Origin of the sequence: Aquimarina sp. Aq78, assembly GCF_900299525.1 — a bacterium.
In the GTDB taxonomy this organism is placed as follows: Bacteria; Bacteroidota; Bacteroidia; order Flavobacteriales; family Flavobacteriaceae; genus Aquimarina.
Genome location: NZ_OMKA01000029.1, coordinates 756030 through 813700, shown reverse-complemented (window position 1 = coordinate 813700; position 57671 = coordinate 756030). Strand labels below are relative to the sequence as shown.

General features: G+C 32.2%; 46 protein-coding genes (1 of these 46 only partly in view). 22 read left to right on the top strand and 24 right to left on the bottom strand.

Features of this window, described 5'->3' with window-relative positions; all coding sequences use genetic code 11:
- Positions 1–1675, bottom strand: the 5' portion of a protein-coding gene (locus DG435_RS22855) for a hypothetical protein (RefSeq protein WP_106794263.1). The gene continues 752 nt to the left of window position 1, outside the view; only the first 1675 of its 2427 coding nucleotides appear in the window; it begins with the start codon at positions 1673–1675; the stop codon falls past the left edge of the window.
- Between the two features lie 789 nt (positions 1676–2464).
- Here DG435_RS22855 and DG435_RS22850 point away from each other — a divergent pair.
- From DG435_RS22850 to DG435_RS22840, 3 genes are all read left to right on the top strand, one after another.
- Positions 2465–3193 (top strand): LytTR family DNA-binding domain-containing protein, encoded by a 729-nt coding sequence (locus DG435_RS22850; RefSeq protein ID WP_106794262.1) that lies wholly within the window; start codon positions 2465–2467, stop codon positions 3191–3193.
- 2 nt (positions 3194–3195) lie between these two features.
- Entirely contained in the window at positions 3196–5133 is a 1938-nt protein-coding gene (locus DG435_RS22845) for a tetratricopeptide repeat protein (protein WP_106794261.1), read from the top strand.
- 131 nt (positions 5134–5264) lie between these two features.
- On the top strand, positions 5265–6422 hold the full coding sequence (locus DG435_RS22840; protein WP_108840674.1) for a hypothetical protein: 1158 nt from the start codon (positions 5265–5267) through the stop codon (positions 6420–6422).
- 97 nt (positions 6423–6519) lie between these two features.
- On the opposite strand, the gene DG435_RS22835 is transcribed toward DG435_RS22840, so the two are convergent.
- From DG435_RS22835 to DG435_RS22820, 4 genes are read right to left on the bottom strand one after another with little or no spacing between them, the layout of a single operon-like run.
- On the bottom strand, positions 6520–10014 hold the full coding sequence (locus DG435_RS22835; protein WP_106794259.1) for an efflux RND transporter permease subunit: 3495 nt from the start codon (positions 10012–10014) through the stop codon (positions 6520–6522).
- Positions 10015–10020: 6 nt separating this feature from the next.
- Complete coding sequence (locus DG435_RS22830) at positions 10021–11187, bottom strand: efflux RND transporter periplasmic adaptor subunit (protein ID WP_106794258.1); 1167 nt, start codon at positions 11185–11187, stop codon at positions 10021–10023.
- A gap of 7 nt (positions 11188–11194) precedes the next feature.
- Complete coding sequence (locus DG435_RS22825) at positions 11195–12556, bottom strand: TolC family protein (protein WP_106794257.1); 1362 nt, start codon at positions 12554–12556, stop codon at positions 11195–11197.
- A 5-nt stretch (positions 12557–12561) separates the two neighbouring features.
- Positions 12562–13248, bottom strand: a complete 687-nt coding sequence (locus tag DG435_RS22820; RefSeq protein WP_369872386.1) for a TetR/AcrR family transcriptional regulator — start codon at positions 13246–13248, stop codon at positions 12562–12564.
- Positions 13249–13345: 97 nt separating this feature from the next.
- Here DG435_RS22820 and DG435_RS22815 point away from each other — a divergent pair, with 97 nt between their 5' ends.
- The 3 genes from DG435_RS22815 to DG435_RS22805 all read left to right on the top strand — a co-directional run bounded on the left by DG435_RS22815 (position 13346) and on the right by DG435_RS22805 (position 15360).
- Positions 13346–14320 carry a polyprenyl synthetase family protein gene (locus DG435_RS22815; protein ID WP_106794256.1) on the top strand — a complete coding sequence of 325 codons (975 nt, stop codon included), beginning with the start codon at positions 13346–13348 and terminating at the stop codon, positions 14318–14320.
- Positions 14313–14666, top strand: a complete 354-nt coding sequence (locus DG435_RS22810; RefSeq protein ID WP_234387158.1) for a hypothetical protein — start codon at positions 14313–14315, stop codon at positions 14664–14666. Before DG435_RS22815 ends, DG435_RS22810 begins: the two co-directional genes overlap by 8 nt.
- Positions 14667–14733: 67 nt before the next feature.
- Positions 14734–15360, top strand: a complete 627-nt coding sequence (locus DG435_RS22805) for a hypothetical protein (RefSeq protein ID WP_106794255.1) — start codon at positions 14734–14736, stop codon at positions 15358–15360.
- Positions 15361–15368: 8 nt separating this feature from the next.
- Here DG435_RS22805 and DG435_RS22800 read toward each other — a convergent pair whose 3' ends face one another.
- Complete coding sequence (locus tag DG435_RS22800) at positions 15369–15893, bottom strand: alpha-ketoglutarate decarboxylase (protein ID WP_106794254.1); 525 nt, start codon at positions 15891–15893, stop codon at positions 15369–15371.
- A gap of 114 nt (positions 15894–16007) precedes the next feature.
- Here DG435_RS22800 and DG435_RS22795 point away from each other — a divergent pair, with 114 nt between their 5' ends.
- Entirely contained in the window at positions 16008–18782 is a 2775-nt protein-coding gene (locus DG435_RS22795) for a 2-oxoglutarate dehydrogenase E1 component (RefSeq protein WP_106794253.1), read from the top strand.
- Between the two features lie 69 nt (positions 18783–18851).
- Positions 18852–20072, top strand: coding sequence for a 2-oxoglutarate dehydrogenase complex dihydrolipoyllysine-residue succinyltransferase (odhB, locus tag DG435_RS22790; RefSeq protein WP_106794252.1), 1221 nt, complete (start codon positions 18852–18854; stop codon positions 20070–20072).
- 89 nt (positions 20073–20161) lie between these two features.
- On the opposite strand, the gene DG435_RS22785 is transcribed toward odhB, so the two are convergent.
- The 6 genes from DG435_RS22785 to DG435_RS22760 all read right to left on the bottom strand — a co-directional run bounded on the left by DG435_RS22785 (position 20162) and on the right by DG435_RS22760 (position 26208).
- Positions 20162–21364 carry an MFS transporter gene (locus tag DG435_RS22785; protein WP_106794251.1) on the bottom strand — a complete coding sequence of 401 codons (1203 nt, stop codon included), beginning with the start codon at positions 21362–21364 and terminating at the stop codon, positions 20162–20164.
- A gap of 31 nt (positions 21365–21395) precedes the next feature.
- Positions 21396–22511, bottom strand: a complete 1116-nt coding sequence (locus DG435_RS22780) for an MBL fold metallo-hydrolase (protein WP_106794250.1) — start codon at positions 22509–22511, stop codon at positions 21396–21398.
- Between the two features lie 11 nt (positions 22512–22522).
- A complete protein-coding gene (locus tag DG435_RS22775) occupies positions 22523–23182 on the bottom strand; it encodes an ArsR family transcriptional regulator (RefSeq protein WP_106794249.1) in 660 nt (219 codons plus the stop codon).
- 299 nt (positions 23183–23481) lie between these two features.
- Complete coding sequence (locus DG435_RS22770) at positions 23482–23913, bottom strand: hypothetical protein (protein ID WP_106794248.1); 432 nt, start codon at positions 23911–23913, stop codon at positions 23482–23484.
- Between the two features lie 54 nt (positions 23914–23967).
- A complete protein-coding gene (locus DG435_RS22765) occupies positions 23968–24891 on the bottom strand; it encodes a GYDIA family GHMP kinase (protein ID WP_106794247.1) in 924 nt (307 codons plus the stop codon).
- Positions 24892–26208 carry a hydroxymethylglutaryl-CoA reductase, degradative gene (locus DG435_RS22760; protein WP_106794246.1) on the bottom strand — a complete coding sequence of 439 codons (1317 nt, stop codon included), beginning with the start codon at positions 26206–26208 and terminating at the stop codon, positions 24892–24894.
- Positions 26209–26591: 383 nt separating this feature from the next.
- Between DG435_RS22760 and DG435_RS22755 the strand changes: the two genes are divergently transcribed.
- The 5 genes from DG435_RS22755 (at position 26592) to DG435_RS22735 (ending at position 34136) form a co-directional block, all read left to right on the top strand.
- Positions 26592–28763, top strand: coding sequence for a S9 family peptidase (locus DG435_RS22755; RefSeq protein WP_106794245.1), 2172 nt, complete (start codon positions 26592–26594; stop codon positions 28761–28763).
- 17 nt (positions 28764–28780) lie between these two features.
- Positions 28781–30172: a peptide MFS transporter gene (locus DG435_RS22750; RefSeq protein WP_106794244.1), complete on the top strand. Its 1392-nt coding sequence runs from the start codon at positions 28781–28783 to the stop codon at positions 30170–30172.
- 9 nt (positions 30173–30181) lie between these two features.
- The gene (locus DG435_RS22745; RefSeq protein ID WP_106794243.1) at positions 30182–31732 is read left to right on the top strand and encodes a peptide MFS transporter; all 1551 of its coding nucleotides are present in this window, start codon (positions 30182–30184) and stop codon (positions 31730–31732) included.
- A gap of 101 nt (positions 31733–31833) precedes the next feature.
- The gene (locus DG435_RS22740; RefSeq protein WP_108840673.1) at positions 31834–32373 is read left to right on the top strand and encodes a thioredoxin fold domain-containing protein; all 540 of its coding nucleotides are present in this window, start codon (positions 31834–31836) and stop codon (positions 32371–32373) included.
- Between the two features lie 491 nt (positions 32374–32864).
- Positions 32865–34136, top strand: a complete 1272-nt coding sequence (locus DG435_RS22735; protein WP_106791891.1) for a serine hydrolase — start codon at positions 32865–32867, stop codon at positions 34134–34136.
- Positions 34137–34149: 13 nt separating this feature from the next.
- Here the strand turns inward: DG435_RS22735 and DG435_RS22730 are convergent, their stop codons facing one another.
- Together DG435_RS22730 and DG435_RS22725 are read right to left on the bottom strand one after the other, a co-directional pair.
- Positions 34150–36195 carry a ComEC/Rec2 family competence protein gene (locus tag DG435_RS22730; RefSeq protein WP_106791892.1) on the bottom strand — a complete coding sequence of 682 codons (2046 nt, stop codon included), beginning with the start codon at positions 36193–36195 and terminating at the stop codon, positions 34150–34152.
- 190 nt (positions 36196–36385) lie between these two features.
- Positions 36386–36907 carry a C40 family peptidase gene (locus DG435_RS22725; protein ID WP_106791893.1) on the bottom strand — a complete coding sequence of 174 codons (522 nt, stop codon included), beginning with the start codon at positions 36905–36907 and terminating at the stop codon, positions 36386–36388.
- A 233-nt stretch (positions 36908–37140) separates the two neighbouring features.
- Here DG435_RS22725 and DG435_RS22720 point away from each other — a divergent pair, with 233 nt between their 5' ends.
- Positions 37141–39351 (top strand): response regulator, encoded by a 2211-nt coding sequence (locus DG435_RS22720; protein WP_106791894.1) that lies wholly within the window; start codon positions 37141–37143, stop codon positions 39349–39351.
- Positions 39352–39355: 4 nt separating this feature from the next.
- Here the strand turns inward: DG435_RS22720 and lpxB are convergent, their stop codons facing one another.
- From lpxB to surE, 3 genes are all read right to left on the bottom strand, one after another.
- Positions 39356–40471 carry a lipid-A-disaccharide synthase gene (lpxB, locus tag DG435_RS22715; RefSeq protein WP_106791895.1) on the bottom strand — a complete coding sequence of 372 codons (1116 nt, stop codon included), beginning with the start codon at positions 40469–40471 and terminating at the stop codon, positions 39356–39358.
- 217 nt (positions 40472–40688) lie between these two features.
- Positions 40689–40985, bottom strand: a complete 297-nt coding sequence (locus DG435_RS22710) for a hypothetical protein (protein WP_106791896.1) — start codon at positions 40983–40985, stop codon at positions 40689–40691.
- Entirely contained in the window at positions 40978–41760 is a 783-nt protein-coding gene (surE, locus tag DG435_RS22705) for a 5'/3'-nucleotidase SurE (RefSeq protein WP_108840672.1), read from the bottom strand. The genes DG435_RS22710 and surE overlap by 8 nt, the downstream gene beginning before the upstream one ends.
- Positions 41761–42018: 258 nt before the next feature.
- Between surE and DG435_RS22700 the strand changes: the two genes are divergently transcribed.
- Together DG435_RS22700 and DG435_RS22695 are read left to right on the top strand one after the other, a co-directional pair.
- Positions 42019–44154 carry a carboxy terminal-processing peptidase gene (locus DG435_RS22700; RefSeq protein ID WP_106791897.1) on the top strand — a complete coding sequence of 712 codons (2136 nt, stop codon included), beginning with the start codon at positions 42019–42021 and terminating at the stop codon, positions 44152–44154.
- Between the two features lie 9 nt (positions 44155–44163).
- Entirely contained in the window at positions 44164–45276 is a 1113-nt protein-coding gene (locus DG435_RS22695; RefSeq protein WP_106791898.1) for an ABC transporter permease, read from the top strand.
- 72 nt (positions 45277–45348) lie between these two features.
- Here the strand turns inward: DG435_RS22695 and DG435_RS25740 are convergent, their stop codons facing one another.
- The 6 genes from DG435_RS25740 to DG435_RS25730 form a co-directional block, all read right to left on the bottom strand.
- Positions 45349–45519, bottom strand: a complete 171-nt coding sequence (locus DG435_RS25740; protein ID WP_159025509.1) for a hypothetical protein — start codon at positions 45517–45519, stop codon at positions 45349–45351.
- A gap of 32 nt (positions 45520–45551) precedes the next feature.
- Complete coding sequence (locus tag DG435_RS22690) at positions 45552–47144, bottom strand: vitamin K epoxide reductase family protein (RefSeq protein WP_106791899.1); 1593 nt, start codon at positions 47142–47144, stop codon at positions 45552–45554.
- Between the two features lie 478 nt (positions 47145–47622).
- Positions 47623–47802, bottom strand: coding sequence for a hypothetical protein (locus tag DG435_RS22685; RefSeq protein ID WP_106791900.1), 180 nt, complete (start codon positions 47800–47802; stop codon positions 47623–47625).
- Between the two features lie 242 nt (positions 47803–48044).
- Positions 48045–48224, bottom strand: coding sequence for a hypothetical protein (locus DG435_RS22680; RefSeq protein ID WP_106791901.1), 180 nt, complete (start codon positions 48222–48224; stop codon positions 48045–48047).
- A 415-nt stretch (positions 48225–48639) separates the two neighbouring features.
- Positions 48640–48819, bottom strand: a complete 180-nt coding sequence (locus DG435_RS25735; RefSeq protein ID WP_159025510.1) for a hypothetical protein — start codon at positions 48817–48819, stop codon at positions 48640–48642.
- A 308-nt stretch (positions 48820–49127) separates the two neighbouring features.
- A complete protein-coding gene (locus DG435_RS25730) occupies positions 49128–49310 on the bottom strand; it encodes a hypothetical protein (protein ID WP_159025511.1) in 183 nt (60 codons plus the stop codon).
- 272 nt (positions 49311–49582) lie between these two features.
- Between DG435_RS25730 and DG435_RS22675 the strand changes: the two genes are divergently transcribed.
- On the top strand, positions 49583–50380 hold the full coding sequence (locus DG435_RS22675) for a DNA/RNA non-specific endonuclease (RefSeq protein ID WP_106791902.1): 798 nt from the start codon (positions 49583–49585) through the stop codon (positions 50378–50380).
- A gap of 27 nt (positions 50381–50407) precedes the next feature.
- Here DG435_RS22675 and DG435_RS22670 read toward each other — a convergent pair whose 3' ends face one another.
- Positions 50408–52498: a response regulator gene (locus DG435_RS22670; protein ID WP_106791903.1), complete on the bottom strand. Its 2091-nt coding sequence runs from the start codon at positions 52496–52498 to the stop codon at positions 50408–50410.
- Between the two features lie 253 nt (positions 52499–52751).
- Here DG435_RS22670 and DG435_RS22665 point away from each other — a divergent pair, with 253 nt between their 5' ends.
- The 5 genes from DG435_RS22665 to DG435_RS22645 all read left to right on the top strand — a co-directional run bounded on the left by DG435_RS22665 (position 52752) and on the right by DG435_RS22645 (position 57433).
- A complete protein-coding gene (locus DG435_RS22665) occupies positions 52752–53777 on the top strand; it encodes a kelch repeat-containing protein (protein ID WP_106791904.1) in 1026 nt (341 codons plus the stop codon).
- 49 nt (positions 53778–53826) lie between these two features.
- Positions 53827–54525 carry a hypothetical protein gene (locus DG435_RS22660; protein WP_106791905.1) on the top strand — a complete coding sequence of 233 codons (699 nt, stop codon included), beginning with the start codon at positions 53827–53829 and terminating at the stop codon, positions 54523–54525.
- A 30-nt stretch (positions 54526–54555) separates the two neighbouring features.
- Positions 54556–56346 carry a T9SS type A sorting domain-containing protein gene (locus tag DG435_RS22655; RefSeq protein ID WP_106791906.1) on the top strand — a complete coding sequence of 597 codons (1791 nt, stop codon included), beginning with the start codon at positions 54556–54558 and terminating at the stop codon, positions 56344–56346.
- A gap of 32 nt (positions 56347–56378) precedes the next feature.
- Complete coding sequence (locus DG435_RS22650; RefSeq protein WP_159025512.1) at positions 56379–56951, top strand: hypothetical protein; 573 nt, start codon at positions 56379–56381, stop codon at positions 56949–56951.
- 116 nt (positions 56952–57067) lie between these two features.
- Positions 57068–57433: a hypothetical protein gene (locus DG435_RS22645; RefSeq protein ID WP_106791908.1), complete on the top strand. Its 366-nt coding sequence runs from the start codon at positions 57068–57070 to the stop codon at positions 57431–57433.
- The last annotated feature ends 238 nt before the right edge of the window (positions 57434–57671 follow it).

Here is a 57671-nt window from a genome sequence, read left to right as displayed (position 1 = left end):
ATGTATACCCTAAAGTTGCTGTAAAATCTGTGTTATTACCAGTATTTGTATTTCTAAATAGTGAAAGTAGGTTTAGATTTAAGTTATGGCTTTCATAAAAAGAATAATTACCTCCTAATCTAATATTATAAATATCATTTTGTTTTTCGCCATTATTGAATGCGGCATTGTATGAACTAGAGAAATTAGTTCTTAGTTTTTTGTCAAAAAAAGATTTGGTAGCGCTAAGTGTAGGCCCTAAAGTTAGATTATCGGTTACTCCAACAGTATTATATGAAACATTGGCAGCTAACGAAAAATTAAGTGAGTTTTTGGGATAACCCAAAGTGTATGCCGAAGCAACATTATAAAATTTTGATAACCCGTTCTCTATAGTTGTTCCATCTTGTTTATTGTCAGAGTTTTGATAGGTGAGGTTTAGATTAACGGCTTGTTGTTTACTCTCTGTTTTTTTTAACGTGTAATTGATCCCTAGATTTGCATTTTGAGATATTTGACGATAATTAAGTGTATCTATGTTATCAAATTGATTAACTTCATTAATAAAATCAAATTGATTCTGAATATTAGTATAAGATTGAAAATTAGAATACCCGGCATTAATAGAAAGTTTTTCTGAACTTGTATATGTAACATTAACTGCACTTACGATGCGTTGTAATTCTGAGCTTTTAGTATCGTCTAGGTTATCTCGTTGAAGACCAGCATTAACATTAAGACTAACTTTATTGTTAAAGATGCTTTGAGAAGCATTTAAAGTTATGTTTTCGAGGTCATTGTTGAAGTAATAAGCACCAAAAGTTCTATAACCAGGATCAATACGTTCATACCCAACACCAACAGAACCATTACCAGCAGGATAGTCAAGCTGAGCATTTAACGCATTGTAATAATTTGTGGTTAAATTTTCGTTTAATAAAAAAGAAAGAGTTCCTGTTGATGTTCGTGATTCTAATGCCTGAGTATCTTCAGTAATTCCCGAAATTGCGTATTCTAAATATATTTTGGCTTTTTCAAATATTGTGAAATTGGTTTCTGCACTAACCACAGCGTTTTCCTTTGGGGTTAACTCTAATTCTATTGGAAACGAATTTTGAATCGAAGTTTCATCATCTTTTGCAGTAAAAAATATAAGTCCAATTGAAGCTTTTTCGAATGCGTAAGAGGTTTTAAATCCAAATCCCATTCGTTTATAAGCAGGTATTGCTTCTGGAGTTTCTGGATTATATTCAGATTCTTTAAGGAATCTACCATAAAGTGCACTTATTTTAAAAGGCCCATTAGGGGTAAGATCGACTCCTCCTCCTGTAAATTGATGACCACTTAGCGTATATGGAGAAAAAGTCATAGAAACATCACCTATATGAGTTGCTACCCATTTATAAGAAGGATGGATACTTAGACGGTTTATTTTAAAAGGTGTGCTATATCCAAAATCCTGATTGGTATATGAAAAGGATAAAGGGATGTTATAGACACCACTAATATTGAAATTAAGATTACCATTCACGAAATAAGTAAAAGGATCTCGATTTGCAGTACCGTCATAAAAAACACCATTACCAGAAATTCCACCATTAAATCGAAGTAGGGGAACCTTACCTATTTGCTCCAGATTTTGACTTGAAGCAATTAAAGTAAAGCCCAGAAAAAAGATGAGTAGTTTTAGTTTCAATGTGTAATAGCTATGTTGGGATAACGAAATTAATATAATTTTAACAATTCACCAATAGAATTTTCTAATATTCAATATCTTAGCTTATGACACACTATGACTACATTATAAGTGTATTGTAATATGAATGAATGCTAAGAACATATATGAATTAAAGATTATGGCCATAATACAATTATGGTAAAACGTTCAAGGTTTTCTATAGATAAACAGTACAATAATACTATGTATGAGTCTCATTTTTTGAGACTGGAATATTTTTTTTAAAAGAAAAGAGATTTTAATTTCCTAAAATGAGTAAAAAGTAAAAGTCTGAATTGTTAATGATAATTAATTTTGGGTAAAATAAGGCTGAGGTTGCTAAGTACTTATTAAAATAGAATTGATGTTAAAAAGTGACATAATTAATGTTAAAAAGTGACATCAATTGTAGGATAGGAATCCCTAATTTCGTCGCATAAATACAAACTCACTTATATTAAGGATAGTCAGCAGTGAGAAACAAAATTATTTTTCCCCAGACGGCTTTTATACACAAGTATAGAAGCCGTTTTTATCTTTTTTTTAAATTATAGGTGCTGTTTCGCAGTAACAGAAATTTACCTACCTCTTTTTTAGATTCATTCACCACGAAAACTATGCCACTAACCATATTGATTTTGCTACTATTTATGTGTCAAATAAGTTTGTAATCTGTCCTGTCAATCTTGTAAAATATTAATACTTTTTTAATATTAACAGGTTAGTATTTAAATAGCTTTGTAGCCTAAAGCAAAGAGAGTTATTTTTATGGTAAAGAACAAAAAAGTACTAATAGTCGAAGATGAGTTTTCAATTGCATTAGATATTAAAATTAGCTTAGAGAAATTAGATTATGTTATAGTGGGGATTGCAAGTACTTATAAAGAAGCAATAAAATATAGTGAGGAAACTATGCCGGATGTTGTTGTCATGGATATTAATATTTCTGGAGATAAAAATGGTATAGCAGCAGCAGAAGATATTTACGCGAAATATAAAATTCCAATTGTTTTTCTTACTGCTAATGGAGATGATGCTACATTTAAAGAAGCCTTACAATCCAAACCTTTTGGGTTTCTATTAAAACCCTTTAATATAAAAGAGTTGTCTTTTACGCTTCAAATAGCTTTGCAAAGACAATTCGAGAACAAAAACTCGAGAACTCTACTACCAAATAGTAAAGTGTCAGACACTCTTTTTGTTAAAGATAAATCTCAGCTTATACGCGTTAAAATAGATGAAATTTTATGGGTAGAAGCCATGGATAATTATACCCAGATTATCACCAGAAATAAAAGAGTTGTGGTAAATATGTTTTTGAAAGAATTCTATGAAAAAGTACCACAGGATAAATTCTTGAGAATTCATAGGTCATATATGGTAGCATTGGATAAAATTGATAAAATAGAAAATAGATTTGTTTTTATTGGGGATAAAAATATTCCAGTAAGCAAGGCGTATAAAAATCAATTATTAGAACGATTAGATATTCTATAAATATGAAGAAAGTAGTACTTTTTTTTAAGAGATATGGTTATCTCTTTTTTTTATTTTTTTATGCCTCACTAACTGCGCAGACTGATAGTTTAGAACAAAGATTAGTGACAGCATCTAAACAGGAAAAAATAGAAATCTATAAACAATTAGTCAATACATATAGCAAGATAGATATAGAAAAAGCCCTTGATTATGGAAAGCAAGGGTTGGAATTAGTAAAGGATGAATATACTAAGGACACAGGGTTTTTTTATTTAAGAATGGGGAACTTTTATAATGCTAAATCAGAACATGAAAAAGCATTGTTTTATAATAAAAAAATGCTGGAGGTTGCAAAAAAATTACAATATGAATTGGGAGTTGCAAAAAGTTATCAAAATATTGGAGTAACCTATGTGAAAATGGGTGATTATCATCAAGCTTTGGATAATTATTTAAAAGCACTTAAGATATATGAAACACTCGAAGAAGAGAGTTTTGTTGTGGGAATAACAGGTAACATAGGTTCATTATATTCTTGTAGGTTGAAAGATGATGAGAACGGATTAATATACTACAATAAGGCACTAACATTATCTAAAAAAATTGGGAACGAAGAATTTAGAGCTCATATTTTAGGCGCTGTCGGTGAAATGTATATGCGTCAGAAAGAATTTGAAAAGGCAAAATATGTATTAGAAGAATCTATTAGTATTGCTGAAAAAACAAATTATACTGAAGTTATTACATCGGGATATAATAATCTATCTCAAATAAATGTAGAAGAAAAAAGGTTTAATAAAGCTATAGAATATACTAAAAAAGCATTACAGATTCGATTAGAAAAAGGGTCTTCTGAAAATATCACATTATCATATTTAACATTGGGAGATATCTATGATAAACTCGGAAATACTAAAATAGCAGTATCCTATTACGATAAAGCATTGTTGGTAGCTACAGAAACAAATGCTTTACCGCAATTATCAAAAGTGTACCATGCACTTCATAAGTATTCTAACGGGAAAAAGGAATATAAAAAAGGTTATGAATATCTATTACAATATAATGCAGTTAAAGATTCGCTATTTTCAAAAGAAAAACATAAGCAGCTCCGCGAAATACAAGCAAAGTTTGATTTAGAAAACAAAGAAAAAGAAGTCGAAATACTAACCAAAGAAAATAAGATAAAGGTTTTAGAAAATGAAAGCCAGAGAACTACTCAGATTCTATTGATAACAGGATTAGTAGCACTAATAATAGTACTGGTAACATTATTGTATGCATACAAAAACAAGCAAAAAACCAATAGAATCCTCGCAGAAAAAAACAGTAAAATATCTCAAACCCTGAAAGACCGGGAAATACTATTAAAAGAGGTGCATCATCGAGTGAAAAATAACTTGCAGATTGTATCTAGTTTGCTAAGTCTTCAGGATAAATTTAGTGAGAATAAAAGTGCTACAGAGATTTTACAGGAGATTCAGAACAAAATACAAGCGATGGCAATTATTCATGAAAAACTGTACAAGTCTAGTGATTTATCCTTGATTAATTTACAGACTTATTTAGATGGTTTGTTAACTCATTTCAAGACTAGCTATCAACTTTCTGAACGAAACATAACTATAAATAGATCGATAGAAGAGATTAATTTAGATATGGACCACCTGGTTCCTTGTGGTTTAATTGTTAATGAAATTATTGCTAATAGTATTAAACACGCTTTTCAGGATGATCAAGGAGGGCAAATTAGTATAGAAGCTTCTAGAAATAAAGACCAATGTATCCTTACCGTAAAAGATACAGGAGTTGGTTTTCCAGAAGATTTTGAGATTGAAAATAGCCGATCTCTTGGGATGCAACTCATACAAGGATTAACTCAACAAATTAATGGGTCAATACATATTATTTCTAACCCAGGAGCATACTATACTATTGCATTTAATATTACTACATAATATTAGAAAAACAAATCAGCTTTACCCTGTATTTTAATACATTCACCAAGTAAAGAGTATGATGTACCATATTAATTTAGAAACCATATAAAGGGAATATAGATTTGCTTGATAAATTTAAAAAACAAGCAATGAGACATATTATAAAATTATCAAATATTGGAAGTGTTATTTTCTCCGTATTTTTCATGATTAGTTGTAATTCTAGCGATGATGATTCTACTATTCTAACACCAGAGATTACCATAAAAGAAGGAAGGCTTAAAGATTTTCCATTATTTGGGATACAATACAAAGAAATAAATATTGTTGATCCAGAGATTGTAGAAAATAAAGAAGTAAAATACGGAGATATTAAAATTACCGTATCTAGTACAACCTCTTTAGATAATGTAAGTGCATCCATAACATCAGCAGAACTCAACCTGAGTAAGTTTAGTATTTCTCCCGGTAATGAGGTTGGACTGTCTTATGAAAATCAAAAAATAAATGTATATACCATTAGAGCTGCCATTGGCGACAAAGAAGAACTACTTCATTATAATATTAGTATTGTAAAAGAAGATCCTATTATACCCGAAACTTTAAAGATAACGGGCTTTATGTTCGAAAAAAATAAAAACCCAAGTTTGCCAAATGACATCACGATTTCAAGAACTATTGAAGATACGGGAAGAGATAAGATATACCTTTTTGTACCTCTGGGAACAGATTTTACAAAGCTAATACCTACTATTACCTATGATGGGACAAAACTTTTTTATACTCAGGATTCTTCTGTAGCACCTGTAGATATGGATGCAGAATATCCTGAAGGAAATGCAAGTATTGATTTTAAATATCCTAAGGATTTTATATTAGCAGTTAAGGATAAGAATAATGATAAATTTAGAACTACTACAGTAATTGTTGATGTAATAAACCCTGTTAAAATAGAAACAGTATCTATTACAACCCCAGATGCAACAGAAGGAAATTCAGAAACATTTACAGTTACAAAATGGATTAATCAAGGGAATCATGTGCTCGAATATGAAAAAGCCACCACTTATGAAAATCAAGAACCTATAACCCCTACCAAAGTGATTACAACTCGTAGAACTTTACCTTCAGGAGGATTAATACCCGGTGAAAGTAGAGATGTATCAGTAACAGTAAACTCTAGAGATTACCCAGAGGGGACGTATAAAACAACTGCGGTATTTTATCCCAGTATAAAATATAATAAAGGAATTGATGATTTATTGGAATCCGCAAAACTAAACATTACTTCAAAAATCGTTAAATAATAGAATTTATATAACGCAATATTTAGAAGTATAAGAACTAAACAAAAAACGTCACGGTATACCGTGACGTTTTTTTTGTAATCAATTTTATAAAATGTTATACCGTTGCAGTAACTACGGGTACCACTCCAATTTTCTTTTTACCAAATCTAACCTTTATACGATGTACAATAAAGAATAAACAGGGTACAATAATTAAAGTTAAGAATGTAGCTATAATCAATCCATATATAACTGTCCAGGCTAAGGGCCCCCAGAAAATTACATTATCACCACCTAGATATATTTTGGGATCTCCGGTACTGAATAAGGAGAAGAAATCTAAATTGAATCCGATAGCTAGTGGTATTAATCCTAATACAGTAGTAATTGCTGTTAATAATACTGGTCGTAAACGCGCTTTACCACCTCTAATAATAATTTTCATTACCTCGTCATTAGGTAGTAGCTCTTTCTCCATTACATTATGTTCTACTTTTTTACGATCTATCAGTAACTGCGTATAATCGAGCAGAACTACCCCATTGTTTACAACAATCCCTGCCAATGAGATAATACCCATCATTGTCATCATAATCACAAAAGAAGCTCCCGTAACTAATATACCTCCAAACACTCCAATAAAACTCAAGAAAATAGCAATCATAATAATGGTAGGTTTAGAAATAGAACTAAATTGAAATATAAGAATCAACATAATAAGTCCTAATCCAGAGAAAAATGCTCCCATTAAGAAAGCCATCTGTTTACCTTGTTCTTCTATCTGACCTGTATAATCAATCTTCACTCCTCTGGGTAACGTTATAAAACTAGCCATCTCGGTTTGAATCTGAGATACAATTGCTCCTGCATCAGTGAACCCTGGTTGTAAACCAGAATATACCGTTACTACTCTCTTAGTGTCTTTATGTTTTACAGCACTAAATGAAGAAGTGTTTTTTTGTGAAGCTACGGTAGAAACAGGTATTTCTTTTAGTTTCCCTGAAGGATCTCTAAAAGTGATATTTTGATTAAAGAGTGCACTGGTATTGTATCGGTTATCTTCATTAAATCGAACATAGATGTCATAATCTTCACCTTCTTTTTTGTATACACCTGCTTTTTCGCCAAAAATAGAACGACGTAGTTGATTCCCTACCTGACCGGCAGAAACTCCTAATCCTCCTGCTTTTTCACGATCAACAACAACTTGCATTGCAGGCTTACCTTTATTAACGTCAATTTTTAATTCCTCGATACCGGGGATGTTTTTTTCATTAATAAAATTACGCATCTGTTCTGCAATAGTAATCAACTCATCATAATCGGGACCTTCGATTTCAATATTGATAGGATATCCGGCAGGAGGACCTACAGGGTCTTTCTCGACAGAGATAGCTACACCAGGATAAATTCCTTTTAAAGATTCTTGTACTTTTTGACGTAACACTTCAGAATCTTTTCCTTTTCTATATTTAAATTCTCTCATTGTAGCCGTAATCTTTGCTTTATGAGGCATTTCGGCATTACTTCCCCCATCGGTCTGAGGGTTTCCTGCACCTTCTCCCACTTGAGAGACCGCAGATTCTACAAGAAAATTATGATTCTCACCTTCTAAATATTCTGATTCATTGATGACAGCATAAACACGTTGCTCAATTTCTTTAGTGATAGCATTAGTTTTATCTATATCCGTTCCTTGAGAATATTCTACATAAACCACAATTTGATTTGGCTTGTTATCCGGGAAAAACTCTACTTTGGTACGCTGACTTCCTATAGAACCACCAAACATGGCAAACACCACAAATAGTAAAATAAATGTCCCAAAGGTAAATCCATACGCTCTCCAACCTTTTAAAGCATAGCTTAAAAAGCGTTGGTATTTATTTTCAAGCCAAGCAAGGATTCTTTTTTGGAAAAAATTGGCAGCACCTTTTAGTACATATTTATATACCCAAAACATAACAGCAGTAAATATCATAAGACTACCTAATCCACTTACGGCTCCTCCAAATATTAGTATAAAAATCCCGATACCTCCTAAAATGATGCTTAATCGAATCAATTGTTTTACGGTCAATACTTTTTCGCCAACTTCCATAAATTGTGAAACCAGCATAGAGTTAATGAATATTGCGACGAACAGAGAGGATCCTAATACCACCGATAATGTAATCGGGAAATAGATCATAAACTGCCCCATCACACCAGGCCACATTCCTAAAGGAACGAATGCTGCTACTGTAGTCAAAGTTGAAATGATTATCGGAAATGCGATCTCTCCTATACCTTTTTTGGCAGCTTCTATTCGAGACATCCCTTCTTCTTCCATCAAACGATACACATTCTCTACTACTACAATACCATTATCTACCAACATTCCTAATCCCATGATTAATGCAAAAAGAATCATTGTGTTCATCGTATATCCCAGAGCAGAGAGAATCATAAAAGACATAAACATAGACATTGGTATTGCAAACCCAACGAATAATGCATTTCTAAAGCCTAAAAAGAACATCAGAACTCCAACGACCAGAATGATACCAAAAATGATATTATTAACCAGGTCACTTACTTGGTTTTCAGTTTTTTCAGATTGATCATTTGCTACTGTAATCTCTAAATCCTTTGGGAACACATTTTCTTTAGCTTCGTCAAGAATTCCATTTATTTTTTCTACAGCTTCGATCATGTTTTCTCCAGAACGTTTCTTTACATCTAGCATCACTACATTATGACCAAATTCTCTTGCGTAGGTAGTTTTATCTTCTTCTTTAAAACTTACTTTAGCAATATCTCTAAGGTACACAGCTCCGTTCTGAGATTTTACCACAAAGTCGTCTAATTGAGAAGGACGATCAATTTCTCCCAGTATTCGTATTGTACGCCTTTGCCCACTAGCAATCATGTTTCCTGCAGACATAGTCATGTTTCCATTACGAATAGTATTAATTACATCGTCAAAACTCACTTTGGCAGCCATCATTTTGTAGATGTCTACAGCAACTTCTACTTCTTTTTCTTGAGCACCTCGAATATCTGCTTTTTTGATTTCTTTAAGATCTCCTATTTCGTCTTCAAGATATTCTGCAAATTCTTTTAGTTTACCTACCGGATAGTCTCCCGAAATATTAATATTCATGATTGGAGTTTCCTCAGAAATACTCAAATCAAAAACATTAGGTTCTACTTTAGCGCCATTAAAAGTAGGCCAGTCTTCATTTGCTGTCTCAGAATCTACTTCGTCTTTTACTTTTTGCTTAGCAGCAGGCACAGAGAGTTTTTCGTCAAATTCTACAGTTATAATAGCATAATCTTCTTGCGAAGTCGATAGAATCTCTATTACGTTACTTACACTTTTTAACTTATCTTCTAATGGATCTACAATTAAACGTTCAATGTCTTCTGCAGTATTTCCTGGATAAGGAACACTAATGTAAATTTTGGTTTCATTGATTTCAGGAAAATTTTCTCTGGGCATAGAGAAATATGCAGAAAGTCCCAAAACCAAGAATATGCCAATCATTACATAAATAGTAGTTGGATTATTTATCGCCCAAGACGATAACTTAAATTCCTTATCTACCTTTTTCTTGTTAACTTCCATAGATTGTTAGTTTAAAATTTTAACTTTCTGACCATCTTTTACACTTCTTGCACCTTCACTAATAATAGCATCTCCATTATTAATACCTTCTGTGATCTCTATAAGGTCTCCTTGTGTCTTCCCTGTTTTTACAATTACTCTTCTGGCTTCAGCTATATTCTGACCATCTTTTCCAGAGGTAACATAGGTATATTGATCTCCTTCTGCATTTTCAGAAATAATACTTTGTGGTATAAGGATCGCTTTTTTATTAGTATAATCATTGATTTTCACCTTGGCCGTAAGGTTAGGTTTTACAGTTCCTCCATTTGAAGGAATACCAACTTCTACCATAAAAGAGCGATTGTTTGGATTGATATAATTTCCTACTTGACGAATTTTTGTGTTAATTGTTTTTCCGAGAACCGGGAAATATACTTCTACATTCTTACCCATAGTAACACTTGGGATGTAACGTTCTGGCACTTCGGTTTCAATATACATATCATCCAAGTTAACTATACGTATCAGTGCTGTTTGCCCTGGAGAAACTACACTTCCTTGTTCTGTAATCACATCATCAATAATTCCAGAAAACGGTGCATTTACAGTTGTTTTGGCTAATTGGCGTTTGATCTGATTTACTACATTTTGCTGTGCTTCAAAATTTGTTTTAGCTTCGAGATATTGAATTTCTGAACCAATTTTTTGTTCCCAAAGTCTTTTTTGACGATCAAAAGTGGTTTTAGCTAATTGTGCTTGTACTTCTACTTGCGACAATTGCTGACCTAATCCACCATCATCAATTCTGGCAAGTAATTGACCTTTGGATACTTTTTGCCCTTCTTTAACATAAACTCTGGTCAGGATCCCACTCATCTCAGGATATAGAACTAAATTTTTCTTAGTTTCTACATTTCCTTGTAACTCCAGGTAATGATTAAATAGCGTATCTTTTGCCGTAATTGTGGTTACCAAAGGAAGTTTTTTTACAGAATCCAAAGAGGCTATTGCTTCATCTAATTGTTTTAATTGATCAGCAACGGCTTGTTGTTTGGCTGCTATTTCGGTTCTTTTGGCACGTATTGCTTGTAGGTTACCGTCTTCTATAATTTTATCGATAGACTTTGTATCATTTTGTCCACATGAAATGATAAGAAGTGATATAGATAATATGGTAAGTATCTTTTTCATAATATGGTTAATTATTATTTGGTGTATTTAAAATCGTTTCTAGTTCTGCCTTTTTGTTGATGATGTTAAGCATAGTATTCAATACTTCATTCTGAGAAGAGTATAATTGTAATTGCGCTTGTCTTAATTCAAAACTAGAGGCAAGACCTTCTGTATATTTAATCTGATTTTTTTTCTCAATTCGCTCTGCAAGTGTGAGGTTTTGCTTCGAGGTATTATAACTTTCTATCGAAAATTTGTAATCACTTATGGCAGTGTCATACTTAAGTTGTATCTCTCGTTGAATTCTTAAGAAATCGGTTCTTGATTGTTCATCAGCTATTTTGGCTTGTTGTGTTCGGGCACTTCTTTTTAAAGAACTGAAAATTGGAATATTAAGACTTGCTCCTAAAATAGATGATTGAAACCAACGTTGATCACTGTCTAAAAAGGTAAAAGAATTGCTATTAGCTTGTGTACCGTAATTAACAAAAGCAGACAGAGAGGGGAGTGCCCTACTTTTTTCTAGTTTTAACTCCAACCGCGTTTGTTCGGTAAGAAGATGTGCTAATCTGTAATCTATATTATTTTCTATGTTAAATGGTTTGGCGATAACAGACTGATCCATATTTTTCAAAGCAAGACCATCCAGGTCATCAGAAAGTACGATATTCGAATCGACAGGTACTCCAAGAGTTAAGTTAAACATTTGCATGGCGATTTTTTCTAACCGTTCTGCGTTACTAAGCTGATTTGTAATCTGTAATAAAGTAATTTGTAGTTGTTCTACATCTTCTTCTTCTGCCAGACCATTCTCAAAAATCTTTTTTGTTTCCAGGTAATTTTTCTCTAGAGTAGAAACATTATTTTTAAGGATCTCAACACTTTCCTGAGCGACAAGTACGCTTCCATAAGCGTTGATAACACCTTTACGTACTTCGAGTTGGGTCTTTTCTTCAACATCATTGTTATATTGTAAAAAACTCTTTGCAGCTTGTAAACCAACCAAATATGATCCGTCAAAAATAAGTTGACTTAGAGTTGCTGTTGCCGATGCTTGCTGTTTTGTTCCAAAAACTACAGGGACAAAAGTTCCCGGATCTCCGCCAGTAACTTCTCCTGGTAATAGCGAAACAGGTTGTTTTAATTGATTTTGATAATCAATCGATGCATTAATTTGAGGAAGACCATCTGCTGTGGTTTCCCATTTTCTTTTAAGTGCTTTTGCTACATCGCGTCTTGCATTAATAGATTGATAACTGTTTTCTAATGCGAATTCTATCGCCTCATCTAGTGTAAAGGAATATGAAGAATTTGCTGGTGGCTGTTGGGCTAATATTGTGGTTGTAAATAACCAACCCAGACAGATTAACCAAAGGTTGTTTCTCATAGATATTACTCTTTTATTAGTAGATTGTTTAAAATTGTTAATCCTTTTTCTGTTGCAATGCCCCTAACATGATATTCCAGATAATCTGCCATAAGCTGAGTTATAGGAAATTTTTGCATCGGAAACATTTCCTGATCCTTAATTCCGATCATTCCATTAAAATATATTCTTGAAATAAATTGGATGTCTATATTTTTTCTAAAAACCTCCTTTTTTATTCCTCTATCCAAGTTTTCAATAACACACTCTTGCATAACCTCGAATTGTTTAGCTTTAAGAGTCTTGTATATCTTTGGGTAGTATTTTTGAAGTTGATATTGTGGAGCAGTTTTTTCATTTTTCAGATGATGCATCACAAAGGCTTTGATTGCATATAACTCTTCGATAGGCCCATTTTTTTGATCTACAATAGTGTCTATTCCATTAGATATAATACAAAACAAATGATCTGTGGTAGCTTTTACTAATTCGGTTTTATTTTGAAAATGAGTATAAATCGTCTTCTTAGAAATACCCATCTCTGTAGCAAGATCATCCATTGTGACACTCTTAAAACCCAAATTCAAAAACATGTCATTAGCTTTTTCTATTATTTTGTCTTTCATTAAAGGGATTCTTATTTTTTGGCCAAATGTACATCCGGAAACTTTAAAAACAATAAAAGTTTCCTGGGTTTCACAAATTTTTAACATTATGTCAAATTTTGATTAATAAAATGTTTTAGATATGTGATTGTAATTAGCATCAGTTTTTTAAAAAGTTTCAATTACTTTAGCATAAAAAAATACTGTGCACACAATTTCTGATTATCAGAGGTATTTTTTAGAATATCTATCTAAAAAAACGATAACTAAAGAACCCAAGAATCTTTACGAACCTATATCTTATATTCTTAATCTTGGTGGTAAACGATTACGACCGATTTTGGTATTAATGACTTCCGAAATTTTTGGAGGATCCTATAAAAAGGCTCTAGATGCGGCATTAGCAATAGAAGTTTTTCATAATTTTTCATTAATTCATGATGATATCATGGATGATGCTCCTCTTAGACGAGGCAAGGAAACTGTTCATGAGAAATGGGATATAAATACTGGAATTCTTTCTGGAGATGCGATGTTGATTAATGCGTATCAATTATTTGAAAATTATGAAGGAAACACTTTTAGGGAGTTGGCCAAACTATTCACGAAGACAGCGATAGAGGTATGTGAAGGACAACAATATGATATTGATTTTGAAACCAGAGATGATGTAACTATTCCCGAATATATCAAAATGATCGAATATAAGACGGCGGTTTTAGTTGGTGCGGCAATGAGAATGGGAGCTGTTGTAGCGAATGCTCCAGAAGATTGTAGGTCTTCAATATATGATTTTGGAAGATTATTGGGATTAGCATTTCAACTTCAGGATGATTATTTAGATGCTTTTGGTGATCCAAAAACCTTTGGTAAACAAGTAGGAGGAGATATCATCGAGAATAAGAAAACTATTTTATATCTAAAAGCTTTGGAGTTTGCAAGTGAAGATGAGCAAAAACAATTAAGAGAATTATTTTCTCTTAGCCCAGATGATCCATCTCAAAAAATAGATATCATAAAACATCTTTTCGAGACCACTGGAGCAAAAGATAAAACACGATTAGAGATTGAGAAATATACCAATAAAGCATTTTTAGTTTTAGAAAATCTCTCTATTGCAGAAGATAAAAAAGCGATATTGAAATCGTTTGGAGAAAAATTAATGAATCGAAGTGTCTAGTAAATATAGTCTTATTACTGCAAAGCAATTAATGGATGAGGTCTCTAATTCTGATCTGTACCCTCAATTCCTGATGCAGTTACAAAAAGACTTGAATCGTGCAGGGATTGATTATGATATCAAAAGTAAGGCTCCTGAGAATTTGTTTTCTGAAGTAGTGTACTTGCTTATTGAAAAATTGCAGAATGCTTTTAATGAGTATCTTAATTTATTGTATGCCGTAGATGTCTCTGAAGCTGAAATAAGAAACCTGGATTCTGAAGATAGTGTTGATATGGCTGAATATGCTACATATTTGATTCTAAAGCGAGAGTGGCAAAAAGTTTGGTACAGAAACAGAGGATGAGGTCATAATTATCAAAAAATTATCTAGATGTAAAATAGAATATTGGATAACAGGAAATTTTAAATATATGAAGTTATATAGTAGTGTTTTTTTGTTTTTTGTCTTAACCTTTAACTATGGCCAGGAGATTTCTCAAGATAAAATGAACGCTTCTTATGAAGAGTTTTTGAAAGAAGTTAGTAAAAAAGAAAGGGATACTTTGATTAAACAAGTATCTAAAAGGTATAATTGTTCAGAATATTTCTCTGGGAATATTTATTATTATTATAAAAATGATCAATTAAAATTGATAAAACATATCTATAAACAAAACTGGGATAATAGTTTAGAATATTACTATATAGAAAATGATACGCTACGGTTATATACAACCTTTACCGAGATTATTAGAGCTAATACTCGTTATACCGAGAGTGAAAGAGAAGCCTCTTTTTCGATGGAAAAAGTGTTAGATGTTACCGAGAATCGATCATTTTTAAGCCAAAATCGTATTGTAACGTGTCATGAAAGACAGGATATGAAAAAACAATCAGAGTGGGATCAAGATTTTTTTAATACACTTAGTTTTAAAAAAGTAGATTGCACTACAGATATTGAAGATCTACGTTATAAATATAGAATACTTCGTAAAGCAGAAAAAAAACTCGTGAAATATGGTGGAAAGCCATATGGTTGTATTTTTTATTTGTGGTAAGACAATCTTTAGAAAAATACACCTACGAATGGAACATAGGCATTTCCGTATATACTTTTATCCATATCATAAAGGAGATCATAACGAATTCCAACACTAACATTGCCTATGCGATAACCTGCACCAATAAATAATGACGGGTACCAATACTCTTCTTTGAGATCTACTGTGTTTTCAATTTCAAGAGTTCTCGAAACTCCCATTTCCTGAAACTCAAGAGAGAGACGAATTTCTCGTATTGGGCTATAAAAAGCGAGTAAACTTCCTCCATAATTGGTTGCAGTAAAATTATTGGATTCGATATATCCAAAACTAATTCCTATTCCTGCAGCAAATTGTTCATTAAAATTATACAACGCTGATGGTTCGATTACTCCACTAAAAGTATCATTACCAACACCGATTCCCAGATTGCCTCCAAAACTAACGTTGGACCAAAAATCATTGTTTTGAGAATAACTTTTTTGTAAGGAAAATAGAATTGAAAGAACTAAGACAACGATTTTAATATTTTGATGAACATTTACTTTCATTGTTAATTTTATGAAAAATTATAAGATAAATATAAATAATTCGATACCTAATATACCGTAATTATTGTATTTTTGTGGCGTTTTATTATTTAAAAGACAGTTGAATACTTACATATGGATAAATATTCATTTTTGAATGCGGCTAATACCGCATTTTTTGCAGATTTATACGATCAATATTTACAGAGCCCTGATAGTGTAGAACCCAGTTGGAGGGCATTTTTTCAAGGGTTTGATTTTGGGTTAGAAAGCGCTAATAGTTCAGGAGAGACTATGTATGTTGATCAAGCACCAGGTGAAACTGTTGCCATCCCCCAAAATGTTCAAAAAGAATTTCAGGTAGTTCGATTAATAGATGGATATAGAACTCGAGGGCATTTGTTTACCAAAACAAACCCTGTAAGAGAGCGAAGAAAATATATCCCAACATTAGCTTTAGAAAATTTTGGATTAAGTCAAGGTGATCTTAATACGGTTTTTAATGCGGGAGAAATTATTGGGATAGGACCCAGTACGCTAAGTAATATTATTGTTCTTCTAGAACAAATATACTGTGATTCTGTTGGTATCGAATATATGTATATTCGTGACCCCGAAGAACGAGAATGGATACAAGCTAGGGTTAATTTTAATACCAATAGAACTAAATTCTCTGTAGAGCAAAAGAAACATATCCTTAGGAAATTAAATCAAGCAGTTTCATTCGAAAGCTTTTTACATACTAAATATGTTGGGCAAAAACGATTCTCTCTCGAAGGAGGAGAATCTCTTATTCCTGCCCTTGATGCATTGGTAGAAAAGGCTGCCAATTTAGGAGTAAAAGAATTTGTAATGGGTATGGCACACCGTGGTCGTTTAAGTACACTTACAAATATTTTTGGAAAAAGCCCAAAAGATATCTTTAGCGAATTTGATGGGAAAGACTATGAAGAAGCAGTATTTGATGGAGATGTAAAATATCATCTGGGTTGGACTTCTAAACGAGAATCGGATTCTGGAAAAGCAATTAATATGAATATTGCTCCAAATCCATCACATTTAGAAACGGTAGGTGCCGTGGTAGAAGGAATAACCAGAGCAAAACAAGATACACATTATAAAGAAGATATTTCTCAGGTATTACCAATAGTAGTTCATGGAGATGCGGCTATAGCCGGACAAGGACTAGTTTATGAGATTGTTCAAATGGCTCAGCTAGATGGATATAAAACCGGAGGAACTATACATATAATAGTAAATAATCAAATTGGGTTTACCACCAACTATCTGGATGCACGTTCATCGACATATTGTACTGATGTTGGCAAAGTTACCTTATCTCCTGTTTTACATGTAAATGCAGATGATGCAGAAGCAGTAGTTCATGCAACTAATTTTGCATTAGATTTTAGAATGAACTTTGGTCGTGATGTATTTATAGATTTACTTGGATATCGTAAATATGGACATAATGAAGGAGATGAACCACGCTTTACCCAGCCTAAGTTGTATAAGGCTATTGCCAAACACAATAACCCGAGAGATATTTATGCAGAAAAACTGATTTCTGAAGGTATTATAGATAAAGAGCATGTTGCAAAACTTGAAAAAGAGTATAAAGCATCTCTTGAAGAAGAATTAGAGGATTCTCGTAAGCTGGAAAAAACTGCGATAACTCCATTTATGCAGGATGAATGGGCTGGTTTTGAAAGAGTACAAGAAGATAAAATGATGGAAGTAGTTGATACTTCTTATCCAAAAGATAAACTTACCGAAATAGCAGAAGTTATTACCAGGCTTCCTTCGGATAAAAAATTTCTTCGTAAAATAGAGAAAATAGTAAATGACCGACATAAAAGATTCTTTGATACAGACCAATTAGACTGGGCGATGGGAGAGCTATTAGCTTATGGTTCTTTGTTAAAAGAAGGATATGATGTTAGAATGAGCGGGCAAGATGTAGAACGAGGAACGTTCTCGCATAGACATGCTGTTATCAAAGTAGAAGATAGTGAAGAAGAAGTAGTACTACTAAATAATCTAAAAGGAGATCAGTCAGATTTTTATATCTATAATTCATTATTGTCAGAATATGGAGTAGTAGGATTTGATTATGGGTATGCGATGGCAAGTCCAAAAACATTAACTATTTGGGAAGCACAATTTGGAGATTTTAGTAATGGTGCACAGATTATGCTGGATCAGTATATTTCTTCTGCAGAAGATAAGTGGAAGTTACAAAATGGTTTGGTGATGTTGTTACCACATGGTTATGAAGGACAAGGAGCAGAACACTCTTCGGCTCGTATGGAGCGATATCTTCAACTTTGTGCAAAAGATAATATGTTTGTAGCAGATGTAACAACACCTGCTAATTTGTTTCATTTGTTACGTAGGCAAATGAAAGCAAAATACCGTAAACCTTTAATTGTATTTACACCAAAGAGTTTGTTACGTCACCCTAAAGTACATTCTTCTGTAGATGAATTTGCTGATGGAAAGTTTCATACGGTATTAGATGACCCCGATGCAAAAGCGACAGCTGTAAAAACACTGGTTTTTTGTACTGGTAAATTCTATTATGATTTATTAGAGGAAAAAGAAAAACTAGGAAGGAAAGATGTTGCTTTGGTAAGAATAGAGCAATTATTCCCTTTACCAGCCGCAGAAATGGATGCTATGATTAAAAAATATAAAGCAGATGAAGTGGTTTGGGCACAAGAAGAACCACGCAATATGGGAGCGTTAAGTCATATGTTAATGAATTATGATGAAGCAAAAACATTTAGATTTGCAAGTAGAAGATCATATGGAGCTCCTGCAGCTGGGAGTGCAACCAGATCTAAAAGAAGACATCAACAAGTAATTGATTACGTATTTGATAAAACAAAGAATAATCAAAGAAGATAAAATTTAGTAAATAAGTAAGTATAGTTAAAAATTTCCGAAGGAAATTATACAAAGGATAAATTCAGAATTATGGCTTTAGAAATGAAAGTCCCATCACCGGGAGAATCTATTACAGAAGTAGAAATAGCTCAATGGCTTGTTGAGACTGGTGATTATGTCGAAAAAGATCAGGCAATTGCCGAAGTAGACAGTGATAAAGCAACCTTAGAATTACCCGCTGAGGTAAGTGGAGTTATCACACTTATGGCAGAAGAAGGTGATGCGGTAGCAGTAGGTCAAGTAGTGTGTCTTATTGATACAGAAGCGGCCAAACCCGAAGGTAGTACTGCTAAATCAACTCCTGCTAAAGAAACTCCAAAAGTAGAGGAGAAAAAAGAAGAAACTCCTGCAGCTCCTGCTAAGACAGAAACATATGCTACAGGAACCGCTTCTCCTGCAGCTAAAAAAGTACTTACCGAGAAAGGTATAGATGCTAGTCAGGTAAAAGGAACAGGCAGAGACGGGCGTATTACTAAAGCTGATGCATTAGATGCAAAACCAGCATTGGGAACTCCTGGACTAGGAAGTAGGGGAGAGTCGCGTCATAAATTATCAATGCTTCGTCGTAAAGTAGCAGAACGTTTGGTTTCAGTTAAAAATGAAACAGCTATGCTAACCACGTTTAACGAAGTAGATATGCAACCTATTTTTAACCTTCGTAGTCAGTATAAAGAAACATTTAAAAGTAAACATGGAGTAAGTTTAGGATTCATGTCTTTCTTTACTCTTGCATGTGTACGAGCATTAAAAATGTACCCATCTGTAAACTCGATGATCGATGGTAAAGAAATGATTTCTTTTGATTTTCAGGATATTAGTATTGCGGTTTCTGGCCCTAAAGGGCTAATGGTACCTGTGATTCGTAATGCAGAAAATCTAAGTTTCAGAGGAGTAGAATCAGAAGTGAAACGATTAGCAATTCGAGCACGTGATGGTCAGATTACTGTTGATGAAATGACAGGAGGAACTTTTACTATTACTAATGGTGGAGTTTTTGGTAGTATGTTATCTACACCAATTATTAATCCTCCACAGAGTGCTATCTTAGGGATGCATAATATTGTAGAGCGTCCAATTGTAAGAGATGGACAAATTGTAGTAGCACCTATCATGTATGTGGCATTATCTTATGATCATAGAATTATAGATGGTAAAGAATCTGTAGGATTCCTTGTAGCGGTAAAAGAAGCATTAGAGAACCCAGAAGAATTACTAATGGATAATAATGTGACTAAAGCTTTAGAGTTATAATAAAGCATTTTTTAGTATAAAACAAAAGCGCCTCAGCTATATAGTTGAGGCGCTTTTGTTTTTGGAAATTTAAAATAGAAATCTGTAAGTTATGTCATCCTTATTTTGATAATGATTGATGATACTATAGTTAATACTCCTATTGCAATTATTGTAATATCTACTTCAAAAAATTGAGCCATAATAATTGTCAATAATGCACCAAAAGCGTAACCTAAATCTCTCCATAATCTAAAAACTCCTATACTTTGAGCTCTTTGACTGGGGTGTGTAAAACTTGCGATGGCAGATAAAAAGGTTGGGTATACAATGGCAGTTCCCGCTCCTAAGATCGACGAAAGTATAAGGAATTGAATAAAAGATGATGCCCAAAACATCAAAATTAATGCTATGCCTTGTAACGCCATCCCTATAAATAACATTATTTTTTTGTTGTAGTGATCAGATAATTTTCCAGTTACTAATTGTCCGATACCCCATATAGCGGGATATATAGCTACAATGATTGCGATGTTTTTTAAGCCAAAATCTCTACTGGCCAGGATAATTGGAAGTACTCCCCAGATCATGCCATCGTTTAGGTTGTTAATAAATCCTGCTTGTGAGATAGATCCTAAATTATTGTCTTTCCATGTAGTGCCCCAAAAAATGTTTTTAAGAGGTTTTATGTCATTTATTTTTGTTTCTGCTGCAACGTGTTTTGCGGTATCTTTTATAAAAAAAATGCTAATCAATAAACCCAATACAACAAAACCAATACCCTGATAAAATGGATACGGGCGTAAACCATATTCAGAAGCGATCCATCCTGTAGTAAATGCAACAAGAGCAATAGAAAAATATCCAAAAGACTCATTAAGCCCCATGGCTAATCCACGGTGTTTTTCTCCTACTAAGTCGATTTTCATTACTACGGTACTAGACCAGGTTAATCCTTGATTAACTCCTAACAATACGTTGGCAAAAATAATCCAGTTCCAATGTTGAGCATGGATTAAAATAAACGGAATAGGAATAGCTATTAACCACCCAATAATTAATAGATTTTTACGTCCTATACTATTTGCTAATACTCCTGTAAAATAATTGGTAAAGGCTTTTACAGCTCCAAAAACAATTATAAATGATAATACTGTAGAGGTGGCGATAATTGAGAATTCTTCTTCTGCTAGTTTTGGAAGTATAGTACGTTCTAATCCTACCATTCCTCCAACAAAGGCATTTACAATCAACAAAAGTGTAAATTGCCTCCAGTTTTCTTTCAGTCCTAGTTGTATGTTTTTTTCTTCCATTTGATTATAATTAACTTGTTGAAAAAGAAGATTAAGAAATGGCACAACGATTTGCACCTGCTTCCAGTTCAATTAAATCTGCTCCTTTTACACTTCCTTTTATATTTAGCTTTACGATTTCTTCATAATTTGGCGGAGTTTCAGGAATTTTTTGCAGTAGGCTATCAATAAAATCTTCTTCATTAAGTTGTAATACATTCACATTGTTATTTATGTCTTCGAGACTACTACATACCATGTTATTATCAAATGAAACAGGGTGACTAATATGACCAGGGTAAACAATAAGTGAGTTTTGAAGTGTAACTAATATTTGTAATGATTGATATAGTAAACTGGCCTTTCGCTTTGCGATTTCTTTTGTAGCTTTTAAGTCTGGTCTTCCGACACCTGTAGTAAATAATGTGTCTCCAGAGAATAGGGATTCATTATTTACCAAGTAAGAATAACTTTCATGTGTATGTCCGGGTGTATGAATTGCTTCTAGTTTGGCATTGCCAAAATTAAGAATAGTACCATCTGTAATTGGCTCGAATTTATACGTTACTATATTTTGATCGGGAAGTAGTAAAATAGCATTGGATTTCTCTGCTAAATGTTTTCCTCTCGAAAAATGGTCTGCATGGATATGAGTATCTATAACATATTTTATTTTCCAATTATTTTGTTCAGCGATATTGGTATAAACCTTAGCATCTATAGAGGCATCAATGATAATTGCTTCTCCATTATTTTCTAGGATATAGGATAGGCAACCTTTTCCTGTTCTACGAATTTGAATGATTGCTGTTTCTTTGCTGTCTTTTGTTTGTGCTGTATTCCATGCGGTTGTCCATTCACGCATTCCGCCTTCTAAAGAATATGCTTTTATTCCTCTCTCTTGAAGTTGTTCTGCGGCTATTAAACTAGTTTTTCCTGCGCTACAAACGGTTACAACTGGGATATTTTTGGAAAAATTAATATCTGAAAATAGATTTTTTTCCCCTGCTTTTAGTTGAGTATAGGCATCTACAAAATCACTCTCAGGAATTTTCCACTCTTCCCGTTCTTCTTTTGGTCTTACATCTAAAATTTGAATAGGAACCTTGTTTTCTAATAAAATTCTGAGGTCTGCTACTTTGATCGTTTTTGTGTTTTTTAAGTTCATCGTATTTTTTTTTAGTTAACAGGTAACCCTTTTTGTTTCCACTCTAAGACTTCTTCCTGAAGACGAATTGCATCATAGCCGTTTTCTTGTAGATATTGAACTGCTTCATCTGCAAAAACACATAAGGGGCCTCTGCAATAGACTATTATTTGTTGGTTTTTGGGTAACCGGGTTATATTATCTTTGAGCAATTCTATGGGTATAGATTTCGCATTTGCGATAGCTTCTTTTTTAAATTCTTTTTCAGGCCTAACATCTAAAAAGTATAAGTCATCAAAATTATTATTTGCTACTATTTCATCAATGTTGATAGAGGATACTGCTGCGAATTTCTCTTGTTTAAAGTTTTGCAGAGTTGCTTGTATTTCGAGACTGTTTTGTAGGCTAAAGCTCTGTAGAGAATTCCAAAGAGTATACACATTTTTGTTGGATAAGGAATAAATTACATAATGCCCATTCTTTGTGGTTTTAAGAAGTTTCACCTTTTTAAGTACTTGTAGATGTTGTGATGCGTTGGCGATTGATACTCCTATCTCATCTGCAATTTGCTCTACAGAGTAATCATCTTGAGATATAAGATTAAGGATCCGAAGTCTATAGGGATTAGCTAGAGCTTTTGCAACATTAGCAATCTCTTGGTAAATACTGTTTTTAAATTCTTGCTTATTCATTATTCATTCAATTATTCAACAAATATATTGAATAATTGAATATAAATAATTTTTTAACACATTTTTTTGATAATCAGCTGATTGTAACTCGATAAAAAAGAGAGATTAATTTATGTTTTTTGCTGGTGTGTAAGTCAGTTAAGAGATAATTATATTGATATTTAATGAAGGTATATTCAATTTTATTGATTTAGGAGTTTAGCAGCTTTTGATATGTTTATAGATAGCTTCTTGCATGGTGTTGTTAACATCTTAAAGTAAAGGTTGCAAATAGGCATGCGAACTGTTGTGTGGAGTTTTTAATTTGCTAATGTTTTAATGTGTTTCCCTAAAAACCAATTCTTTTTTATGTTTTTTAAATTTCCAATATTTCTTTTCTTTTCAAGATGTGATTTTCCCTTGGTTGAATATGCTAAAAAATAAATTACATTTCGAAAATCAGATTGACTATCACAATCTGGAGCTTGAAAAATTATTGTTCCGTCTTCGTGACATTCTATAAACTCAATCTCTCCAAAAATATTAGTGCTAATTTTATTATTTGATTCAGTTAATGATAAAATAGGCCTATAGTATGGTTCATTGCTATTCATATTTAAATTCAAATTATGAATTTCATTCAGAGCCTGCTCATATAAATCAGAGTTCTTTTCAAAATCAATTTTACAGGGTTCAGATGAACAGCTTGAAAGAGAAATAATTATGATTAATATGTAGAATGTTTTTTTCAATTGTTAATTTTTTAAATTACACACAACATAGAGGTGTGTGTATTTCAACTACTGTTATAAAATCATTTCATCATAGGGAAGTATAGTATCGTATACTTTTTTCTTAAAGTATTCCATTTCTGAAGAATTTCCGGTAACCAAAACAAAATCTCCACCCCAACCCCCAAGACTTTTAATACTACCAGGATAATCAGGAAATAAGGTAGACTTTACAGTGGGAGTTTTAATAATTTTAGAAATAATTTCTTCGTGTAAATTTATTAGTGTCTTAAACTCGTCTAGAGTAGAACAGTCCAATATTTTAGAAGTAATTTTATTTATTGCTACTTCGGCATTATCAAAATCTTTTAAAGGTAATGCCTGATAGTGTTTAATAGAAGCTTTACTATCCTGCTTTTGATTTAGGTAGACAAAAAAAATATTTTCTTTAAAAGGAGGGTCAAAACTAGCAGTTTTTACTGTAGGGTTACCTTCATTACGTTTGTATAAAATAGGAGAGTCATGTTGTGCACATGCAATATCATATCCACTACCTCCAAAGCTTTTTTCAAGTAAAGCAAATGCATCTACTTTTGCCCACTGTGCAATGTTGTTAATTAATGTAGAAGAAGATCCAAGTCCCCACTGTCTATGAAACTCTAATCTGCTTTCGATACGATATCCTTTTCCAGGGGAAAGAAAATTAGGATTTAATTCTTTTGCGGCAGTAAGAATATCAATAAGAATAGTAGAGATGTTATTTTCTTTAATATTATCCTGAGTAGACTTAAAGGTATTACCTTCTAAGATTAAACTAGTCTCAAACCAACAGTTTCCCTCTTCATCAAAGCTTTTCCATATAATTTGAGGAACATCACTTTCTTCAATTAATAACCATTGTCCTTTTTTTGTTGGTATAGCTAAAGCGCATGCTCCATCCAATACCAAATATTCGGCTGTAAGCAATAATTTACCATGACTATAAAAGGATTTTTTCATTTAAGCCCTTAGTTTTTCAATCTGTGTTACTACTTCATTATGGGTAACAGCATTTGTTTCAAAATATTTTATAAGCTGTTTTTTTTCGTCTTCTGTGGCTTTAAATTGATTAAGGATATTCATCAGGTGCATTTTCATGTGCCCCTGTTGGATTCCTGTTGTAATCAATGAATTTATGGCTGCAAAATTTTGAGCAAGCCCTGCTACAGCTGTTATTTCCATTAATTTTTTGGCATTAGGTTTTTCGAGAAGTTGCAATGCCAATTTTACCAAAGGGTGAAGTGAAGTTAAACCACCAACAGTACCTAGTGCAAGAGGTAATTTAATAGAGAAAGTGAAAACATCATTTTGTATTTCGGCGTGAGTAAGACTGGTATATTTTCCATTTCTTGATGCATAAGCATGTGCTCCTGCTTCGATTGCTCTAAAATCATTCCCTGTAGCTAATACTACTGCATCGATACCATTCATGATTCCTTTGTTGTGTGTTACTGCACGGTAAGGTTCAACTTCGGCAATGCGTACTGCTCTCACAAATTTTTTGGCATATTGTAGAGAAGAAAGCGATGGAGTGCTGGGTAAATCTTTTATATCGCAAGATACAGAAGCTTTTACCAAACACTGCGGAACATAATTGGAGAGAATACTCATAATAATCTCAATATCTTTTTCGGTAGTAGAAAAACTTTGATATTCTTTTGCTTCTGTAATCATTGTTTTTGCAAACTGTTCCAGGCAGGAGTTAATAAAATTAGCTCCCATAGCATCAACAGTCTCAAAAGTGCAATGCAATTGGTAATAGTTATCAATTTCTGTTGTTTTGTCACGAATTTCTATATCAATTACTCCACCACCTCGTTTTTCCATATTCTTAGTTATATGGGATGTAGATGTTAATAGCTTGGATTTAACTATAGAGAAAAATTGTTGCAGTTTTTCAGAATTTCCGACATATGTAAAATGTATCTGTCCAACTTTTATAGTTGACAACACTTCGGCCTTAAAACCACCACGTGTTTGCCAAAATTTAGCAGCTTTACTTGCTGCAGCAACCACAGAACTTTCTTCGATGGTCATAGGTAGCGTATAACGCTTATCATTAATAAGAAAATTTGGTGCTACCGAAAAAGGTAGGTAATAATTAGAAATAGTGTTTTCGGTGAATTCATCATGAAGCTGTTGAAGTCCCTCATCAGAATTCCAATAGGTTACTAAAGTGTCTACTGTATTTTGATCATCATTAAAATGGTGTTTTGCTAACCATTTGATTTTATCAGCTTTAGAGAGTTTAGAAAACCCAGAAACTACAGGTGCCATTATGTTTGTTGTTATTAGTGGCTTCAAATATACTATTCTGTTTTGTCATACACATAGCTAAATGATTTTTGATATATCAAAAGCATTACTCTAGATATGTTGATTTGGATATGAAATTGAGAAATAGAAATTTTTTAAGATTAATGTTTGAGACAATAAACAGGTGTAAATGATTGTTTTATGATCCTTGTGTTGATTAGTAATTGCGTAAATGTAATTGTTTGCAAATAATGAAATTAGCAGGCAAAACTCAAGATGTTATTGATAATATGATAAAAAAAACACGTATGATTTTATGATTTTATTGTATTTAACAGCAATTGTTGTATTTTTCACGGATTTTTGAGTATTCTTGGCGTCAACAATTTTTAAAATTACATCATATGAAAATTACAAAATTGTTTTTTACGATTACAATTTTTATAGGTCTTGTAGCATCAGCACAAGACAAAGCTTTTACTTTGCAGGAAATCTGGGGAGGAACTTTCAGAACAGAAGGGTTGCAATCATTGCATTCTATGAAGAATGGGACAGAATATTCAGTTATAGAAAAGGATGCAGTTTCTGGGGCAATTAATATTGAGGTCTATTCATATGAAACTGGTGAAAAAGTAAGAACCTTAATAAGTACTGCTTCTATTGATGACCTATCTACGTTTCAAGGGTATTCTTTTAGTAAAGATGAAAATAGAGTTTTACTTTCTAGTGAGCTAGAGCAGATATATCGTCGTTCTTCCAAAGGGATTTATCATGTTTATGATGTTCCTTCTAAAGGCATTTTTAAAGTCAGTGATAAAAAAATACAATCTCCTATGTTATCGCCAGATGGAAATAAGATAGCATACATTCTGGATAATAATATTTATATGCTAAATTTTGTGACCGGGCAGGAGGTGCAATTAACAGATGATGGTAAGAAAAATGAAATAATCAACGGAATTACAGATTGGGTGTATGAAGAAGAGTTTTCGTTTGTTAGAGCCTTTGATTGGAGTGCGGATAGTAACAAAATTGCGTTTTTACGATTTGATGAAAGAGAAGTGCCTGAGTTTTCTATGGATGTTTATGGTAAAGATTTATATCAAAAACAAGAGGTTTTTAAATACCCTAAAGCGGGAGAGAAGAACGCAAAAGTCTCCCTGTATGTAGCAGATATTAGTGCAATGGCATTAGATCAAATTAAACTAGGTGATTATAAAGATTTTTATATCCCTAGAATAAAATGGACAGCAAATCCAGATATTTTGAGCGTACAGGTAATGAACAGGCATCAAAATAATCTGGATTTAATTTTTGTAGACGCTAAGACCAAAGCTGCAAAAGTCGTACTTAATGAAAAAGATGATGCTTATATAGATATTACAGATAATCTTACATTCTTAGAAGACAATAGCTTTATATGGACTAGCGAAAAAGATGGATATAATCATATATATCATCATGCAGCAACTGGTGCATTGGTAAATCAAGTTACCAAAGGACCTTGGGAAGTAACTAGTTATTACGGTTATAATAAAAAGAATAAAACGATATACTATCAAAGTGTAGAGAACGGAAGTATCAATAGGGATATTTATAGTGTTACTTTGGATGGAAAAGATAAAAAGCGATTAAGTCAAAAAGATGGAACTAATGACGCAGACTTTAGTGCAGATTTTAGTTTATATATTAATTACTTTTCTAATGCGACTACTCCTTATGAATATTCGCTAAATGATGGCAAGACAGGAAAAGTTGTTCGTGAAATCAAGAATAACAAAGGGCTACTAGAGAAACTGGCAAAATACGATGTAAGACCAAAGGAGTTTTCTACGATAGAAGTTAATGGAGAACAATTAAATACCTGGATGATCAAGCCCAAAGATTTTGATCCAAAGAAAAAATATCCATTGTTTATGTATCAGTATTCTGGACCAGGATCTCAATCGGTAAAGAATTCCTGGCATAGAGCAAATGATTATTGGTATATGATGTTGGCGCAACAAGGATATATTATTGTTTGTGTTGATGGTAAAGGAACTGGCTTAAAAGGCTCCAAGTTTAAGAAAGCTACTCAAAATGATCTAGGAAATCTAGAGGTTCTGGATCAGATTGCTGCTGCAAAGCATTTTGGAGCTTTAGAGTATATAGATGCATCCCGAATTGGGATCTGGGGATGGAGTTACGGAGGTTTTATGTCTAGTAATTGTTTGTTTAAAGCTCCGGATACTTTTAAAATGGCAATTGCTGTGGCTCCGGTTACAAGTTGGAGATTTTATGATACCATTTATACGGAACGATATTTGATGACTCCTCAAGAGAATGCAAAAGGATATGATGATAATTCGCCTATTAATTTTGTTAATGGATTAAAAGGAAAATTCTTATTAGTACATGGTAGTGCAGATGATAATGTACATGTTCAAAATACAATGCAATTGGTTGAAGCATTGATACAAGCAAATAAAGATTTTGATTGGGCAATTTATCCCGATAAAAACCATGGAATTTACGGTGGTAATACTAGATTACATTTATTCAATAAGATGACTAACTTCATTAAAAACAACTTATAATTAATTAAACAAACATAATGGCAAATACAGTTAAAGCAGCTCATCAGAAAGAGCTTTTTGGGCATCCGGTGGGATTATACATTTTATTTTTTACAGAAATGTGGGAACGCTTTTCATACTATGGTATGAGAGCAATTTTTGTGTTATATCTAACAGCTAAAACCGTGGATGAAAATGCAGGTTTAGGCTGGTCATCTGGAGAAGCTTTAGCACTGTATGGATGGTATACGATGTTGGTTTATGTAGCATCAATTCCTGGTGGGTGGATTGCAGATAAATTTCTGGGACAAAAAAAATCAGTTTTAGTCGGAGGGATTTTATTGGTTGCCGGACACAGTATTTTGGCTGTTGAAGAAATGTGGGCATGGTATTCTGGTCTTGGCTTAATCATAGCAGGAGTAGGAATGCTAAAACCTAATATTTCGACTATGGTAGGAGGTTTGTATAAACAAGGAGATATACGAAGAGATAAAGGATTTACTATTTTTTATATCGGAATTAATGTTGGTGCATTTTTATCAAGTTTAATAGTAGGGTATGTAGGAGAAGTACATGGATGGCATTACGGTTTTGGTCTTGCAGGAATAGGAATGGCATTGGGGTTATTACAATACCTATTAGGTCAAAAGTACCTTGCGGGAGTAGGTAACTTTTTAGGAGCTTCTGAAAAAGAAGAAGATAAAGAAGCAATGAAAAAACCATTAACTAAGATCGAAAAAGATAGGATTGTTGTCTTGTTTATTTCATTTCTTTTAGTGATCGTTTTTTGGGGAGCTTTTGAGCAAGCAGGAGGATTAATGAATATCTACGCCAAAGAAAAAACAAATAGAATGCTAATGGGGTGGGAAGTTCCTGCTTCATGGTTTCAATCTCTAAATGCCATGTTTATAATTTTCTTAGGAACTACTATAGCTTGGTACTGGGCGAATAGAAAACTAAAAGGAAAAGTTTCGAGTTCTTTATTTAAGATGATTCTCGGACTTATTATTATGGGAACTGGATTCTTTTTCATGACAGCTGCGTCTATGGAGTTTAACTCTGATGGATCTTCTGCAATGTATTGGTTAGTATTAGCATATTTGTTTCATACTATTGGAGAACTATGTATATCGCCTGTGGCATTGTCGTTTATTACAAAATTGGCTCCGGTTAAATATGGAGCATTAATGATGGGGGTATATTTTGCAATGACTGGTTTCGGAAATAAACTGGCTGGTTTATTAGGAGAATCTGCAGAAAACCTTGGAGAGTTTACCATCTTTACAGGAATAGCCGTTTTTTGTGTGATCTTTGGATTACTCGTTATGCTTTTTAGAAAAAAATTAGAAGTTCTAACACATGGTGTTGAAGATAGAGAAGGAACTTTACATGAAGAAGCTGAAGGTTTTGAATTAGCAGATAACTCATAAAATAATATTATGACGGTTCAAGACGATTCAAATGACTTTAGTCTATTAGGTCATAAACCCGCATTATATGTATTGTTCTTCACAGAAATGTGGGAACGCTTTTCGTACTACGGAATGCGCGCAATTTTTGTGTTATTTTTAACCTCTACTTTTGCAGATGGAGGTTGGGAATGGTCTAATGAAAGAGCACTTGCTCTTTTAGGAACATATACTTCTTTAGTTTATGTAACCCCCGTTATAGGAGGGTGGATTGCCGATAAATTTACAGGATATCAAAAAGCAGTTGCACTAGGTGCTCTGATAATGACGCTAGGGCATGCTGCAATGGCATTAGAAACAGAGACTACACTGTATATAGGTGTAGGGCTTTTGATCATAGGTAGTGGCTTATTTAAGCCCAATATTACATCTATGGTTAGTGGCCTCTATGATAAGTTTCCCGAAAGGAAAGATGGGGCGTTTACCATTTTCTACATGGGTGTAAACTCTGGTGGATTTATTGGTGTTTTACTTTGTGGTTTCTTAGGTGAGAATTTGAGCTGGGCCTGGGGGTTTGGTTTAGCGGGTATTTTTATGATGCTCGGGATGTTACAATTCTGGTTTGGTAGAAGTATTTTTGAGAATGTAGGAGTAGAACCATCCAAAAAAATAGATTTATCAGATGCTATTGAAAATATGCCAGATGAAGTTGAAGAAAAAGTGCCTGCTCATGTACAAAGAGATCGTTACATTGTTGTAGGGGTCTTAGCATTTTTTGTAGTATTCTTCTGGGCATCTTTTGAACAAGCCAGTGGATCTATGACTATTTTTGCAAATAACTTTACGCAACGTGTATTAAGTGGAAGTTCTGCATCAATATTTAAAATAGTAGATACATTAATAACGATTGTGCCTTTAGGAGTTATCACCTGGGTTTTATTTAAACTGTTTGCACAAACGTTTAAAAAAATATCATTGTCCAATATTGTTTTAGGGGTAAGCTTCTTAAGTGTATGGGCAATTGCATTATGGAAACTTTCTGTAATTCTTCCACAGGAAACAACTGAAATTCCTGCATCCTGGTTTCTGATTTTGAACTCATTATTTATCATTACTCTAGCACCCTTATTTTCTAAAGTATGGGAAAGTAAGTATAACCCTTCTGCCACTGTGAAATTTGGACTAGGAATGATATTATTAGGTGTAGGGTTCGGAATGCTAGCATGGGGTTCTGCATCGATTCCTCAAGGAGCAAAAACTGCATCCGTTAGTTTAGTATGGTTGGTTGTGGCTTACTTACTGCATACTATGGGAGAATTATGTTTATCTCCGGTAGGATTATCCTATGTTTCAAAATTAGTACCAGCAAAAAAAATAGGAATAATGTTTGGTCTATGGTACCTGGCTATTGCTATTGGTAATAAATTAGCTGGTTTTGTAGGAAGTTATATTGATGTAATTGTTAATAACTACTCAATGTCAGCTTTCTTTTTGATCTTTACTATAGTTCCGATATCTGTTGGAGTAATATTAATTTTAATTACTTCAAAAATGAAGAAAATGATGCATGGAGTGCATTAGTGTGTAATAAAATATATAACTTTACTTGCTTCCCAAAGGCAAATGAATTTTTAAATAAGGAATGATTTTTGTTTCCGACTAGTTATAAAAATTTTGGATTTATGAAAAACCTACTTTTTATTTTTGGATTTCTATTATGCTGTTATACTCAAGCACAAGAAATCAAATGGATGTCTATGAATGACGCTTTAGAGGCTCAGAAAAAAGAACCTAAAAAGATTTTTATGGATGTATATACAGATTGGTGTGGGCCTTGTAAGCTTCTGGATAAAAGAACTTTTCATAATAAAGATGTAGTTTCTTATGTAAATAAGAACTACTATGCAGTAAAGTTTAATGCAGAAGGAACAGAAGAAATAAAATACAATGATTTTACCTATACCAATCCAAATTATAATCCGGATAGGAAAGGAAGAAATAGTCAACATTTTTTTGCAAATGCGCTTAAAATAACTGGATATCCAAGTATGGTATTTTTTGATGAAAAAGGAAATCTTATTGCTCCTGTTGTGGGGTATAAAACACCACAACAATTAGAGATATACCTTAAGATGATCAATAATAATGATTATAAAAGGCTAACTAGTGCAGATGCATGGCAGAAATATGAACAGTCCTTTGTAAGTACTTTCGAAAATTAATATAGATTACTATACTTTTTGAAGCCTCCTTTTTGATCAGGTGATCAAAAAGGAGGCTTTTTTATAAATGTAATGAACTATATAAAATACTCTTATTTGTGGATTTGTGTATTTTGTCTTGTTTTTTAGTGTTTTTATCGTAAATTGACCGCAATAACGTTCAAATAGAATGTTTTTTTGTTTTTGTGAGAGTTTTTTCTTTCAAACTCAAAGATTAAGAATGATTTTGAGATTAAGTTTGTATGTAACTATCTTTTGTACTCATAGAATTAAGTCAATTCAAAGTGCTTTAGTATTAGCCCTAAAAAGGAGGTAGTGCAATTAATTGAAGATCTATTCGTTAGTTAATAATAAACCTAAAATAATACCCAAATCTGATTCAAGAAATGAAAATAAAACTAATCTAGCTTAATTCAATTTTGATACCTACTCTACAGATTGTAATTGCTTTTTTGATTTTATTTATTCTTTTTTGAATTGTAAACCTACTTATGAAAAAAATACTAGTCATAGCTGTCCCATCTATGTTGTTTATTGCGTTACTTTTTTCTTTTGTTTCCGCCAAGCAACCAGAATTATCTCAAGAACCCCAGGCTATTCAAATATCGCAACCCACAGAAGTTTATTTTCCGAATTCACATAAAGAACGATTGGCTGATTCTATTCAGGCGTATTTTAACAAAGCTATAAATCAGAATCAAATTGTAGGAGCAGCAGTGGCTATTGTAAAATGTGATTCTATTATTTATGTAGATGGTTATGGTAAAAGGAATATAGCTTTAAAAGATAAAATTAATGAAGAAACAATCTTTAGAATCGGTTCGGTTTCTAAAGGTTTTGCAGGAATACTTACGGGAATTCATGTAGAAGAGGGTTTATTAAATTGGGAAGATAAAATTGTGGATTATGTTCCTGATTTTCAACTTTCTAGTAAAGATCGGACTAGAAAGGTGACCTTATCTCATGTGTTATCACATACTACAGGTTTACCATATCATAGCTTTACTAATCTTGTAGAAGATGGAATATCTATAACAAGAATTGCGAGCAAATTTAAAGAGGTACGTACTATCGAACAACCAGGTAATATCTATAGCTATCAAAATGCTGTTTTTGCGTTAAGTGGTAAGGTAATAGAGCAAGTTACAGGTCAGTCTTTAAGAGAAGTTATTCAAAATAAGATTTTTAAACCTCTACAAATGACTACTGCTTCGGCAAGTTATGAAGCTCTTAAAGAATCTGATAATGTAGCACAACCACATCAGCGTATTCGACATGGGTGGCGTCCTAAACGCATTAATAAAAAGTATTATAACAATGCTATAGCTGCAGGAGGAATTAATGCAAGTATAACCGATATGGGTAAGTGGATGAAATTTTTGCTCGGGAATAATCCAGAAGTTATGATGCCTAATACAATGCGCACAGTATTTAGTCCAAAAATACAAGTAGGAGGAAGAAGACAATATTATCAGAAGTGGCCTGGATATTCAAAATCTTTCTATGGTTTAGGATGGCGTGTACATTCTTTTGTAGATGCTAATACCAAAGAGTCAAGTACTATTGTGCATCATGGAGGAAGTGTTAATAACTATAGAAGTGAGATTGCAATTTATCCTAACGAAGATCTGGGAATTTGCGTGCTATTTAACAGTCAAAATAAAATGGCCAAGAATTGTATACCTACAATTTATAAAATGATACAAGAGATAATGACTACTCAGAACGATCAATTGCTAAAAGAATCTTTAGTGTTGCTATAAAGTTTTTAAAAGTTTATTTTAATATAAAGGCTCCCTTTTTGTCTGTACGATGAAAAGGGATTTCTTGTTTTATACAACTAATTTCCCACTGATCAATATAACTTTTGTAATTGCTCGCATCTGCAATGATTTGTTTTGGATGTAAACTATCAATTACTCTGTCCAGATGAATTTTTGGAGAATCTGATAATATAATAATATCAGGTTGAAAGCTTTTGATATGATAGATTGAAGTGCAGTCAATAACCATAATAGTTTGTTTTTTATATTGGTAAATGTTTTTTATTCGCATAATGGTATCCAAAGTAGCCTGATTTTTGGTGAGATAGTTGCTGAATAAGAAATGTTGTGTTTTTACAGCAATAGTATCTTTACTGTAGATTCTCAACTGCTCGTTTTCTAAGATACCCAAAGTAGTGTTACGCTGGTTATGAAATACAATTAATTCTTCCAGATTTGATGTCGTATGCTTTTCGTAGATCAAAACTGAGAGTAGTATAATTATGGACATCCCTAACCAATAAAGTTTTCTTCTTTCATATTTTTTAAATAGCATGATTGAAAGAATAATAATCAAGTATAAGATAATGGCTATACTGGCCGAGAAAGGAATATTCTTAATAACAAAACTTTCTTGATCAGCTATCCATGCAATAATAATATTCATAATATCAATACAATTACCAAATAAAGCTGCTATAGACTCAGGAAGAATATTTAGATAAGCGAGCAGAATAACCAAAATCCCAAACCCAAGAATGCCTCCCAAAAAAGGAAGAATAATAAGATTAGAGATGAAAAATAAAAGCGGAAACTGATGAAAATAAAAAAGAGAAAGAGGTAGTAATCCAAGTTGAGCAGCTATAGTAACTGTAAATGTTTCCCAGAGTTTTTTAGAAAGATAAAACCGAGGCTTGTATATTCTGGATAATAAGGGTTGTATCCATACTATAGCAAAAACTGCTAAATAACTTAATTGAAACCCAACCGAAAACAATAGTAGAGGGTTAAAGCAAATTAATATAAATAGAGAAATAAACAATGAATTATAAATACTTGTTTTGGATCTAATTTGCATTCCTATGGCAAGAAAAGAAAACATAGTGACAGCTCTAAGTACCGATGGGGATAACCCTGCAATAATAGCAAAACACCAAAGCGATAAAATAGTGAGAATTAATTTGATTATTTTCCCATTTTTATGATATCTGTTAAGAGGTTTTAAGAACAAATTTAATAGTAGCAAAATGATTCCGACATGAAGCCCCGATACTGCCAAAATATGAATAGCTCCTGCATCTCGGTAATCATCAAATGTATCTTGGCTTATATCTTGCCTTTGCCCCAAAAGTAAGGCATTGATAATGGATAACTGTGTGGAGTCAAAATCATATTTAGATAATTTTAAGTTACTGGTTTTTCTAATTTGATTCGCTAGGTACCCTAGTGAATATTCAATTTTATGGTTATCAATAAGCTGATTTGGTGATACAATGATCTTATGTGATATGTATTGAATATGTAAATGTTTTGAGTAATCAAATTGGTATGGGTTTAAGGCACGAGGAATAGGTTTTAGCGTTGTGAATGCGGTGTATGTGTTGCCAATATCCAAAATGCTTTGTGAGCTATCTCTTGCTACCTGGAGTAATATTTTACCATGTGCCACTTTACCATCTATAAATTTGGTAGATACAATGTATTTATTATAGTAGGATGAAGGTTTTAATCGTTCTTTAATATGAAATTGAACTCCTATATCATATGGTAATCCTTTTGGATCAATATGATTGCTATAATGATTTGAGTAATTCTTTGGATTGTGGATTTTAACTAAAGCTATTCCGAAAATGATAAAAACAATAATCATTATAACGACAAAAGAATATCCTTTGTTGAACATCTTTTTTGATTGTTTCCATGAAACACCAAGTATACAGATAGAGATTAAGAAAGTTAATATTACAATTTTAGGAACAATAGTCAAATGATACCCTATAAGTATACCGAGTAGAGTCGAAATAGTGATGACTATAAAAGGAATATTAATGAGTTTCACATTAGAGACTTACGTAAAGAGTTATTTTGAGTATTCATTAATTGCTCAAAAATGTTCATAGTACAATGATAGGGGATCCCAGTTTCATTTTTCGGAACTGGGATTATTAAGGAAGTAGGAGCAACCTTGTTTAAGAATTTATAAGAGGATATATTATTTGACTGGTAAAATAGAAATGTAAATACGTTGATTATAAAACTCTTCTGGCACCAGCAAAGCACTTGTTCCAATACTTCTCATCAAGACTAGATATAATAACCCCTCTTGATGTAGATGCATGTATGAACTTAATGACTCCTTTGGTTTCAACGACAAGCCCTACATGAGAAATAACATTTTTTCTTTTATTGGTCTTAAAAAAAAGTAAATCACCAACGATTACCTTTTTTAATGATATGGCTTTACCTTGGGTAGCCATAGTTCTGGAAGTTCTCGGAAGGACAATATTCTCTTTCTTAAATGAAGTATATACCAAGCCAGAACAATCCATTCCTTTTCTTGTAGTACCACCAAATTTGTACCGGGTACCACCAAAAGTTTTAGCATAACTCACAATGCTTTTAATTTTTTTAGAGTTAGGACTTCTAGTTGTTTTGACCTTAGTGCTAGTTCTATTTTTTGAAGATATAACCGCTTTGTTTTTAGAAGAGCTCCCGCAGGAAGTTAAAACTATAGCTATAGTAATTAAAAGATAAAAGATTATTCTTTTCATTAGACTTGGGTTTGTAACAAAAGTACACGTTTTTGCTTAAAATTTTAAAGAGTTTAAGATTGTTTAAGAAGCTTTCAATTTTTATTATTGCCATAAATAAATATTTTATACTAGTACAAAATATTTATTTATGCCTTGGAATTACGGGTTTTGCGGTATTTGTCTAAGGTTATAGAGTAAAAGACAATATATTTTAATATCTTATTAGTTAAATACTTATTAATATTCTTCAGATGAAATTGAAGGTGCTCCCATATAGTATGTATTTTTTAATACATTTTGGTATTGCCTCTTTAACAGCACAAGTTGTTGATAAAGAGGTGAGTTCTGATAGTATAAGAGAAGTTTTAGAAGAATCCTCAAAGTCATTTTCAACACAAACAAAGGAAGGGAAAGAAAAGGGCATCTATTTTTTAGAACTCGCAGAAAAATTGATAAAAAAAGTTAATGATCCATTACTTGAAATCCATATTAATAGAGAGAAAATGGATTTTTTTCTCGGCACACGAGATACCATTAGAGTTGAAGAATATTTAGGCAAAAATCTAAAAATCATTAAACAAATAGATAATAAAAGGCAGTTAGGGTTGTATTATGAAGATCTTGGAGTACACAAATCTATGCAAGGAAAAAAAGAAGAAGGGTATCAAGCTTACCTTATTGCAGAACAACTATTAAGGAAATATGGAAAAACTAAAGATGTGATCGATATCAATTACAACCTTAGTTCGCGATATATGAAAGTTAATAGATGGAATGAGGCTATCGAACATGCATTAAAATCGGCAAATGCGATAAGAAAGACTGGAGTTAAGCAAGACAGAAGAAAGAATTTAAACCTGTTTCTGGCAAAAAGTTACATTAATTTAAAAGAATTTGAGAAAGCAGAACGCTATTTTGATACTATTGAAAAGGAAAAATCTACGTATTCTGGAGATTTGTACTTTGAAGGAAGATTATATTCTAATAAGGGATTGTATTATGAGAAGATTGGAGATTATAAAAATGCAGCACTTTTTTATAGTCAATCCTTCAACAATCTTTTAGAGTATCATGGTCAAAGAACAAGAGAAGTAAGCACAACACTTGCACTATCAAATCAATTAAACCTGAAAGAAGAAGAAAATAAGAGGATAAAACTAGAAAACGACTTAAAAGCAGAGCAATTAGGAAATAGAGGTTATATTATCTTGTTAAGTGTAATAATTATTTTGGGATTAATTCTAATGAGTATAATTCAATACAGAATCTCTTTGTATAAAACGAAAATAAATAGATTGCTTCAAAAGAATTATGAAAAATTAGTAGAAGCTAATCAAAAAGTAGATGAAGCATTAGAGGCTAAATCAGAATTTTTGGATTCGGTAACTCACGAACTTCTCACTCCGTTAAATACAATAAAAGGAACAACATTTTTATTGCAAAAAGAAGAATTGACATCTCATCAGGTAAATCAAATTAAGTTAATCAATTTATCTAGTGATTATTTATTGAATTTGATTGCCGATGTAATTCACCTAAATGATCTTGAAAAAGGAAAACTAGAACTAAAAAATGAGAAATTTGACCTAAGAGAATTATTGAATAATTTGATAGATTCTTCTGTGTTAATGAAGGATAATAACAATAAGATTCATAGAAAAATAGATAGTGATATCCCTGGTCATCTAAAAGGGGATGTCCTCAGGGTTTCTCAAATCTTCTTGAATATATTGGATAATGCTTTAAAGTTTACAAGAAATGGTGCTATTTATATTGAAGCTTCACTGGTTTCGAAAATAGATAATAAAGCAGAAATAGAGTTTTCTGTCCGAGATACTGGTATAGGTATGTCTGAAAAACAAATTAGCAAAGCTTTTGAAGCTTTCCATCAAGGATCAGTCAAAATCAATAGAAAATATGGAGGTACCGGGCTAGGGTTGTCGATCGTAAAAAAAATACTAAAATTACAAGGAAGCGATATAGTTTTAAAATCCAAACCGGGAAAAGGGACTTTGGTTTTATTTACGATGAAATTTGATATTCCTGAACAGTTAATAGAAAAAAATACGTTCTCGGGAAATGGTTATGACGAATCCCTAGAGGGTATTAATGTCTTGTTAGTTGAAGATAACAAGGTGAATCAATTAATTACAGAAAAAATAATTTCAAATTATGGTTTTTACTGTGACTCTGCTAATGATGGAAAAGAAGCAGTAGATATGGTCAAGAAGAATAAATATTCTATGATCTTGATGGATATAATGATGCCAAAAATGGATGGCTTTGAAGCAACAAAATATATAAAGCAATTTGATAAAGGAATACCAATAGTTGCATTAACGGCAATATCCGAGAAGTTAAACAGAGAAAAATTTAACGAAGTAGGAATATACACTGTTCTTAACAAGCCAGTAGATCCAGAATTACTTTACGAAACCATTATGGTGTGTTGTGATAAATAGAAAATCAGTTTTTTATAGACTCCACAATTAATTTTGCGGTTTTATCATTGGCTCCTCTACCACCCAGTTTTTTTTCGAGATCATAATAATCCAAAAACATAACGGCTCTTTTATAATCGTCAATTATTATAGTAAGTTCTTCCTTGAGTCTTTTAGGATTAAATTCATTCTGTATTAATTCGGTTACAACTGGTTTATCCATAATTAGATTTACCAAAGAAATATAGTCAAGACTAATAACTCGTTTTGCAATTTGATAAGAAATATAGCTTCCTTTATAGCATACAACTTCTGGTACTTTAAACAAGGCGGTTTCTAGAGTTGCAGTACCCGAAGTTACTAAGGCAGCATTACTAAGACTTAATAAGTCATATGTTCGATTCATAATTAAGTGAACTCCTTGTTTTTTAATAAAAGGAGCATAAAAAGAAGTTTCCTGGCTTGGTGCACCTGCAATGACAAACTGATAATTAGGGAAATCATCTACAACAGTAAGCATAACCTCAAGCATTTTACGAATTTCTTGTTTTCTGCTTCCAGGAAGTATGGCAATAATAGGGCGATCGTCCAAATTATGTTCAGCCTTAAAATTTTCGGGCATAATTTGCTTATGATCTGCAATAGCATCAATTAATGGATGCCCTACAAATTGAACCGGAAATTCATGTTTATCCTCATAAAAAGATTTTTCAAACGGTAGAATTACATACATCATATCAACACATCGCTTGATAGATTTTATTCTCCCTTCTTTCCATGCCCATATCTGAGGAGAAATATAGTAATGTGTCCTGAATCCTTTTTCTTTTGCCCATTCTGCAATACGCAAATTAAATCCCGGATAATCTATAAAAACAATCGCATCTGGCTGAAAACTTGTAATATCTCGTTTACAAAGTTTTAGATTTCTAAGAATGGTAAACAAATTTAATAAAACTTCTATAAACCCCATAAATGCTAAATCTTTATAGTGTTTAACCATCGAGCCACCAACAGCCTGCATAAGATCTCCACCCCAGAATCTGAATTCTGCTTGAGGATCCTCTTTAAGAATTGATTTCATAAGATTTGCACCGTGCAAATCCCCAGATGCTTCTCCCGCGATGAGGTAGTATTTCATGTGTTTATATTTACTATTTTTCAAAAGTCACATGCTGTTCGCTATTAATCATTCCTTTGGAGTGATAAAGCTTTTAGCATGCTCGTTTCATGTTTTTTAATTTTCTTAAGGGCAGATAAAATATCGAACAACTACAAATTTAACGTTTCCGAAGTATCGAAAACTAACATTTATTTTACCGATTTTATCTAAAAAATATGATATTATGTTTTTAAGATCATCCAAATTTACTAATTGCAATACAAATAGCCGCAATAAGCGTAGCAAGAAGCACGCCACGAGCTCGATATATATTATTTTTTCTTAAAAAAAGAAAGAAAACAATTAGATTAGGCATCGCTCCTAAAGCAATTAAGCTTCCTAAAGAGTCATTCTCTGCAGAAGCTTTTACCATTTCAGTAAATGATAATCCCTGAGAGCTTAGTGCAGAAAAAATAAATACGCATAAGATAAATCCTATAGCATTCACAAATAAGCCGATTGTAAAACCAATAAAAATCTCTTTTTTAATCATGTAAAGACCAGTTGTTTAGTTCTTGTATAAAGTGATGAGCAGTAAGATCAAATTGAGTAGGTACTATAGAGATGTAGCCGTGATGTAGTGCCCATTCATCAGTATCTTCACCCTTATCCTCGTTAATAAATTCACCAGAAAGCCAGTAATATTCTCGCCCCATAGGGTTTATTCTCTTGTCAAACTCTTCTACCCAATGGGCATTCGCCTGGCGACATATTTTTACACCTTTTATGTCTTCTTCGATTAATTTTGGAATATTCACATTAAGAACTACTCCTTTTGGTAACCCGTTTTTGAGGACATTTTCTACAATAATTTTCACATATTTCTTCGAAGGCTCAAAATTTGCATCCATACTATAATCAAGTAATGAAAACCCAATAGCAGGAATTCCTTCAATGCCTGCTTCGACGGCGGCACTCATTGTACCCGAGTAGATTACATTAATTGCTGAGTTTGAGCCATGGTTAATCCCACTTACGCATAAATCAGGTTTCCTGTCAAGGATTTCACGAGATGCCATTTTTACGCAATCTACAGGAGTACCCGAACAACTATATTCTTTTTGTGGAGCATTTTTATTAATAACAACAGGATCACAATAGAGAGTGCTATTAATTGTTATAGCGTGACCCATTCCGCTTTGCGGACTATCTGGGGCAACTACCACAACATCACCAATTTCATTCATAACATCTATAAGTGCACGTATTCCAGGGGCAGTAACCCCATCATCATTAGTGACTAAAATTAGTGGTCTTTTTTGCGGCATAGCTTAAAATTTTACGACTGTAAAAATACACTTTTTTTATACGAAATAAGAATTCCTAAAAAGTCATTATCTACTAAAAGAGTAATGATAAATATTTCATTAAAAAATTATAAAACTATAAATATGAACAGATGGAATTTTACAAGAATAAAGAGTAAGAAATAATATTAGCTCATTTAAGAAAAATTTAGTATTATTACGTGTTATTGGCACGATTTTTAATGTATTTTGCCTTGAATCCCTAAATTAAATGAGCGTATGAAAAAGAGTTTTTTGATTTTGATGCTTACCGTGATCGTTTCGGCAGCTTCTTGCAGTTTTACCACAAAGGTTGAAAATGATCCTGATAAAGATAAATTGCTAATTGATTTAATAAGTTATGTCTTAGGTAAAGGGCATTATGATGCAAAGGATATAAATGATGATTTTTCTAAGGAAGTTTTCTCTGATTATGTTGATGCCTTAGATCCTCTGAAACGATATTTTTATAAAAGTGATATTGAAGAATTTAAGAAGTTTGAAAAACTGATTGATGACGAAATCAGAAATAAAGAAATTACTTTCTTTAATCTAACTTATGATCGTTTGCAACAGCGAATGGCAGAGGCTAGAACGTTACATAAAGAAATTTTGGAACAACCTTTTAACTTTGAGAAAGACGAAAGTATCGATACAAATTATGAAAACTTACCTTATGTAGAGAGTAAAAGTCAAATGAAAGATCGTTGGAGATTGCAACTTAAATTTAATGCATTATCTAGCTATTATGATAAAGTTGAAGAGCAAATAGATTCTGTTACCAAAAACAGTAATTATAGCCGTAAAACTTCGATTGTTTTAGAAAAAGAATCTCGTGAAATCACAAAAACTTCACTAAAAGAATATTTTGAATTTGCTGATGATTTAGAACGAAAAGACTGGTTTTCGATATATATCAATTCTATTGTAGAAGAATTTGATCCTCATACCTATTATTTTGCACCTCAGGATAAAGATAGATTTGATATTGCAATGTCGGGAAAGTTAGAGGGAATCGGAGCCAGATTGCAAAAGAAAAATGATAATGTAAAAATAATAGAAATCATTTCTGGAGGTCCTGCATGGAGAGGTAATGAAGTTGAAGTTGGAGATCTTATCATGAAAGTAAAGCAGGAAGATGAAGAAGAGCCTGTTAGCATTGTTGGAATGCGTCTTGATGATGCTGTAAGTTTAATTAAGGGCCCAAAGGGCACAAAAGTAATGCTAACAGTAAAAAAGGTTGATGGTACTATAAAGATTATAGAAATTGTTAGAGATGTTGTAGAGCTCGAAGAGACTTATGCAAAATCATCTACAGTTAAAAAGAATGATAAAACATTTGGGATTGTTAATTTACCAAAGTTTTATTTTAATATGCAAGATTATAATCAACGCAATGCTGCCAAAGATGTAAAACAAGAAATTATCCGTCTTAAAGAACAAGATATGGATGGTCTGGTAATTGACTTACGAGATAATGGTGGAGGTTCTTTACAAACTGTAGTAGATATTGCAGGATTATTTATTGAAAAAGGTCCAATAGTACAAGTTAGAACAAAAGGAGAATCTCCAGAGGTTTTAAGTGATAAGGACAGAAATATACTTTGGGATGGTCCATTAGTTATTTTGGTAAATGAATTATCTGCTTCTGCTTCAGAAATATTGGCTGCGGCTATGCAAGACTATAAAAGAGCAATCATTATAGGGAGTAAACAAACGTATGGTAAAGGAACTGTTCAAAACGTAATGGATCTTAATAGATGGATGCGCAGTAATGATTTTGGAGATCTGGGAGCCTTAAAGCTTACTACTCAAAAGTTTTATAGAGTTAATGGAGGTTCTACACAGTTAGAAGGAGTAAAAAGTGATGTTGTAGTTCCAGATCGTTATAGTTATATTGATATTGGTGAAAAAGATCAGGAAAACCCACTACCATGGGATAAAATAGCTGCTGCTGATTATGATCTTTGGGATGGCTATATCGATTTTGATCAAACAATCAATAATAGTAAAGAAAGAATGTCTAAAAATGATCAATTAAAATTAATTGAAGAAAATGCAAAGTGGGTTAGACAAAAAAGAGATATAAACAAATATTCTTTACAGTTTAGTAAGTATAAGTTAAATATTGCACTTAACGAGAAACAAGCAGAGCGTTTTGATGCGATTAGTGATTATAAGACCAATTTAACTTTTCAATCTTTACCTTATGAAAAAGAATTGATGAAAAAGGATTCGATTCTATCAGAGAAAAGAAAAAGATGGCATAAAAGCCTTAGTAAAGATGTTTATGTAGAAGAGGCGATTAGTGTTCTTGAAGATTTAAAAATCAATAACATTCGAAGATCTAAAAATCCACTTACGGTAAAGAATTAATACATATTAATGCCCAAAGAAAAATCAAACTCTTTAAGTATACTGGCGCTCCAAAAATTCAAAAAGAATTTTTGGGGCGTCTTGAGTTTTTATTTTATTGTTCTTTGTGCAATTATAGCGGTTTTTGCTTATGTATTGGCTCCTGATAATTCTCAGAATGCAAATCAGATGCATTTATCGATTCATTCTAAACCTCCTGGGTTTGAAGTTAAAATGCTCACTATTCCTTCCCAAGACGTGTCTGATCAATCCTTTTTAAGTAAAATCTTTTTTGGAGAGAAAAATACAGATACAGAAATCCCTATTGATCGATATACCCTACAAAATAATACAATAGAAATTTCTCCTTACAGTGAAGGAGAGGTTATAGAACTGTCAAAAGAAATCAAGTTTGAACGTTTCCCTAAAGGGTTAACATCACAAGAAATAACCGATACCTATATAAAAACACAAACCTTTATTTTAGGTACCGATAAATACGGAAGAGACTTGTTAAGTAGAATGCTGGTCGGTATTAGGATTTCATTTTCTATAGGCTTTGTGGCTGTGTTAATTTCTCTAATTCTGGGGATATCATTAGGGGCTATCGCTGGATATTATGGAGGTAAAGTAGATACCATGATCATGTGGTTAATAAATGTTACCTGGTCTATACCTACTTTATTATTAGTTATTGCCATTACTTTGGCCTTAGGAAAGGGTTTTTGGCAGGTTTTTATTGCCGTTGGGTTAACAATGTGGGTAGAAGTAGCTCGTGTGGTTAGAGGGCAGGTATTAAGTGTAAAACAGATGCAATACGTGACTGCTGCAAAATCATTAGGTTTTACCAACTTTAGAATTATTACAAAACATATACTACCTAATAGTTTAGCACCAGTAATTGTGATTTCTGCAGCAAATTTTGCAGGAGCTATACTTATCGAAAGCGGTTTGAGTTTTCTAGGAATAGGAGCGCAACCGCCAATGCCAAGCTGGGGAGCGATGATCAAAGATCATTATTCTTATATTATCTTAGGTAAAGCATATCTTGCAATTATCCCTGGATTAGGGATTATGAGTCTGGTAATGGCATTTATGCTAATAGGAAATGCACTTCGAGATGCATTAGACGTGAAAGGGTAGAAAATAAAAACCGTGTTGAGCATTATATACTCAACACGATTTACTGCTTTTAATTTTGATTTCCGTTTTTTTTTAGAAACAAGGTGGTCCTTGCACCCATGTAGTTCCGTTATGATAACAGCAACTTAAGGCAGGGTTGCAACCTTTTCTCTTAAAAATTAGAGGAGTTATTCCTCCTGCTATGTCTTTTTGTTGTTCTTTAGAAAGATGTTTAGCATCTTTCAATTTTGAAATCTGATTCATATCAATAGGTTTTAAGGTTAAAGATTTTTTTGTTATTCAGTTTCAAGAGGTTCCTGAACCTCAGAAATGGTATCTTCTTGATTTTCTGTCATCATACTCATAAAGTAGAAAAACTCACTATAATTATACTTTTTAGGATATAACGTAGTATTAATAAGTGATGCAGGAGTATAATAGAGATCATTTTTTCGCGCCCATTCAGATTGTTTTTTCAAAACTTCAAGATGGTTTTGGTTATCTTGAGGGATACCATATTCTTTTATCCATTTACTATGAGTTCTGTCTGCAAACCACTTGTTGTAGGCAACAATAAACTCATCTGGCCCCTTACTATAATATATTTCTAAAAGAATAAGAGCTATTTGTGTGGCTTTATCACTAGTATCATCTGTTTTGACGTTTAAACGAATACTAATTTGAAGTTTATCCCCCATAGCTTTTAAAACACGTGTGTAGGCCTCAAAAGCGTCTTTGCAATACCCGCACATAGGATTGGTAAGACTAATAATTTTAAAACTTGCATTAGGGTTACCTAAAATAATTTCATTTGGGATTGTCGAATTATCTTCAATTTTTTCTGAAATACTAAGCAAATGATTATAAATCTGCCCATCTCTTTTGAAATGATTTAGCTTAAAGTTATCTGCTTTAAATTTTTTATTTTCTTTTACTTTTTCTTTGGTGTATAAATAGGCTAAAGCAAATAAAGACGAGAGCATTATAAAACTTACAACAGCCGAAATATCAATATTAAATGGAATATTAAGTATAGCTATGATTGCTAATCCAATAGATATAGAACCCATCGTCAAACATACAGCGCACCACTTTTTTACAATTAATGCTTGAGAATAAATAGAATATAAGATAAAAGGAATGCCTATTAATGAAGGGACTAATAATATACTATTGAAACCATAAAGTATTTGATATAATGAAATAGAACCAAAGAAAACTATCCCTGCATCGGCTAAAGAAAAATTCTTAAAAAGTTTACCACTATTATTGTTTATAACCTCTCCACAGTTTGTATTTCCGACCGATGTACAAAATTGATGCATAGCCTGTGACTGTATTCCTAAGCTTTCTCGTACAGCAAAGAAACTGAAAACAACTCCTGTAAATGATAACAGTAAAAAGAGAATTTGACTAATATCCCAAGACCTTCCGTAAAAAGCGAGAATTAAACTAACTACCAATCCAACAAATAATAGGTTTTGAATAAGAGATTGATTAGAAATAAGTTTTTGTTTTGCATTATACTCAACAGCAATTACTTTGGGAATCCAGATTTCTTTAAATTCATTAAAAGTGAATTTCTTTTTCTTTAGGCTGGTATGCTTAAGTTCGATACTATCATTTTTTTTGATGACCGTAACGATTTCCTCTGCATTTTCTACCGTTATTAATGAAATAAAACTTTTGGGCAGTTGATCCAAAGCATCCATAGGAATTTCTACAGCAATATTATCGATATCAAAATAATCTAAAGTGTCTGTAATGGATTGAAAACTGGGATAGCTAGGATGTATTTGTAATTGTAGTTCCAAATCCTTTTTGGTATAATTTCCAATCCTGTTTTGGATCAAAACACTTTCCACAATTTTTTCAATAGTATTATTCATGCGTATCGGGCTTAGTATTGTTAGTATACTATGTGGTATTTTGATTCTTAATGACAGAAATACCACAAGTCATTTTACTTCAGAAAATAATTTTCTCTAAAGTAAAGATTTTATTGAGTAAAAAGGAATGCTTTGAACTCAAAAAATATATGGTTAAACCATAGTAAGGCTGTTTTTTTTTGTTAATTTTTTAATGTAAAACATTGATAAATAAAATTTTACATGATATTTTGAATTGGGTCAGTCTAATAATAAAAATATCGTTAATCTTTTATTAAGTTTTAAAAACCAGCTATTCTTATTAGTCATAATAGAGTATTAATGTTGTATAAATCCATATTAAGTAGTTGATTCTTTAAAAGAAAAGATGGGTTTGTGTAAATAGAGATGTGGTATAAGAGGATGAATTTCTAGAAATTCATCCTCTTTTTTCCTAACTAAAAAGTGGCAACTTTTATATATAGTCTACATTGTTTTTTTAGATAGGGTAGCTACATACATTGTCAATACATCTAGCACCTGTACAACAAGATGTGCCATTTTTTCCTTTGCTACATGGAGCACCGCTACAGCCACGTTTTTTTCCTCCGTTAATAGATTGCTGTTCTTTTTTGTTCAATGTTTTACCATTGGTAAGGTTTAAAATGTTTGATAACATAATTAAAATTTAAATGAATTAATGTATTCCCCGAACTTTTATAGACACTCAGGTATGTGTCTCTAAGAGTTTCATTATTTGTTTTAAAGTAATGTGAGGTTTTTAGAGTAATTTGACTGTGGAAAAAGTGTACTATCGTGTTGGTGAAATTAGAATGTTACCAACATTATGTTATCCTGATTCTTTGAAAAGTCAAGAAATCAGGACAATCTTATAAACTAAAACCTAAAGATTTATAATTCTTAAGTCCAATAACCACATACATTATTGCGACAGGTAGTACCTCCACAACAATAGGTATCACCATTTCCATTAATTCTACATGCTCTACCGGCACAGTTAAAGTGCCCTCCGTTAATAGATTGTTGTTCTTTTTTGTTCAATGTTTTGCCATTAGTAAGATTTAAAATGTTTGATAGCATGATTAAATTTTAAGATTAAAATTCCCTGAACTTTTATAGACACTCAGGTATGTGTCTCTAAGAGTTTTCGTTATTTATTTTGAAGTAATGCGAGGCTTTTGAGTAATTTAATTATGATAGTACTGTATTGTTATTTTTCACGAAATTAGGATGCTATCAATGTTACATTGTCCTGATTCTTTTATTTTTCAAGAAATCAGGACAATCTTATAATTTTTATTTTTTTGTTGGTGTACTATTTAAATTCATATGAAAGGATTTTTTGATCTTGTTATATATGTTGTTGGATCACAGATATTAATAAGAATTTTAACAAGACACAGATGTGTTGATATAGAGAATAGTAAAAGAGGGTGAATTTCTAAGAGAATCCATCCTCTTTTTACAAACCAAAAACTAGAGGTTTATGACTCTCTTAGGTCCAATAACCACATAAGTTATTTTGACAAGTAGTACCTCCACAACAAGGTACATTGTTTTTACCACTGCTGCATGGATTACCATTACAGTTATTGGCTCTTCCTCCATTAATAGATTGTTGTTCTTTTTTGTTCAATATTTTGCCATTGGTGAGATTTAAAATGTTTGATAACATAATTAAAGTTTTAAGATTTAATTTCCCGAACTTTTATAGACACTCAGGTATATGTCTCTATGGTTTTACTATTTGTTTTAAGTAACATATAGCTTTCTAACAGTTTTGTAAAACTAGTATGTTATAATTTTTTATGTTTTTGTTGGTGTACTATTTAAATTTATATCAAAGGGTTTTTTGACCTTAGTATATCTCTTGTTGGATCACAAATATTAACAAGACACAGATGTGTTGATATAGAGAATAATAAAAGAGGATGAATTTATAAAAAATCACCCTCTCCTAAATTTCCTCTAACAAGGAGAACTTCATATATAGAGTTGACATATATTTAGTTTGCACTTAAAAAATCTACTACAACAAGCACCATGGCCATCTACCATGCATGGATCACCTTGGCAATTGTCGTTTATTCTTCCTCCGTTAATAGATTGTTGTTCTTTTTTGTTCAATGTTTTACCATTGGTAAGGTTTAAAATGTTTGATAACATAATTAAAGTTTTAAGATTAAAATTCCCTGAACTTTTGCAGGCACTCAAGTATATGCCTTTTAAGATTTTACTATTTAGCTTAAAGTAACTGTATAGCTTTCTAGTATTTTTGTAAAACTAGGATGCTATTGATAGTATACTGTCCCGATTCCTTGATTATTCAAGAAATCAGGACAATCTTATAAAATTTTATAGGATGTTATTTGAGTACACTAATATTAAAAATCAATGGTAATGTTTTGTTATTTTTGCTTCTTCAAAATGATATAAGAATGAAAAGAAAATATGTATACCCATTGTTGATTATTATAGTTACTGTTGGGTTTTATTACTTTGAGGGATATATTGAAAATGGTGGTTTTACAGATGAGAAAACTAAGAATACGACCGATTTTGGTTTTTATTACCTTCCGACATCTACTACAGGAGCTATAGTAGTTCATGATTTTTATTCATTATCATATTCTGAAAAACATGAACAGGCAGAATGGGTAGCATATGAATTAAAAAAAGAACATTTATCTACAAATGAATTTAAACGACCTTTTTTTGAAGAAGATAGAAAAGTAAAATCGTCTTCTGCAGATTGGCGCAATTATAAGAATTCTGGATATGATAGAGGGCATTTATGTCCTGCCGGAGATAGAAGATTTACATACCAAGCTTTTGAAGAGACATTTCTTACTTCGAATGTTACACCTCAAAATCATGAGTTTAATAGTGGTATCTGGAATTATTTGGAGCAAAAAATAAGATATTGGGCCAAAGTATATGATGGAGTATATATAGTGACTGGGGGTATATTATCAGAGAACCTTTCTACAATTGGATATGAACATATCTCTGTGCCTAAGCAATTTTATAAAATTGTATTCAATAATTCGGCTACTGATCCAAAAATGATAGCTTTTTTGATGCCACATAAAGATACTAAAGCACCTTTAAAAAACTTTGTTGTATCTGTAGACGAAATCGAAAAACTAACAGGGATTGATTTTTTTGCAACATTAGAGGATAAAATAGAGAATCAATTAGAAACTTCTTCTGATACAAATGATTGGAAGTTTTAGCTGGATAATACAATTACTAAATTTAATTTATTCTTTTGAAAATGGTTTAGATCCAAATCTTTTTTCATAGAGTTTGGAAAAATAAGAAGGTTTAGTGAATCCTACTGCAAAAGATAATTGCTTTAGAGAATTAACTTGGTTTAATTCTGTCATGACTCTAGCTTTTTGTAATTTTATCTCACTGATGAATTCATTAGGAGTAAGACCAGTAGAAGATTTTATTTTTCTATATAGTGAACTTTTAGAGATAGCAAATTCGGTGACTATATTTTCGATTCCAAATTCTGGTTTATTACATTCAATAGATATAAAGTCCTTTAAAGACATTAAAAAAGCTTCATAATTAGATGTGTGTTTATGTAACTGCCCACTTGATGCAAATTTTTCCTTCTCATTGTTATTTATCAGCGCATTATTAATTCTTATAATGAGTTCATTTTTGTTAAACGGTTTAGTGAGGTAATCATCTATTCCTAACCGCAGGACATTAAGTTTGTCATTAATGTCTCCTCGGGCGGTAAGCATGAGTACTGGTGTTGTTATTTGCTGATTTTTTATTTCTTTAATGAATTGATACCCATCCATATTAGGCATCATATAATCTGTAATGATATAATCAATCTTATGTTGTCTTAAAAGCTCTAAAGCTTCTATTCCATCATGTGCATGATAACAGACATAACCATGAAGTAAATTTTGAATATACTTTCTCATTTCGTCATGATCATCAACAATCAAAATATGATTTTTAGATAGTGATGATATCGCCGAGTTATGAGGCTCAAGGTTTTTAGTAGTTTTTGTCAATGAGATTTCTGTAGTATTAGATACTTCTGTTTCAGTAGTAATTGCGGGCAATACGATTTTAAATTCGCTACCTAGATTTTCCTCACTGTGTACTTTTATGTCTCCTTCATGCATGAGAACAACTTCTTTACTAAATGCGAGACCTATTCCACTTCCTCCTGCTTTATTAATAGAATTAGATGCCTGATAGAAACGATTAAAAATTTTTGAAAGATGCTCTTTTGCAATACCAATACCAGTATCTTTTATGCTAATGACGACATTCTGATTATTCTCAATGAAGAATTGTAAAATTACTTCCCCTCCAGGATCTGTATATTTAAGAGCATTGAGAAGAATATTGTTTAAAGCTCGTTCTAGATAAATTGTGTCAGCATAAATGCTACAGTTTTTAAGGGTATTCTCATAACGAAATATGATTCCTTTTTGTTCAAAAGTAGTTTGAAAAGATAAATGTAAACGTTTTAGAAAATCGTTAAGTATAACCACTTTCTTTTGAAGCAAAAACTCGCTAGTATTCATTTTAGCGAGATCAATCACATCATCTACTATTTTTTTAATGCTTGAAGTTTGTTTTTGTATAACTGTATTGTATTGCTGTACTTCGGGGTTGTAGTTGGTCACAGGATGTTCACTAAGTAATTCACTATTCCCTTGAATTAAAGTAAGTGGTGTACGGATTTCATGCGAAATATTAATAAAGAATTGTGATTGAAAACTATTTAATTTTTCTAATTCTTTGGATTTTTTTTCCAATGACTTCTCATTTTTTTCATTGAGTGTTTTGAAATAATTTACAATAAGAAAAATAATAATAAATAAGTTAATGGCAGTATTAGTTTGGCTGTCGATCATATATTTTTCAGAGATAAAAGACTCAGATATGCGTATAGCATAAAAACCTAATATTGATAATATAAGTCCTGAATAAGTAATAATTCTGCTGTCAAAAAAAAGTAGAGGTAATAATGCTAACACTCCAAAATAATAATCATTATGAACATCAGTTTTGATATAATGTGAAAGAAAAAAGATGAAAATATAAGTAACTACCCATAAAAGAACTCTTGAAAATTGATACCATCTTAATTTTTGCCAAATAAAAATACTGCTTAATAAAAAGACCTCTGCAAGATGAAAAGGAGGTAAAATGTATAGATTTTCTGCATCAATGAATATAACGATGATACCGAGTATGATATGTGAGAGAATACCTAACGAAGTTATTTTGTTTAGCAATACCACTCGTTTACTTTCTTTATCAGATAGGTCATCGTAATTGCCAATAGTAAAGATGTAGTTTAAAAACATATACGTGTCAATGTTTGTCTGGCTACTAAAAGTATAAAATCCATCACTCTTTCTATATAAATCAAGGATTATATCTTACTATAAAACGCTAAAAAGAACTTTATATCCATGTTTGAATCATTAGTGGAGTTTTTTGAACGATCTGTGTAGTTGTTGAATGATTTGTGGATTTCTTTGAGATGTTTATATGGGTGGATAATTAGAGTTTTGTATTCAAATCTTTTAAAGATAAACGTACAAATCAATTAGACACATGAAAAAAAAGATAACAGTATTAATCATATTAGTATCAATGTTAAATGCTTGTAATAATGATGATAATATGGTTGTAGTTCCAGAAACGGTTACAACACCTGATTCAGAGCCTGTGGAAAAAGCCTGGTCAAAAGTAATAATGTCAGGGACTCATTTTTCTCCAAGAACAGGCCATCAAGTAAGTGTTTTTCAAGATAAGTTATGGGTGTTAGGGGGGGATGATGATCAATTAGGAAATCAGGTTTGGTCTAGTATTGATGGAATTAACTGGATAGAAGAAACAACAGAAGATCCCTTTACAAGAAAAGAATATCATCAATCTTTTATATATGAGAATAGATTATGGGTAATAGGTAGTTTTCGTAGTCTGAATTCTAACAAAGCCCCTTGCGTTAGTGATGTCTATTCGAGTATTGATGGGGAAATATGGAAGGAAGAAGTTTTTAATGCCTTTGGTTGTAGAGAAAAACATCAATCCGTATTATTCAAGAATAAGTTGTGGACAATTGGAGGTTATGGTGATGGCTCTGTTAATAGTGGAAGTGCTCAAAATGATATCTGGTCAAGTGATAATGGTTTACACTGGATAGAAGAAACTAGCAATGCGAGCTTTTCACCTAGATACTCACATCAAGTTATTGTATTTAGAGATAAACTTTGGTTGATAGGGGGAACAGACGGTGATTCCTCAAATAATAAAAATGATATCTGGTCAAGTGAAGATGGTATACACTGGATAGAAGAAACTAGCAATGCGAGTTTTTCTCCTAGATTGGCACATCAAGTTATTGTTTTTGAAGATACGTTATGGTTAATAGGTGGTCGAGGAGTATCCGATGTAGGTAAAACACCGTTTAATGATATTTGGTCTAGTAAAGATGGTACAAATTGGGTTCAGGAAAAAGAAGGTTCTTTTTCTCCTAGATCAGGACATCAAGCTATTGTTTTTCAGGATAAACTATGGATCATTGGAGGAACTGATGCATCTGGAGGCTCTAATAATGATATATGGGTACTAGAATAGTATGCGCATAAACCAGTTATTTTCAATATAATTAAATAGCGACATTATTATGGAAACGATCTTTATGTATATCATGCCAGTTTTGATTATTACTTCGGTAATTTACTATGTTTTAATAGTACCCAAAATTAGGAATAAGGCTTTTGTAGAGAATTCAAAAATAAAAAATGCTCTTATAGGGAAAGAAAAAGAAACTAGGCCTAAGTATTTATATGATGAAAATCGTTTTCAACCTATTTCAGAACTCATTGTAAACGAAGAGGTTTTAGGAATTACTGATTGTATGAAACGTAAATCAGGTAAACAAGTAGCAATAACAATGGTTGTTAATTTTTTAAAAGATTTTGCAGAAAGTCTGATAAGAAAATTCATGCATCGCGGTCTTGGTGTTATGGGAGGATATCAATTTTCTAGAGGCGATAAAGGCTTATTTTATTTAGTTATCTCTAATAAAGCATTACACTATCTGTTTTTTGATGAAGGAAAGTTAATTGAGCATCAACGATTTTCCTTTCATGAAATAGAAAATTTTAATCAAAATAGTGCAAATATGGCTGATCAATTTTTGAAAGGAGGAGCGATGAAATATCCAAAAATTAGTTTTAAAACAACAAAAGAACAATTTACATTTTTCTACACAGAGAGTATTGAATGCTACCCTAGCGGAGAACCTCTAGAGACAAATGCAATGTATGAAGTAAATCATTTATTTGTAACTCCTTTTAAAAATGAAATTAATCAAATTTGAATCATACTTAATTATAAAGTAAACTCTAACATGAAAAAATATATTTATTTATTATTAACACTATTTACGTGCTTTACTAATACCATTGTAAATTCTCAGCATTGTAATATCAATGGCGGTTTTAATGTTAATGATTGTATACGTTATGCATTTCCTTATGTATATGATCTTACCGGTTGTATCCCCAAATGGAGGGCCACGCATGGTACTCCGGATTTGTTAGGTACGAACAACTACAATACATGTGCTTGGATGTGGAGTAGAAACTCTGTTGGAGAAGGAATTGCAACTCAGTATCATTTTGAGGTAGGTATAGAGTACACCATATCATTTAGGATTGTAGCAAACGATTATAATGACTTAGAGGTAAGAAATAATTCATCTATAGTACTTGAAGCAGCAAATGATATTGGGACTAGTTTTAATATACTTTTCCCTTCCGTTGGGTCTCGAGAGGAAATATTCAATGGTTCTATAATACCCTATCTTAATGGGTGGCAAACTGTTACCCAAACATTTATTCCACAACAGGATTTTGCAGAATTATGGGTATATCCTCTTAACGTTGCCGAATGGCAAATTGGTGATCCGAAAGTAGGGGTATCCATTGATGATATTACCATAACACCAAAAAAGATAGATCCTGTTTTTGAGGTAGGTGAATTAAGTTGTCTAGAATATAATTCTTATAGTGTACCCTTATCGGGGCAATCAAATGCAGGGCTACATAGTTGGCATGTATATAAAGGGGATGACATTAATAACCCGGGGCCAGAAATTAGTAATGCAGGAGTTTTTGGAACACTCGATAATAATGTAACACTTACCGTTCCTTTTGATTCTGGGGACTCATTTATTATTAAACACGGTATGTGGAATAACTGCGAAACTTGGGTAGAATTCAGACAGGTAGTCCATGTTCCTTGCCCTACAGCGATAGATTCTTCTTTTACTTTTAAGGAAATATGTAGTAGTAATCTAACCAATAGGTTATCGGTTTATGGAAGCAAAAACCCATGTGATACATACCAGCAATATATCCTACGGGATGCTATTACCAATCAGGTTATCGAAACACTCGATTGGGCCGATATTAGTCCTAATAGCTATTTAGAAGGTTCTTTTGTGTTTCAAACACCATTAGAAAATGGAAAACAATATAAAATAGAACATGGGGTTTGGTCAGAAGATTGTATAGAATGGACACATCAAATACAAAGTTTTACTGCAAATTGTTCCCTTAGTGCAGATTGCAATTTCGAATTAGAGGAAATTATTCCTAGGTGTTGGGATCGGGCTTGTGATAATTGGGTAGGAGAATATGGGATCGCATCAGATCACCCTTGCTTAGAAACAATAAATCATGTAGAGTTCTATACTCCTGGGAATTGTTTAGGAACAAATTATACACTACACCCTCCAAACGGATTCTTTGTTGCAGTGTCGCCAATAAATGGAGGAGGTAGTTATATTGTCGAAGCAGATATTTATCTTAATAATGGAGAAGTTATTAACTTATCTAAAAGCTGGAGCCCTTGCCAGGTAGGAAATAGAACTGATGTAAGTGAGAATATAAATATGTCACCAAATCCTGTAAGAGCTGGAGAATACATAATTATGACAATCGAAAAAAAGGATCTTGCAATTGGAAAAATTGAACTATTTAATTCTATTGGAGTGCTTAATGTGTTGAATATTAGCGAAACAAATAAGAATCAAATGACATTTAAAATACCAGATCATCTTACCAGTGGTTTATATTTTATAAGAATGATAGCTAAAAATGGAGAAACAATGACGCAAAGCTTAATTGTGGAGTAGTGAAAAAACAAACCTAATCAGAAATAGAACTAATGAATACTAGTATAAAACTAATTACCTTTTTTATATCAATAATGTTAATCTCTTGTCAAAAAGAACCTTTAATAGAATCTCCCGAAGGATTAGAAAAAGCAAAATTAATAATCAATGATGAATGTGGAGAAGGAAGCGCTTTTCAGGAAATAGATATCATGTATAATCCGCAAACAGGTATGATTATAGAAATTGATATGATTAAAGATCAGGAAAGTAATATTCTTCTTCATAAAAATATGACTAGGGGAGAATGGACTTCAGGCCAGGAGAATCGGGTTGATATTGATCTTAAAGATTTTGCTTTTGATTGGAACGATATTGACTTTTCTATGATTACTAACTTGGCAGAAGAGAGTATAATTAGAACTGGTGAAGAAATCAGTAAAAAAGATTGGAAAGTAGGTGATATGTGGGTGTCTGGGATACAATTTGAAAAACCATATAGCAGTGGGGTAGATCGAGAAAAAAGAGAATTGAAACTACGTATTCTTGTTAATGCAGCCGGAATTAGTAATGTTTTTAGTTCTGAATACAACCAAAAAGGAGAACTTCTGGATTTTAGCTATTAGTTGAACTTAGCTTACTTTAAATTGTAAACATAGAAATATGATGGTAACCTTTATTAATCTTAAAATTTTGAAAGAATTTCAGAAACTTTAGAGTTTGATTTCTTAATATATAGCAAATGGAAAAAATACTGTTACTAGTATTGGTTTTAGCATCCTGTAAACAAAACCCAAAGAGTATCCATCCATTAGTGGATACAAATGAAGAACAAAAGATCGATGTAGAAGTAGAGTTACCAGAGATACATTTTTATGGAGAAACACTTCCTATGCATTTAGTTATCTCAGATTCATTAGCAAAAAAAATTGGCTTTAAACTAAAACGAGTTGGAGGAGATGTTATAAACCAAGAAATGATTATAAACGCAAAGAATAACAACAACAAAACACTTTTATTGCTTAATAAAAGATATGGAGAAAATTGGAGAGAGAATTTCGAAAAGGAAACAGGAAAAAAAATAAAATATTATTTGATTTTGAAATAGAAATTTTATTATAAGTTAAGAATACACATGAAAATCACAAGATGAGCTCTATATATGTCATATCAATTACTATATTTTTTTATACTGATATTATTAAGTCGTGTGTAACTCTCTACATAAAGAAACCCTATTAATTTCTTTAGCTAACGTCACTAAAAAAGTAAAAAAATAAGTAGATTTCTGAAGAAGTTGAATGAGTTTTAAATAACAGAATATCAAATAGATATAATGAAGTTAG

What these genes read in the sequence shown, in the direction of transcription:
- DG435_RS22675 (WP_106791902.1), top strand. Translation starts at nt 49,583, where the DNA reads ATGAAAAGAAAATATGTATACCCATTGTTGATTATTATAGTTACTGTT.
- DG435_RS22680 (WP_106791901.1), bottom strand. Translation starts at nt 48,224, where the DNA reads ATGCTATCAAACATTTTAAATCTTACTAATGGCAAAACATTGAACAAA.
- DG435_RS22710 (WP_106791896.1), bottom strand. Translation starts at nt 40,985, where the DNA reads ATGATTAAAAAAGAGATTTTTATTGGTTTTACAATCGGCTTATTTGTG.
- DG435_RS22800 (WP_106794254.1), bottom strand. Translation starts at nt 15,893, where the DNA reads ATGAAAGTAAATGTTCATCAAAATATTAAAATCGTTGTCTTAGTTCTT.
- DG435_RS22785 (WP_106794251.1), bottom strand. Translation starts at nt 21,364, where the DNA reads ATGGAAGAAAAAAACATACAACTAGGACTGAAAGAAAACTGGAGGCAA.
- DG435_RS22850 (WP_106794262.1), top strand. Translation starts at nt 2,465, where the DNA reads ATGGTAAAGAACAAAAAAGTACTAATAGTCGAAGATGAGTTTTCAATT.
- DG435_RS22695 (WP_106791898.1), top strand. Translation starts at nt 44,164, where the DNA reads ATGCCCAAAGAAAAATCAAACTCTTTAAGTATACTGGCGCTCCAAAAA.
- surE (WP_108840672.1), bottom strand. Translation starts at nt 41,760, where the DNA reads ATGCCGCAAAAAAGACCACTAATTTTAGTCACTAATGATGATGGGGTT.
- DG435_RS22650 (WP_159025512.1), top strand. Translation starts at nt 56,379, where the DNA reads ATGAATACTAGTATAAAACTAATTACCTTTTTTATATCAATAATGTTA.
- DG435_RS25730 (WP_159025511.1), bottom strand. Translation starts at nt 49,310, where the DNA reads ATGTTATCAAACATTTTAAACCTTACCAATGGTAAAACATTGAACAAA.
- DG435_RS22840 (WP_108840674.1), top strand. Translation starts at nt 5,265, where the DNA reads ATGAGACATATTATAAAATTATCAAATATTGGAAGTGTTATTTTCTCC.
- lpxB (WP_106791895.1), bottom strand. Translation starts at nt 40,471, where the DNA reads ATGAAATACTACCTCATCGCGGGAGAAGCATCTGGGGATTTGCACGGT.
- DG435_RS22845 (WP_106794261.1), top strand. Translation starts at nt 3,196, where the DNA reads ATGAAGAAAGTAGTACTTTTTTTTAAGAGATATGGTTATCTCTTTTTT.
- DG435_RS22835 (WP_106794259.1), bottom strand. Translation starts at nt 10,014, where the DNA reads ATGGAAGTTAACAAGAAAAAGGTAGATAAGGAATTTAAGTTATCGTCT.
- DG435_RS22765 (WP_106794247.1), bottom strand. Translation starts at nt 24,891, where the DNA reads ATGAAAAAATCCTTTTATAGTCATGGTAAATTATTGCTTACAGCCGAA.
- DG435_RS22655 (WP_106791906.1), top strand. Translation starts at nt 54,556, where the DNA reads ATGAAAAAATATATTTATTTATTATTAACACTATTTACGTGCTTTACT.
- DG435_RS22750 (WP_106794244.1), top strand. Translation starts at nt 28,781, where the DNA reads ATGGCAAATACAGTTAAAGCAGCTCATCAGAAAGAGCTTTTTGGGCAT.
- DG435_RS25740 (WP_159025509.1), bottom strand. Translation starts at nt 45,519, where the DNA reads ATGAATCAGATTTCAAAATTGAAAGATGCTAAACATCTTTCTAAAGAA.
- DG435_RS22645 (WP_106791908.1), top strand. Translation starts at nt 57,068, where the DNA reads ATGGAAAAAATACTGTTACTAGTATTGGTTTTAGCATCCTGTAAACAA.
- DG435_RS25735 (WP_159025510.1), bottom strand. Translation starts at nt 48,819, where the DNA reads ATGTTATCAAACATTTTAAATCTCACCAATGGCAAAATATTGAACAAA.
- DG435_RS22755 (WP_106794245.1), top strand. Translation starts at nt 26,592, where the DNA reads ATGAAAATTACAAAATTGTTTTTTACGATTACAATTTTTATAGGTCTT.
- DG435_RS22740 (WP_108840673.1), top strand. Translation starts at nt 31,834, where the DNA reads ATGAAAAACCTACTTTTTATTTTTGGATTTCTATTATGCTGTTATACT.
- odhB (WP_106794252.1), top strand. Translation starts at nt 18,852, where the DNA reads ATGGCTTTAGAAATGAAAGTCCCATCACCGGGAGAATCTATTACAGAA.
- DG435_RS22665 (WP_106791904.1), top strand. Translation starts at nt 52,752, where the DNA reads ATGAAAAAAAAGATAACAGTATTAATCATATTAGTATCAATGTTAAAT.
- DG435_RS22745 (WP_106794243.1), top strand. Translation starts at nt 30,182, where the DNA reads ATGACGGTTCAAGACGATTCAAATGACTTTAGTCTATTAGGTCATAAA.
- DG435_RS22820 (WP_369872386.1), bottom strand. Translation starts at nt 13,248, where the DNA reads ATGTTAAAAATTTGTGAAACCCAGGAAACTTTTATTGTTTTTAAAGTT.
- DG435_RS22805 (WP_106794255.1), top strand. Translation starts at nt 14,734, where the DNA reads ATGAAGTTATATAGTAGTGTTTTTTTGTTTTTTGTCTTAACCTTTAAC.
- DG435_RS22775 (WP_106794249.1), bottom strand. Translation starts at nt 23,182, where the DNA reads ATGAATAAGCAAGAATTTAAAAACAGTATTTACCAAGAGATTGCTAAT.
- DG435_RS22690 (WP_106791899.1), bottom strand. Translation starts at nt 47,144, where the DNA reads ATGAATAATACTATTGAAAAAATTGTGGAAAGTGTTTTGATCCAAAAC.
- DG435_RS22780 (WP_106794250.1), bottom strand. Translation starts at nt 22,511, where the DNA reads ATGAACTTAAAAAACACAAAAACGATCAAAGTAGCAGACCTCAGAATT.
- DG435_RS22735 (WP_106791891.1), top strand. Translation starts at nt 32,865, where the DNA reads ATGAAAAAAATACTAGTCATAGCTGTCCCATCTATGTTGTTTATTGCG.
- DG435_RS22670 (WP_106791903.1), bottom strand. Translation starts at nt 52,498, where the DNA reads ATGTTTTTAAACTACATCTTTACTATTGGCAATTACGATGACCTATCT.
- DG435_RS22725 (WP_106791893.1), bottom strand. Translation starts at nt 36,907, where the DNA reads ATGAAAAGAATAATCTTTTATCTTTTAATTACTATAGCTATAGTTTTA.
- DG435_RS22760 (WP_106794246.1), bottom strand. Translation starts at nt 26,208, where the DNA reads ATGGCACCTGTAGTTTCTGGGTTTTCTAAACTCTCTAAAGCTGATAAA.
- DG435_RS22720 (WP_106791894.1), top strand. Translation starts at nt 37,141, where the DNA reads ATGAAATTGAAGGTGCTCCCATATAGTATGTATTTTTTAATACATTTT.
- DG435_RS22660 (WP_106791905.1), top strand. Translation starts at nt 53,827, where the DNA reads ATGGAAACGATCTTTATGTATATCATGCCAGTTTTGATTATTACTTCG.
- DG435_RS22830 (WP_106794258.1), bottom strand. Translation starts at nt 11,187, where the DNA reads ATGAAAAAGATACTTACCATATTATCTATATCACTTCTTATCATTTCA.
- DG435_RS22685 (WP_106791900.1), bottom strand. Translation starts at nt 47,802, where the DNA reads ATGTTATCAAACATTTTAAACCTTACCAATGGTAAAACATTGAACAAA.
- DG435_RS22825 (WP_106794257.1), bottom strand. Translation starts at nt 12,556, where the DNA reads ATGAGAAACAACCTTTGGTTAATCTGTCTGGGTTGGTTATTTACAACC.
- DG435_RS22700 (WP_106791897.1), top strand. Translation starts at nt 42,019, where the DNA reads ATGAAAAAGAGTTTTTTGATTTTGATGCTTACCGTGATCGTTTCGGCA.
- DG435_RS22795 (WP_106794253.1), top strand. Translation starts at nt 16,008, where the DNA reads ATGGATAAATATTCATTTTTGAATGCGGCTAATACCGCATTTTTTGCA.